This window comes from Stenotrophomonas sp. TWI1183 (assembly GCF_039673115.1).
Taxonomy (GTDB): domain Bacteria; phylum Pseudomonadota; class Gammaproteobacteria; order Xanthomonadales; family Xanthomonadaceae; genus Stenotrophomonas; species Stenotrophomonas maltophilia_AA.
Genome location: NZ_JBDJKZ010000012.1, coordinates 1 through 57,671, shown reverse-complemented (window position 1 = coordinate 57,671; position 57,671 = coordinate 1). Strand labels below are relative to the sequence as shown.

40 protein-coding genes and 1 tRNA gene (1 of these 41 running past the window's edge) are annotated in these 57,671 nt (G+C 68.3%); 26 read left to right on the top strand and 15 right to left on the bottom strand.

Annotated elements, in window-relative coordinates:
* Window positions 1-398 carry the start of an 8-amino-7-oxononanoate synthase gene (gene bioF / locus ABE434_RS12390; protein WP_346479043.1) on the bottom strand. It extends 814 nt beyond the left edge of the window, so 398 of the gene's 1,212 nt are visible here — the first part of the coding sequence; the start codon lies at window positions 396-398; the stop codon falls past the left edge of the window.
* A 62-nt stretch (window positions 399-460) separates the two neighbouring features.
* Window positions 461-1,495: a biotin synthase BioB gene (bioB, locus tag ABE434_RS12385; protein ID WP_346479042.1), complete on the bottom strand. Its 1,035-nt coding sequence runs from the start codon at window positions 1,493-1,495 to the stop codon at window positions 461-463.
* Between the two features lie 70 nt (window positions 1,496-1,565).
* On the opposite strand from bioB, the gene ABE434_RS12380 reads away from it, so the two are divergent.
* The 3 genes from ABE434_RS12380 (at window position 1,566) to ABE434_RS12370 (ending at window position 3,456) form a co-directional block, all read left to right on the top strand.
* Window positions 1,566-2,279, top strand: a complete 714-nt coding sequence (locus ABE434_RS12380) for a ComF family protein (protein WP_319207365.1) — start codon at window positions 1,566-1,568, stop codon at window positions 2,277-2,279.
* A gap of 68 nt (window positions 2,280-2,347) precedes the next feature.
* The gene (locus ABE434_RS12375; protein ID WP_346479041.1) at window positions 2,348-2,908 is read left to right on the top strand and encodes a DUF308 domain-containing protein; all 561 of its coding nucleotides are present in this window, start codon (window positions 2,348-2,350) and stop codon (window positions 2,906-2,908) included.
* 47 nt (window positions 2,909-2,955) lie between these two features.
* Window positions 2,956-3,456, top strand: a complete 501-nt coding sequence (locus tag ABE434_RS12370) for a hypothetical protein (protein ID WP_346479040.1) — start codon at window positions 2,956-2,958, stop codon at window positions 3,454-3,456.
* Window positions 3,457-3,481: 25 nt separating this feature from the next.
* Here ABE434_RS12370 and ABE434_RS12365 read toward each other — a convergent pair whose 3' ends face one another.
* The 6 genes from ABE434_RS12365 to ABE434_RS12340 are packed head-to-tail and all read right to left on the bottom strand — an operon-like array spanning window position 3,482 to window position 10,706.
* Entirely contained in the window at window positions 3,482-5,287 is a 1,806-nt protein-coding gene (locus ABE434_RS12365) for an MFS transporter (RefSeq protein ID WP_346479039.1), read from the bottom strand.
* A 53-nt stretch (window positions 5,288-5,340) separates the two neighbouring features.
* Complete coding sequence (gene nagA / locus ABE434_RS12360) at window positions 5,341-6,456, bottom strand: N-acetylglucosamine-6-phosphate deacetylase (RefSeq protein WP_346479038.1); 1,116 nt, start codon at window positions 6,454-6,456, stop codon at window positions 5,341-5,343.
* Entirely contained in the window at window positions 6,453-7,229 is a 777-nt protein-coding gene (locus ABE434_RS12355) for a DeoR family transcriptional regulator (RefSeq protein ID WP_346479037.1), read from the bottom strand. Before ABE434_RS12355 ends, nagA begins: the two co-directional genes overlap by 4 nt.
* Window positions 7,230-7,263: 34 nt before the next feature.
* Window positions 7,264-8,592 carry a D-tagatose-bisphosphate aldolase, class II, non-catalytic subunit gene (locus ABE434_RS12350; protein ID WP_346479036.1) on the bottom strand — a complete coding sequence of 443 codons (1,329 nt, stop codon included), beginning with the start codon at window positions 8,590-8,592 and terminating at the stop codon, window positions 7,264-7,266.
* Between the two features lie 23 nt (window positions 8,593-8,615).
* Complete coding sequence (locus ABE434_RS12345) at window positions 8,616-9,542, bottom strand: ROK family protein (protein WP_346479035.1); 927 nt, start codon at window positions 9,540-9,542, stop codon at window positions 8,616-8,618.
* Window positions 9,543-9,548: 6 nt separating this feature from the next.
* On the bottom strand, window positions 9,549-10,706 hold the full coding sequence (locus ABE434_RS12340; RefSeq protein WP_346479034.1) for an SIS domain-containing protein: 1,158 nt from the start codon (window positions 10,704-10,706) through the stop codon (window positions 9,549-9,551).
* Between the two features lie 334 nt (window positions 10,707-11,040).
* Between ABE434_RS12340 and ABE434_RS12335 the strand changes: the two genes are divergently transcribed.
* The 4 genes from ABE434_RS12335 (at window position 11,041) to ABE434_RS12320 (ending at window position 19,479) form a co-directional block, all read left to right on the top strand.
* Window positions 11,041-14,400 (top strand): TIM-barrel domain-containing protein, encoded by a 3,360-nt coding sequence (locus ABE434_RS12335; RefSeq protein WP_346479033.1) that lies wholly within the window; start codon window positions 11,041-11,043, stop codon window positions 14,398-14,400.
* Between the two features lie 133 nt (window positions 14,401-14,533).
* Window positions 14,534-17,506 carry a TonB-dependent receptor gene (locus tag ABE434_RS12330; protein ID WP_346479032.1) on the top strand — a complete coding sequence of 991 codons (2,973 nt, stop codon included), beginning with the start codon at window positions 14,534-14,536 and terminating at the stop codon, window positions 17,504-17,506.
* 53 nt (window positions 17,507-17,559) lie between these two features.
* Entirely contained in the window at window positions 17,560-18,915 is a 1,356-nt protein-coding gene (locus ABE434_RS12325; RefSeq protein WP_346479031.1) for a Gfo/Idh/MocA family oxidoreductase, read from the top strand.
* 99 nt (window positions 18,916-19,014) lie between these two features.
* Entirely contained in the window at window positions 19,015-19,479 is a 465-nt protein-coding gene (locus ABE434_RS12320) for a hypothetical protein (protein WP_346479030.1), read from the top strand.
* 3 nt (window positions 19,480-19,482) lie between these two features.
* Here ABE434_RS12320 and ABE434_RS12315 read toward each other — a convergent pair whose 3' ends face one another.
* On the bottom strand, window positions 19,483-19,830 hold the full coding sequence (locus ABE434_RS12315) for a hypothetical protein (protein WP_346479029.1): 348 nt from the start codon (window positions 19,828-19,830) through the stop codon (window positions 19,483-19,485).
* Between the two features lie 71 nt (window positions 19,831-19,901).
* Here ABE434_RS12315 and ABE434_RS12310 point away from each other — a divergent pair, with 71 nt between their 5' ends.
* The 10 genes from ABE434_RS12310 to ABE434_RS12265 all read left to right on the top strand — a co-directional run bounded on the left by ABE434_RS12310 (window position 19,902) and on the right by ABE434_RS12265 (window position 43,430).
* Entirely contained in the window at window positions 19,902-20,666 is a 765-nt protein-coding gene (locus tag ABE434_RS12310) for an STN domain-containing protein (protein ID WP_346479028.1), read from the top strand.
* Window positions 20,666-21,196, top strand: a complete 531-nt coding sequence (locus ABE434_RS12305) for an RNA polymerase sigma factor (RefSeq protein ID WP_176987909.1) — start codon at window positions 20,666-20,668, stop codon at window positions 21,194-21,196. Before ABE434_RS12310 ends, ABE434_RS12305 begins: the two co-directional genes overlap by 1 nt.
* On the top strand, window positions 21,193-22,218 hold the full coding sequence (locus ABE434_RS12300; protein ID WP_346479027.1) for a DUF4880 domain-containing protein: 1,026 nt from the start codon (window positions 21,193-21,195) through the stop codon (window positions 22,216-22,218). Before ABE434_RS12305 ends, ABE434_RS12300 begins: the two co-directional genes overlap by 4 nt.
* A gap of 189 nt (window positions 22,219-22,407) precedes the next feature.
* Window positions 22,408-36,030 (top strand): filamentous hemagglutinin family protein, encoded by a 13,623-nt coding sequence (locus ABE434_RS12295; RefSeq protein ID WP_346479026.1) that lies wholly within the window; start codon window positions 22,408-22,410, stop codon window positions 36,028-36,030.
* 151 nt (window positions 36,031-36,181) lie between these two features.
* On the top strand, window positions 36,182-37,810 hold the full coding sequence (locus ABE434_RS12290; protein ID WP_346479025.1) for a ShlB/FhaC/HecB family hemolysin secretion/activation protein: 1,629 nt from the start codon (window positions 36,182-36,184) through the stop codon (window positions 37,808-37,810).
* Between the two features lie 37 nt (window positions 37,811-37,847).
* Complete coding sequence (locus ABE434_RS12285; protein ID WP_346479024.1) at window positions 37,848-39,659, top strand: DUF2341 domain-containing protein; 1,812 nt, start codon at window positions 37,848-37,850, stop codon at window positions 39,657-39,659.
* A gap of 10 nt (window positions 39,660-39,669) precedes the next feature.
* Window positions 39,670-40,083: a biopolymer transporter ExbD gene (locus ABE434_RS12280; protein WP_088433529.1), complete on the top strand. Its 414-nt coding sequence runs from the start codon at window positions 39,670-39,672 to the stop codon at window positions 40,081-40,083.
* Window positions 40,084-40,087: 4 nt separating this feature from the next.
* Window positions 40,088-40,780, top strand: a complete 693-nt coding sequence (locus ABE434_RS12275) for an energy transducer TonB (RefSeq protein ID WP_346479023.1) — start codon at window positions 40,088-40,090, stop codon at window positions 40,778-40,780.
* A 50-nt stretch (window positions 40,781-40,830) separates the two neighbouring features.
* Complete coding sequence (locus tag ABE434_RS12270; RefSeq protein ID WP_346479022.1) at window positions 40,831-42,561, top strand: putative porin; 1,731 nt, start codon at window positions 40,831-40,833, stop codon at window positions 42,559-42,561.
* 68 nt (window positions 42,562-42,629) lie between these two features.
* The gene (locus ABE434_RS12265) at window positions 42,630-43,430 is read left to right on the top strand and encodes a SapC family protein (protein WP_346479021.1); all 801 of its coding nucleotides are present in this window, start codon (window positions 42,630-42,632) and stop codon (window positions 43,428-43,430) included.
* A gap of 186 nt (window positions 43,431-43,616) precedes the next feature.
* Here the strand turns inward: ABE434_RS12265 and ABE434_RS12260 are convergent.
* A tRNA-Arg gene (locus ABE434_RS12260) sits at window positions 43,617-43,693 on the bottom strand.
* 158 nt (window positions 43,694-43,851) lie between these two features.
* On the opposite strand from ABE434_RS12260, the gene ubiA reads away from it, so the two are divergent.
* The 3 genes from ubiA to ABE434_RS12245 all read left to right on the top strand — a co-directional run bounded on the left by ubiA (window position 43,852) and on the right by ABE434_RS12245 (window position 46,703).
* On the top strand, window positions 43,852-44,745 hold the full coding sequence (gene ubiA, locus ABE434_RS12255; RefSeq protein ID WP_346479020.1) for a 4-hydroxybenzoate octaprenyltransferase: 894 nt from the start codon (window positions 43,852-43,854) through the stop codon (window positions 44,743-44,745).
* Between the two features lie 122 nt (window positions 44,746-44,867).
* Window positions 44,868-46,292: a TIGR00366 family protein gene (locus ABE434_RS12250; RefSeq protein ID WP_346479019.1), complete on the top strand. Its 1,425-nt coding sequence runs from the start codon at window positions 44,868-44,870 to the stop codon at window positions 46,290-46,292.
* 267 nt (window positions 46,293-46,559) lie between these two features.
* Window positions 46,560-46,703 (top strand): hypothetical protein, encoded by a 144-nt coding sequence (locus tag ABE434_RS12245; protein WP_179459806.1) that lies wholly within the window; start codon window positions 46,560-46,562, stop codon window positions 46,701-46,703.
* Between the two features lie 64 nt (window positions 46,704-46,767).
* On the opposite strand, the gene ABE434_RS12240 is transcribed toward ABE434_RS12245, so the two are convergent.
* Window positions 46,768-47,439, bottom strand: coding sequence for a VOC family protein (locus tag ABE434_RS12240; RefSeq protein WP_346479018.1), 672 nt, complete (start codon window positions 47,437-47,439; stop codon window positions 46,768-46,770).
* 195 nt (window positions 47,440-47,634) lie between these two features.
* On the opposite strand from ABE434_RS12240, the gene ABE434_RS12235 reads away from it, so the two are divergent.
* Window positions 47,635-48,585 carry a glutathione S-transferase family protein gene (locus ABE434_RS12235; RefSeq protein WP_346479017.1) on the top strand — a complete coding sequence of 317 codons (951 nt, stop codon included), beginning with the start codon at window positions 47,635-47,637 and terminating at the stop codon, window positions 48,583-48,585.
* 31 nt (window positions 48,586-48,616) lie between these two features.
* Here ABE434_RS12235 and ABE434_RS12230 read toward each other — a convergent pair whose 3' ends face one another.
* Window positions 48,617-50,119 carry a YifB family Mg chelatase-like AAA ATPase gene (locus tag ABE434_RS12230; RefSeq protein ID WP_346479016.1) on the bottom strand — a complete coding sequence of 501 codons (1,503 nt, stop codon included), beginning with the start codon at window positions 50,117-50,119 and terminating at the stop codon, window positions 48,617-48,619.
* Between the two features lie 160 nt (window positions 50,120-50,279).
* Between ABE434_RS12230 and yidA the strand changes: the two genes are divergently transcribed.
* On the top strand, window positions 50,280-51,119 hold the full coding sequence (gene yidA, locus ABE434_RS12225) for a sugar-phosphatase (RefSeq protein WP_346479015.1): 840 nt from the start codon (window positions 50,280-50,282) through the stop codon (window positions 51,117-51,119).
* Between the two features lie 20 nt (window positions 51,120-51,139).
* Here yidA and ABE434_RS12220 read toward each other — a convergent pair whose 3' ends face one another.
* On the bottom strand, window positions 51,140-51,403 hold the full coding sequence (locus ABE434_RS12220) for an accessory factor UbiK family protein (protein ID WP_176987923.1): 264 nt from the start codon (window positions 51,401-51,403) through the stop codon (window positions 51,140-51,142).
* Window positions 51,404-51,529: 126 nt separating this feature from the next.
* Here ABE434_RS12220 and ABE434_RS12215 point away from each other — a divergent pair, with 126 nt between their 5' ends.
* A complete protein-coding gene (locus ABE434_RS12215) occupies window positions 51,530-51,868 on the top strand; it encodes a P-II family nitrogen regulator (protein ID WP_123729924.1) in 339 nt (112 codons plus the stop codon).
* Window positions 51,869-51,899: 31 nt separating this feature from the next.
* Here ABE434_RS12215 and ABE434_RS12210 read toward each other — a convergent pair whose 3' ends face one another.
* A complete protein-coding gene (locus tag ABE434_RS12210) occupies window positions 51,900-52,553 on the bottom strand; it encodes an RIO1 family regulatory kinase/ATPase (protein ID WP_319207275.1) in 654 nt (217 codons plus the stop codon).
* A 476-nt stretch (window positions 52,554-53,029) separates the two neighbouring features.
* On the opposite strand from ABE434_RS12210, the gene ABE434_RS12205 reads away from it, so the two are divergent.
* On the top strand, window positions 53,030-53,935 hold the full coding sequence (locus ABE434_RS12205) for an aspartyl/asparaginyl beta-hydroxylase domain-containing protein (protein WP_176987925.1): 906 nt from the start codon (window positions 53,030-53,032) through the stop codon (window positions 53,933-53,935).
* 237 nt (window positions 53,936-54,172) lie between these two features.
* Here ABE434_RS12205 and speE read toward each other — a convergent pair whose 3' ends face one another.
* Window positions 54,173-55,027, bottom strand: a complete 855-nt coding sequence (speE, locus tag ABE434_RS12200) for a polyamine aminopropyltransferase (protein WP_346479014.1) — start codon at window positions 55,025-55,027, stop codon at window positions 54,173-54,175.
* A gap of 192 nt (window positions 55,028-55,219) precedes the next feature.
* Here speE and speA point away from each other — a divergent pair, with 192 nt between their 5' ends.
* Both speA and ABE434_RS12190 read left to right on the top strand, forming a co-directional pair.
* Window positions 55,220-57,109, top strand: coding sequence for an arginine decarboxylase (speA, locus tag ABE434_RS12195; RefSeq protein ID WP_179459814.1), 1,890 nt, complete (start codon window positions 55,220-55,222; stop codon window positions 57,107-57,109).
* A 94-nt stretch (window positions 57,110-57,203) separates the two neighbouring features.
* The gene (locus tag ABE434_RS12190) at window positions 57,204-57,527 is read left to right on the top strand and encodes a DUF6122 family protein (protein WP_346479013.1); all 324 of its coding nucleotides are present in this window, start codon (window positions 57,204-57,206) and stop codon (window positions 57,525-57,527) included.
* The last annotated feature ends 144 nt before the right edge of the window (window positions 57,528-57,671 follow it).

Genomic DNA, 57,671 nt, shown 5'->3' with positions numbered 1-57,671 from the left:
TCCTGCACGCAGACATCGTCTTCTTCGCCGAGCAGCGCCTGCTGCACGGCCAGGTTGGCGGCAAAGCCGCTGCCGAACAGCAGTGCGCGCGGATAGCCGAGCCAGTCGGCCATTTCCTGTTCGAGCGCTTCGTGCAGCGCATGGTGGCCGCAGATCAGGTGCGAGGCGGTCGCGCCGGCGCCTTCGCGCGCGGCGGCATCCTGCAGTGCGCTGACCACCCCGAACTGCTGCGACAGACCCAGATAGTCATTGCTGCAGAAGTTGGTCAGCCATTGGCCATCCACTTCCAGCTGCACGCCATCGCGCCGGCTCACCACGCGGCGGACACGCAGGCGCCCCTGCGCGTCGCGGAGCTTGCGCTGGGCCTGGATGCGGTCGTGCAGGTCAGGACGGGCCATGGTCGTCAGGGGGTCCGGGTGGGCCGTTAGCGTACCCGGTTGCCGGGCCCGCTGCTCGGGGCTCAGGCCGCCCGCCCACAGCCGCCGCCAGCGGTGATGTCGGCGTGGACCGTGGCCGGGTGATCGTGCCCCACCGCGTCCACGCTGATCGCCATCGGGCGCAGCCCCAGCCGTTCGAACAGGGCCAGGTCGCGCTCGGTGTCCGGGTTGCCGGTGGTCAGCAGCTTTTCGCCATGGAAGATGGAGTTGGCCCCGGCCAGGAAGCACAGCGCCTGCAGCTCGTCGCTCATCGCCTCGCGCCCGGCCGAAAGCCGCACCATCGAACGCGGCATCACGATGCGGGCCACCGCGATCATCCGCACGAACTCGAACGGGTCCAGCGCGGCGGTGCCGTGCAGGGGGGTGCCGGCGACCTGCACCAGGCGGTTGATCGGCACCGAGTCCGGGTGGGCGGGCAGGGTGGCCAGCGCCAGCAGCAGGCCGGCGCGGTGTTCGCGCGTCTCCCCCATGCCGACGATGCCCCCGCAGCAGGTCTTCAGCCCGGCATCGCGCACGTGCGCCAGCGTGTCCAGGCGGTCCTGGTACTGGCGCGTGTGGATGATCGAGTCGTAGTAGTCCGGTGCGGTGTCCAGGTTGTGGTTGTAGTAGTCCAGCCCGGCCTCGCGCAGGGCGGTGGCCTGCGCGCCGCTGAGCATGCCCAGCGTGGCGCAGGTTTCCAGGCCGAGCGCCTTCACCTCGCGGATCATCGCCGCCACCTTGGGGATGTCGCGGTCTTTCGGCGAGCGCCAGGCCGCGCCCATGCAGAACCGCGAGGCGCCGGCGGCCCTGGCCTGGCGCGCCCTGGCGACCACATCGTCGGTGGCCATCAGCTTCTGCGCGTCCACGCCGGTGCTGTAGCGCTGTGCCTGCGGGCAGTAGGCGCAGTCTTCCGGACAGCCGCCGGTCTTGACCGAGAGCAGGGTCGAGATCTGCACTTCCGCCGGATCAAACTGCTCGCGGTGCACGCTGGCCGCGCGGTGCAGCAGCGCCGGGAACGGCAGTTCGAACAGCGCCAGCAGCTCCTCGCGGTGCCAGTCATGTCGGATGACAGAAGCCATGGGGATGTCCTGACAGATAGGGGAACGAAAGGGCGGCAGTCTGGTGAGGAGGCCGCCATCTGTCAACCATATGATCATTTCAAAAGTTTACGGAGCCCTGGGGTGGCTGCGCTGGCAGATCCTGCCGTTGCGCTGCCTGGTCTGCGAGTGCCCGGGCGAGGACGGGATGGACCTGTGCCGCGCCTGCCATCGGGCGTTGCCCTGGAACGACCATGCCTGCCGCCGCTGCGCGCTGCCCTTGGCGGCGGCCGACCGCGCCGATGAAACAGACGACCACTGCGGGCGTTGCATCGACGAGCATCCCCGCCAGGCCGCCGCCAGCGCGGCGTTCCTGTATGCGGCGCCGATCGACCGCCTGCTGATCCGGTTCAAGTTCCACCAGGACCTGGCCGCCGGCCGATTGCTGTCGCAGCTGATGCTGCAGCGCGTGCCGCCGTTCCTGGCCGGGCCGCTGCAGCCGATGCCGCTGCATCGCCGGCGGCTGCGCCAGCGCGGCTACAACCAGGCGCTGGAATTGACCCGGCCGCTGGCGCGCGGGCTGTGCTGCCCGCTCTGGCAGGGTCTGCAACGGACCCGCGAAACGGCCGCGCAGTCGAATCTGGATGCCGATGCCCGTCGCTGCAACCTGCGCGATGCGTTCGCGGTGCGGGGGCATCCGCCGGCCGGGCTGACCGTGGTCGACGATGTGATGACCACCGGGGCGACCACCGATGCCGCGCTGCGCGCGCTGCAGTACGCCGGTGCCGGACCGATGCAGGTATGGGTCTGTGCGCGGGTGCCGTGAGCGCCGTTGCCGCGCCGTGCACAACGAAGCCGTACCATCGGGCCGTCATCACCCCTCAAGGATGTCCCATGAACCTGCCGCCGGACTCGCGCACGTTTCCCCTTCTTACTGCCATCGGCCGCAGCTGGTGGGTGCTGATGCTGTACGGCGTGGTCGCCGTGGTATTCGGGCTGATCGCGATCGCCCGGCCGTTGTCGGCCGCGACCGCACTGGCCTGGGCGATCGGCGTGATGGCGCTGGTGGAGGGCCTGATCAGCCTGTTCGCGCTGTTCGGCCGCAGCGGTGTGCCGCGCGGCTGGCTGCTGGTCTATGCGCTGGCCTCGCTGGGGTTTGGCGTACTGGCCGTGCTCAATCCGCTGGCGACCGCCAGCGTGCTGATCCTGCTGCTCGCGGCCTGGCTGATCGTGGCCGGCCTCTACCGCATCGTGTTCGCAATCCGGGTGCGCAGGGAAATCCAGGGCGAGTGGTTGCTGATCCTCAGTGGCGTGCTGGCGATCGTGCTCGGCGCGATGATGGTGGCCAATCCGATTGCCGGCATCGCCGTCACCACGCTGTGGATCGGCATCGGCAGCCTGCTCTACGGCGTACTGCAGATCGTGGTCGGCTGGCGCATCCGCCGCCTGCGCTGAGCGCGGGCAACAGCGATACTCGGGGCCCCACCCTTGGAGAGACGCGCATGCGCAGCCATCTGTTGATCGTGATCCTGGCACTGGGCGCCGGCCTGGGCGCCTGCACGCAGACATCCCCGCCTCCGGCGGCGGCAGACGTGCCGGCGGGCGTCCCACCGCTGGCGCAGGCACGCATCCAGATGCGTGAGGTCGCCGCGGAGGCAGGTGGCTCCAACAGCACAACGCTCACGGACCGCGATGGCAATGCCCTGCCGCTGCTCGAACCGGCGTTCATCACCACCGGCGACATCGCCTCGGTTGCCGTCGGCACCGATGGACACAACGGACAGGACACCCTTGTCCTGCGCTTCACCGACGCAGCCGCACCGCGCATCCTTGCCGCGACCGAAGCACGCGTGGGCAAGCGGGTGGCGTTCACCATCGGCGACCAGGTCCTCAATGTCGCCGTCATCGCCGGTCCGTTCGCGCAGTCCATGCAGGTGACCGGACTGGATGGCAGCGACGAAGCGCACCGGCTGTTCACCGAGATCACCGGCAAGGCGCCCTGAGCCCGTCGGTCAGGGCAGCTGCCGCTCAGCGGAAGTTCGCCTCGATCTGCTCAAGCGACTTGCCCTTGGTCTCCGGCAGCCAGAACGCGGCGATCAGGAAGTACAGCAGCGTGCAGCCGGCCCAGAAGAAGAACATGCTGGCGTAGCCGTAGTGACCGACCGTGGGCAGGAAGATCGCGGCGATCACCGTGGAGACGAACTGGTTGATCAGCAGGGCGATGCTCATGCCGTTGGAGCGGATGCGGGTCGGCATCAGCTCGGACAGCGCCAGCCACACGCACACGCCGGGGCCGACCGCGAAGAACGCGACGAACAGCAGGATGCAGCCGGCGACCAGCCAGCCGTGCGTGGGCGAGGGCACCGGGCCGATCACTGCGCGTTCGATCACCAGCGGTGCGTTGGCGGCCTGCGCGGGGTCCGGGAACGGGTTGAGGTGCAGGGTACGGAAGAAGCGGCCGATCACGCTGTCGGCCGAGACCGCGTCCTCGCGGCGGATCTGCAGGGTGGCATCGATCGGGTTGTCGCTGCGCAGCGAGCGCACATTGCTGAAGCCGCCATAGGCATAGGACACGGTCAGCTGTTGCGGCGCGGTGCCGGCAGTGCCGTCCAGCCGCTGCCATTGCGCGGCATCCAGTGGCAGCGACAGGGTGGTGCCGCTCACCTGCTGCTGCAGCGTGGCCTGCACATCCAGCCGCCCGCGTTCGCTCTGCACGAACAGCAGGGCCGCCGCCAGCAGCGACAGCGTGATGCCGCCACTGCCCAGCATCAGCAGGAACTTGCGGCCCTTGCGGTCCACCAGCACCAGCGCCACCACGGTCATCACCGCGTTGAGCAGCTTGATCGCCACATCCGCACCATTGGCCACCGAGCCGGGCAGGCCGGCCTGGTTGAGGATGTTGACCGCGTAGGCCAGCACCGAGTTGATGCCGGTGGCCTGGGTGAACGCCAGCACCAGGCAGGCCAGCACGAAGGGCCAGACGTAGCGGCGGCTGAGCAGCGGATCGCGTTTGCCGTTGGGGCCGATCTGGCGTTCTTCCGGCGCCTGCATGCGCTGCAGGGTCGGCTCGACGTCGGCCGCGGCGACCGTGCGCTGCAGCGCGCTGCGCGCCTTGTCGATGCGGCCACGGCGCACCAGCCAGCGCGGTGATTCACTGATCAGCAGCACGCCCCCGGTGAACACCAGGCCGGGCAGCAGGCAACTCCAGAAGATCGTGCGCCAGGCATGGTCCTTGACGTCGAACAGCAGCCGCTGCTGCTCGGCACCGGGCAGATGGCGCACCGCGGCGGTCGCCGCATCCACCGCATGGGCGTGGTACAGCCCGATCAGGGCGGCCAGTACCAGGCCGATGGTGAGCAGCAACTGGAACATCGCGGCGCCGCGACCGCGCCGTTCCGGGCTGAGGACTTCGGCGAGGTACAGCGGCACCACCACGCCGATCAGGCCGCCGCTGATGCCCTGCAGCAGCCGCCCCATCAAAAGCGCGCCGTACCCATCGGACAGCGCCATCACCGGGATGCTGGCAGTGAACAGCACGCCGGCCAGCAGCATCGCGCCGCGACGCCCGATCAGGTCGGCGACCATGCCGGCGAACAGCGAGGACAACACGCTGCCGAGCAGCACGGCGGCGACCACGAAGCCCAGCTGCTGGCTGGTCAGGTGCCAGCTCGCGGTCGCGGTGGCCTCCAGGTAGGGCAGGGCACCGGCGATGATGCCGATGTCGATGCCATAGAGCAGCCCACCCATGCCGCCGATGAACAACAGATAGCGTACCGGCCAGCGCGGCGCGGAGGCGCCGGCGTGCACGGGAAGGGCTGCGGAAACGTCGTTCATCATGCCGGTCCTGTCTGCAACTGCGTGCGCCGTGGCGGCGCGGGAGTCAACGCTCAGTCGAGCGCGATGTCGTCGCCTTCCACCACCACGCCGCGCACGCGCAGGTCGTGGTCAAGCACCACCAGGTCCGCCCAGGCACCGGTCGCGAGACGGCCGCGGTCGTCGATGCCGAGATAGTCGGCCGGATAGCGCGACAGCCGGTTGGAGGCATCGGCGATGCCCAGGCCGAGCGAGACCAGGTTGCGCAGCGCCTGGTCCATGGTCAGCGCACTGCCGGCCAGCGAGCCGCTCGACAGCCGCACGCAGCCCAGGCATTTGTGCACGCGCTGCACGCCCAGCGCGTACTCGCCATCGGGCATGCCGGTAGCGGCGGTCGCATCGGTGACGCAGTACAGGCGAGGGATCGCGCGCAGGGCCGTGCGGATCGCGCCGGGATGCACGTGCTGCAGATCGGGGATGAGCTCGGCGTACTCGGCATGCGCGAGCGCGGCGGTCGCGATGCCCGGGTGGTAGTGGTCCACGCCGGTCATGCCGTTGAACAGATGGGTAAAGCCTGCCGCGCCTGCGTTCAGTGCGGCAACACCATCCTCGTAGCTGCCGGCGCTGTGGCCGAGCTGCACGCGGATGCCGAGCGTGTTCAGCGCGGGAATCAGCGCCAGGTGCTGGCCGATCTCCGGGGCGAGCGTCAGCACCTTGATCGGTGCGATCGCATGCAGGCGCTGCACGTCGGCCAGGGTGGCCTCGACCACCAGCGGGGGCTGTGCGCCCAGACGCTCGGCACTGATGAAGGGGCCTTCCAGGTGTACGCCGAGCACGCGCGCCATGCCTGCTTCGCGCGTGGCGATCGCAGCGGACAGGCCTTCAAGCGCGCGGGTGATGTCGTCCTCCTGCGCGGTCATGGTGGTGCCCAGCAGCGCGGTGGTGCCGTGCCGGGCATGCGCGCGCGCCACGGTCTGCGCGGTCGTACCGCCCTGCATGATGTCCACCCCAGCGCCGCCATGCACATGCAGGTCGATGAAGCCGGGCAGGATCAGCGGGACCTCGTCGTCGCCGCGCGGATCGGCGTGCGCGGTATCGATGGCGGTGATGCGCTGGTCGAAGTGGATGTCGCCGCGGACCCAACCGGTGTCGGTGAGCAGGCGGCCGTGCAGGGAGCGGGACTCGGTCAAGGCGGGCACTCGGCGATGATCACTTCGACGCCCAGCCGCTGCAGCCCTTCCAGGTACTCGGCCTCGATGCTGGCGTCGGTGATGATGGTGTGGACCTGGTCCAGCCGCGCGATGCGGTGCAGGCTGACCCGGCCGAACTTGGAGGCGTCGGTGAGCACCACGATGCGGCGCGCGCGCTCGACCATGCGGTGGTTGAGGCTGGCTTCGGCCTCGTGGTGGGTGGTGAGGCCGAACTGTAGATCCAGGCCATCGACGCCCAGGAACAGGGTGTCGAAGCTGTAGGTGTTGAGGCTGGCCTCGGCCTGGCTGCCGTGCAGCGACAGCGACTGCTTGCGCAGCAGGCCGCCGGTGAGCAGCAGCTCCACGCCGGGCGCATTGGCCAGCTCCCAGGCGATGTTCAGGCCATTGGTCATCACCGTCACCTCGCGATGCCCGCGCAGGTGCCGCGCCAGCGTCATCGTGGTCGAGCCCGAGTCGATGATGATGTTGTCGCCGGCCTTGACCAGCTTGGCCGCCTCGATGCCGATCCGGTCCTTCATCGGCAGGTTCAGCGCATCCTTCTCGTGGATGTCCTGTTCCTGCGGCGGCGTGCGTACCAGCGTGGCGCCCCCGTGGGTACGGGTGGCCAGCCCCTGCGATTCGATGTGGGTCAGGTCGGCACGGATCGTGACCGCCGAGACCGAAAAACGCGTCACCAGCTCGCTGACCTGCACGTTGCCGTGCTCGACCAGGGTCTGGAGGATCTGCTGGCGACGCTGCCGGGTGTTCCGCATGGGGGCGATTCCGTTCGAAAGGGAAAGCCGAAGCTTACCGTTCCGAAAGCTCCTTGGCCTGCCGGGTTTCGTTATGCGTGCCTGAGAGGTTGCGATTGCAGGCCCGGGCATATTCGGCCAGGCGCAGCGCGACCTTGTGCTGGATCAGCGCCAGCGGTGCGGGCTGCAGTTCACCGGCTTCGATCGCCTTGAGCTGTTCGGGCATGAACTGGCTGAGCAGCATCTGCGGCGGCACCTGCGCGGTGAGGTTGGCGACCAGCGTGTCCAGCGCGGCCTGCACCGCCGGCTCGCCCCAGTAGTAACGGCTGCGGTCACTGAGCGAATAGGCGCGCAGCAGGCGCAGCGCGTGCTCGTCACCCTGGTAGTAGCTGCGCCAGCTGCCCGGCGTGTCGACCATGCAGCGGTCCAGCACCTCGATAAGGTTCGAGCGCTGCGCGGAAGGCAGCAGTTCGCGTTCGATCATGGCCAGCGCGAACACGGCTTCGCGGAAGGCATAGGTGGCCGCCGGCCCGACCTTGAGGATTGCGAAGTGATCGCGGACCAGCGCGTGCAGGCCGGCCTCGGTCTGGTAGTCGGTGGAGTGTGCTTCGAACACGATGCGCGGCTGCCGTTCGACGAAGGCCGAGAGGTCCGCGGCGGCGGCAGGGTCGTAGTAGTGCACGCTGCTGTGGTCGAAATCCACGCCGGGCTGCACGACCATCGCGATCACGCGCTCCCACGCCGGCAGCAGGTCCGGGGCGGAGAACGCTTCGCGGTGGATGTCCAGCGTGGTCGCGGCCGCGGCCGGCGTGGTGACCTGCAGGCCACCGGCCAGCGAAGCCTCACCGCCGGGGATCGGCACTTCGGTGCCGATCACGTAGACCGGCGGCGGTAGGCCGTGTTCGGCGGCGGTACGTTCGGCGATCCGCGCCAGTTCGGCCGAGCGCGCGGCGACGATGGCGTCCGGCAGCGGGGTCGGGTCATCGGCGCAGGACATGCTGCAGTCCAGGTGGATCTTGTGGAAACCGGCTGCGACGTAGGCGGCGATCAGGTCGCGCGCGTTTGCCATGGCAGCGTCTGCCGGGCCTTTCTGCCAGGCGTTGGGACCGAGATGGTCGCCACCGAGCACCAGCCGCTCGGCCGGGAAGCCGGCATCGCGCGCCAGTTGCAGCACGTAGTCGCGGTACTGCGGCGGGGTCATGCCGGTGTAACCGCCGAACTGATCGACCTGGTTGGAGGTCGCCTCGATCAGCAGCAGGGTGTCGTAGCGCTGCGCGACCTGCATCGCCGCCAGCAACACCTGCGCGTTGCTGCAGCAGACGCTGTACAGCCCGACGGGTTGGCCCTGGCGGTGGGCGGCGATCAACGATTGGACGGCGGACATGGCAACTCCAGTAACAACAGTGTTCAGGGGGAGGGATGGTGCTGGCGCGCGAGCAGAGCGGCGCCCCGCGCACCGCCGGCATCGCCGAAGGTGGGCGGCAGGATCGGGGGAACGCGGACGCCGGTGAACAGGTAGGGCGCGATCGCGGCCGGCAGGTCGCGGTAGAGCTGCTCCAGCTTGGACAGGCCGCCGCCGAGCACGATCACGTGTGGGTCCAGCGCGAGGATCAGGCTGGCGAAGCTGTAGCCGAGCAGGTCACGGTGGATGGCCAGGGCCTGCTGCGCGATCGCATCGCCGGCCTGCGCCCGGGCAACCACCGCGGCGGCATCCAGGGCCGCGCCACCGCGGCGTTCGTGGATCATCGCCAGCCCGCTGCCGGAGACGTAGCGCTCCAGGCAGCCCCGCAGGCCGCAGCCGCAGTCCAGCACCGGCAGGTCGTGGCGCTGCTGCAGGGTGGCGGGGAGGCTCCAGTGCCCCCATTCGCCGGCGATGCCGTTGTGCCCGGCGATCAGCCGGCCACCCACGCAGAAACCACCGCCCGCGCCGGTGCCGAGGATCACCCCGAACATGCTGGGGTAGCCCGCGGCAGCGCCGTCATGCGCTTCGGACAAGGCGAAACACTGCAGGTCATTGCCCAGTTCCAGCGGGCGTTGCAGGCGTGCCTGCAGGTCCGCACCGACGGTCTGGCCGGTCAGGCTGGGCACGTTGGCGCTGAGCTGGCGGCCACTGGCACGATCACGCACGCCGGGCAGGCCGATGCCGACGGCCACGCCGCGCTCGCCTAGCGCGCTGTCGGCGGCATCGACCAGATCGACGATGGCCTGCAGGAACGCGGCGTAGTCGCGGGTGGGTGTCGCCACGCGCTGGCGGTGATGCACCACCAGCGCCGCGTCGCACGCGACCAGTTCGATCTTGGTGCCGCCGATGTCGATGCCGTACCAGGTCTGCATGCGTGCTCAGCCGTGGGGATGGATGGTCACGCCCTGCACCACACGGTTGACCGTGCCGTCGGGGAAGGGATTGTCCGGGGTCATGCCGAGCGCGGCCGAGCGCTGCAGCGCGTAGCACTGCGGCACCAGCAGCCACAGCGGGGCCAGCCACGGATCGGGCAGCGCGGGCGCATCGAGCACGAAATCGCCGTCGGCGCGGTCCGCGTCGTCGGGCCCGATCGACAGCACCCGGCCGGCGATGCCGTCGCGGCGCAGTTCGTTCAACAGGTCCTGTTCGTAGCGGCGGGCCAGCGGCTGTGCGCTGCGCAGCATCACCACCAGGGTCTCGCCGTTGAGGGTGGACTTCGGCCCATGGCGGAACCCCAGCGGGGTGTTGGCCAGCGCCAGCACGCGGCCGGCGGTGAGTTCGAGCACCTTCAGCGCGGCCTCGCGCGCAACGGCTTCCAGCGGACCGCTGCCGAGATAGATGACGCGCGCGTACGGCGCCTGGGCCAGGGCAGCGACCGCGGCATCCCAGGCGTCCAGCGCACGTTCGCCGTGGGTGCCCAGCGCATGCAGGCGTTCCAGGCGCTGCGCCCACGGGGCGCGGTCGAACGTGCTCAGCGCGGCCAGCAGCATGCAGCTCAGGCTGCTGGTCATGGCGAAGGCGCGGTCACAGCTGGCCGGCGGCATCAGCAGCGACAAGGTGTCACTGCGGCCGTGGCCACGCGTGGCCAGTTCGCCCGCGGCGTTGCAGGTGATGTCCAGGAAGCGCGCGTGGTCGACCTGGTCGCGGACGAGGTCCACCGCTGCCACGCTCTCCGGGCTGGAGCCGCTGCGCCCGAACGACACCAGCAGGGTCGGTCGATCGCGGCGCAGGTACAGCGCCGGATGGGTCAGCAGGCTGGTGGTATGCACGGCGCGGACCTCGGCGGGCCACTGCGCATTGATCTGGTCGGCCACCATCTCGGCGATGAAGCCCGAACTGCCGGCGCCGGTGAAGATCACCCGCTGGCCGGGATCGCGCAGGGCGTCACCGAGGAATGCATCGATGCGCGCCTGCGCGGCGTCCAGAAGGTCGGCTAGCACCGTCCACAGCCGGGGCTGCTGGGCGATTTCTTCGGCGGTATAGGCGCCACCGAGGCGCTGCCACGCGGGCAAATCAGGGAGCAGAGAAGCGTCCATTCGCAATTCCTGTTGGGCGAACGCACCTTCTGCGTTTTCTTTCGAAATGTCAAATAGCGAAAGATAAAGAAAAGATCGTTAGGTCACACTTTTTACCTATTGCTGGCGGGATGATCACAACCAAGTTTTTCCAATGCCGCGTCGCAACAAGGTTTCAGGCGGAAACAAAACGCGCATTCAGGTGGCGTTTGGAAAGTGTTGCTGTGCCGCATCTTTCGTTTGTACTCAAATATCCTTCTTTTTTCTTTGCAATTTGTTGACATCTTTCGAGACCCTGCCCTAGAGTCGGCCGCACTGGTTTCAGTTTCCCGCTGACCGCGGGCTTGGGGGCAAGGTGGACTTCCGGTTACGACGCACTGGTCTGACGATCGCACTGCTCGCTGCAGTGGCCCTGGCCGGCACCGCCAGCGCCGCGCCGGTGGGCAACCTGCGTGCGATCAGCGCGACCCCGGGCAAAGACGGCACCGCCGGCTGGACGCTCAGCAGCGATACCGGCGCCACCCTGCGCGTGGAGCTGCTGCGCGAGGACGTACTGCGCGTGCAGGCCGGCCGCAACGGCACGCTGACCGCTGCCGGCGACAAGGCCGCACCGATCGTGCTGCCGCAGCCGGCGACGAAGGTCGCCTTCCAACTGGAAGAAGACGCCAACGAGGTGCGCATCCGCACCGATGCGCTGGTCCTGCATATCCAGCGCCAGCCGTTGCGCCTGTCGCTGGATCGCCGCGAGGGCGACCGCGATGTCGCCCTGTGGCGCGAACTGCAGCCGCTGGACTTGGACAAGGACCAGAGCGTGCAGGTGCTCTCCAGCGAGGCCGGTGAACACTTCTACGGCGGTGGCCAGCAGAACGGCCGCTTCGAATTCAAGGGCCGCGAGCTGGAGGTGTCGTACTCGGGTGGCTGGGAAGAGGGCGATCGGCCCAACCCCGCGCCGATGCTGCTGAGCTCGCGCGGCTGGGGCATGCTGCGCAACACCTGGAGCGATGGCACCTACGATCTGCGCCAGGCCGACCAGGCCACGCTGCTGCATCGCGAAGACCGCTTCGATGCGTACTACTTCGTCGGGCCGAGCCTGCACACCCTGCTGGACCGCTACACCACGCTGACCGGCCGCGCCGGCCTGCTGCCGCGCTGGGCGTTCTCCTATGGCGACGCCGACTGCTACAACGATGGCGACAACATCAAGAAGCCCGGCAGCGTGCCCGACGGCTGGAGCGATGGCCCGACCGGCACCACGCCGGACGTGGTGGACAGCGTGGCCAGGCAGTACCGCGACCACGACATGCCCGGTGGCTGGATTCTGCCCAACGACGGCTACGGCTGCGGCTACAAGAAGCTGCCCGAGACCGTGCAGGGCCTGGCGAAGTACGGCTTCAAGACCGGCCTGTGGACCGAGAACGGCGTCGACAAGATCGCCTGGGAAGTGGGCACCGCCGGCAGCCGCGTGCAGAAGCTGGACGTGGCCTGGACCGGCAAGGGCTACCAGTTCGCGATGGACGCCAACCAGTCCGCGTTCAACGGCATCCTGCACAACTCCGACTCGCGCCCGTTCCTGTGGACGGTGATGGGCTGGGGCGGCATCCAGCGCTACGCGGTGGCCTGGACCGGCGACCAGAGCAGCAGCTGGGACTACATCCGCTGGCACATCCCGACCCTGATCGGCTCCGGCCTGTCCGGCATGGCCTATGCCAGTGGTGACGTCGATGCGATCTTCGGTGGCAGCGCCGAGACGTTCACCCGCGATCTGCAGTGGAAGAGCTTCACGCCCGTGCTGATGGGCATGTCCGGCTGGTCCGGCAATGCGCGCAAGCACCCGTGGTGGTTCGACGAGCCCTACCGCAGCGTCAACCGCGACTACCTCAAGCTGAAAATGCGCATGACCCCGTACATGTACGGGCTGGCGCATGACGCGGCGACCACCGGTGCCCCGCTGCTGCGCGCGCTGATGTGGGACTACCCGCAGGACCCGCAGGCGTATACCGAAGCGTACAAGTACCAGTTCCTGCTCGGTCGCGAGCTGCTGATCGCGCCGGTGTACCGCAGCCAGGCCGCGAGCCGTGGCTGGCGCCGCGACATCCACCTGCCGCAGGGCCGCTGGATCGATTACTGGGACGGCCGCCAGCTGCAGGCCGGTGCCGAGGGCCGCGCGCTGGATCGTCCGGTCGACCTGGCCACGATCCCGGTGTTCGTGCGTGCCGGGGCGATCATCCCGATGTACCCGGCGATGCTCTATGACGGTGAGAAGCCGCTCGACGAAGTGACCTTCGATCTGTATCCGCAGGGCACCTCGCAGTACACGCTGTACGAAGACGATGGCGCCACCCGCCGTTATGAGAAGGGCGAGTCCAGCACCCAGGCGATCACCGTGCATGCGCCGGCGCAGGGCAGCGGCCCGGTGCAGGTGCGCATCGATCCGGTGCAGGGCCAGTACGCCGGCCAGCTGCAGCAGCGCCGCTATGCGCTGCGCGTGCTCAGCCGCCAGCGCCCGGCCACGGTGACGCTGGACGGACGCGCGCTGCCGATGCTGGCCGACCAGGCAGCGTGGCAGGGTGCGGGCGAGGGCTGGTACTTCGATGCGGCCGAGCGCCGCGGCACCCTGCACGTGCGCACCGCGCCGACCGACATCCGCCAAGCGCTCGCACTGCAGCTGGATCTGCCGATCGCCGCCGCGCCGGCCGACGATGCCTTCCCGCCCGCCCCCGAACTGGGCCGCGCGCTGCCCTCCGACAGCCTGCTGGTGGTCAACCGCCCGGCCGAGGAGCAGGGCTACGAAATGGAGAAGGCCTTCGACGAGGATCCGGCCACGTGGTTCCGCACCGTGCGCAACCAGGCGGTCAAGACCGGCGCGCACGAGTGGGTGCTCGGCTTCGGCGAACGCAGGCTGATCGACGGCATCGAACTGGCGCCGCGCAACGACCAGCACTGGAAGAACGGCCAGATCCGCGATTACGAGATCTACATGGCCGACAGCAACGGCGAGTGGGGTGAACCGGTCAAGCGTGGCCGCCTGACCCTGCAGCAGGGCATGCAGCAGATCGACTTCCCCGCCCATGCCGGCCGCCTGCTGCGCTTCCGCGTGCTGAGCACGCAGAACCCGGAAGGCGACGGCGCCAGCGGTGCCGATCCGATGGTGACCGCGGCGCAGGGCAGCGTGGCGCGGGCGGTCGATGCACTGCAGCCGCGCGATGTCGGCCCGATCGTGCTGTCCACCTTCCATGTGCTGGAGCACCCGCAGCCGGAGGGCCCCGCGCAGCAGCTGTATCTGTCCGCGTTGCCACTGCCGGCCCCGTTGAAGGCCAGCGTCGGCACCGACCATGCCTTTGGTGGCCAGGCCGAGATGCGCATGAACGGCCTGCATTTCCGCCGCGGCCTGGGCGTCAACGCCAACAGCCGGATCGATCTGCAGCTCAACGGCGGCTGGCGCCTGCTGCGCGCCGATCTGGGGATCGATGATCAATGCCGCACCGCCGGCGGCATGCAGTTCCAGGTCTGGGGCGATGGTCGGCTGCTGTACGACAGCGGCCTGGTCAAAGCACCCGGCGTGGTCAAACCGGAGCTGGACGTGCGCGGCCTGCAGCGGCTGAGCCTGCGCACGCTCGGGGCGCAGGGCGATCACCCTGCGCAGGTCTGTGGCAACTGGGCGAACGCCGCCCTGATCGGACAGGAGGGCGATACCGCCAGCATCGTGTCGCCGTAACCGAACCGCCTTCCGGAACACCGCTCTCTCCCGTTTCCCGTCTGCGGCCCTTTGGCCGCGGCACGGGGGACGTTTGCCCAAACACACCCATCCACCGCCAGCCCCACGCTGCGGATCGAACAAGGAGCCCAAGATGTTGACCGAACGCCATCGCCATCGCCGCATCACCGCCACCCCCTTGTCCATCGCACTCGGCCTGGCCGTTGCGGTGGTCGGCAGTGCCAGCGCCCAGGACGCAGCGCCCGATACCAAAGCCACCGAGCTGTCGCGCATCGAAGTGACCGGCTCCAACATCCGCCGCAGCGATGTGGAAACCGCCTCGCCGGTGCAGGTGATCAGCAAGCAGGACATCGAGAACATGGGCGCGCGCACGCTGTTGCAGGTGCTCGACAACCTGCCGGCGGCACGCCCGGGGCAGCAGGATGCGCGCTCGCTGTTCACCGGCTCGGACGGCGCCTCGCAGGCCAACCTGCGCGGTCTCGGCGCGCAGGGCACGCTGGTGCTGTTGAATGGCCGCCGCCTGTCCTACTACGGCGCGCCGGCCGGCTTCCAGACCCAGTTCGTCAACATCGATGCGATCCCCGCCGCGGCGATCGAGCGCATGGAAGTGCTGACCGACGGTGCCTCGGCGGTGTACGGCACCGACGCCGTGGCCGGCGTGATCAACGTGATCACCAAGCGCTCCTACCAGGGTGCGGAGATCAATCTCACCACCGACAAATCCTCGCGGATCAGTTCGTACGGTGAGCACCAAGGGAGCATCACCGCCGGTTTCGGCGACCTCGATGAAGACCGCTACAACGTGTACGCCTCGGTCAATCTGTACCGGCGCGATGCGATCCCGCTGAGCGATTTCTACGACAAGCGGCCCGACCAGTACTACGTCAACAACCCCAACTACCTGCCCAACCTGCGCCTGGGTACCGGCAGCAAGCCGGGTGAGTTCAACCCCGGCAGCTACTTCGCGTTCGATCCGGTCACCGGCCGCCGCGTGCAGGAAGCCGCCCCGGGCTGCAACAACGTGCTCACCAGCGAAGCGGCCGGCCCGCGCTGCATCTGGGAGACGTGGATGAACAACGAGATCGACGCCGGCGCCAAGTCGGAGCGCAACACCGCCTACGTCAACGCGCATTTCCTGATCGGCGACAGCACCGAAGCCTTCGCCGAGGCGACCTACACCGACATCGACCTGACCGCCAACGGCGGCACGCCGCGCGCCTACGGCACCACCACCGGCAACCCGACCAGCTGGTTCTCGCGCAACACCGGCACCACGGTCAACCAGTTCCTGTATCCGTACCTGGGCCCGAACAACGAATACAACAACGCCTCGCCCGAACTGAAAGCACTGATGGGCGGCGTGGTCGGCCTGCAGTACCTGCTGCAGGACGTGGGCGCCAACCACTTCGGCCAGCGCAACACCGACCAGAGCTACCGCGTGGTGGCGGGGCTGCGTGGTGACATCGGCGACTGGAACTGGGAAACCGCCTTCGCCACCGCCGGCAGCCACTCGGTCACCTACCAGACCACCAACGTCAACCTGGCCGGCTTCGAGAAGGCGTTCGGCCCGTACTCCGTCGACCCGGGTACCGGTCGGGTCATCATTTCCGATCACCCGGCGTACAAGTTCGGTGAGATCAGCGAAGCCAACGCCGCGCTGATCCGCGAAGCGTTCCCGACCTTCGACATCCAGTCCTGGACCCGCCTGCATACCCTGGACGGCAAGATCGAAGGCCCGCTGTTCCAGATGCCGGCCGGCGAAGTGCGTGCGGCCTTCGGCTTCAACGCCAGCCGCGAAACCTTCTATACCCCCGGCAACCCGGATGCGGCCAATGGCCTGATCACCCAGCAGGGTGGTTCGTGGTTCGACGGCAAGCGCAACACCTACGCGCTGTTCGCCGAGACGGTGGCGCCGCTCACCGAGAAGCTGGAACTGGACGCCGCGCTGCGCGTGGACAAATACCCGGACTTCAGCGCCAACCTGGCGCCGAAGATCGGCCTGAAGTACCAGATGTTCGACCAGCTGATGCTGCGCGGCACGTACTCCACCGGCTTCCGCGCGCCCAGCCTGGCCGAATCCGGCAACGGCGGCGTGTTCGCCCAGCTGGGCGGCTACCGCGACGAGGTGCGCTGCAACGAGACCAACGCCATCGCCAACCTGCTGTTGCGATCGCAGCGCGGCGGGGATGTCGACCTGGGCAAGACCCTGCTCAACACCGACTGCAGCCGCACCGTGGCGCGCATGACCCAGCCCAACCCGGACCTGAAGCCGGAGAAGGCCAAGATCACCACGCTGGGCTTCGTCTACGAACCCACGCAGTGGCTGTCGGTGTCGGCCGACTACTGGTTCATCTACCGCAGCAACGAGATCGTCGCCCCGGACTTCACCCGCGATGAGGACATCATTTCCTCCACGCGTTCGCCGATCACTGAAAGCGACCGCGCCAACCTGGCCGCCCTGGCGGCGATGTGCGCCGACCCGGCCAGCGGCGTTGCCTGTCCCGGCACGCTGCCCGGCTACAGCGTGGGCAACGTGGCCAGCGTGGTGGGCCAGTACAAGAACCGCGGCAAGACCCTGATCGACGGTTTCGACATCGACGCCCGCAGCCGCTTCTCGCTGGGCGAGTGGGGCAACCTGAACATCGGCGTGGCCGCCACCATCGCCAACCGCAACCGTTCCTACCTGGACGACGAAAGCGGCTGGTACTACGGCGACCTGGTCGGGTATTACAACAACCCCCGCCTGCGCGCCACGTTGAACGCGGACTGGAGCTACAAGCAGGTCACCACCAGCGTCTTCGTCAACTACGTCGGCGGCACCAAGTGGGCGCTGCAGCAGATCGATGAAGAAGACAACAACCCGCAGACCTGCACCGCCGGCTACCTGCCGGTGGAGCAGAGCAAGTGCGACGGCGCACCGTCGTGGTGGACGGCCAACCTGAGCGTGGCCTGGCGCCCGGACGCGCACTGGAACGTCGGGTTCACCATCAAGAACCTGTTCGACCGCCTGCCGTTCTACGATCCGAACAGCTTCCTCGGCGATTCCAGCGATTACGCCACCATCTTCGGTCGCGGCTACAGTCTGACCGTCGGCTACAAGTTCTGATGCTCCCCTCGCGCCGGTTCCGGCCGGCGCGATCTTCACACGAGGTACTGTCCATGAAACGCAGAGAATTCATCGCCGCCAGCGCGGCCGTTGCCGCCACCAGCCTGCTGCCCAACACGCCCGCCTGGGCGCGCGGACGCAAGGTGCGGCTGGGGCTGATCGGCACCGGCATGCGCGGCCAGGTATTGCTGAAGGAACTGGTCCGCCGCGACGACGTGGAGGTGGTCGCACTGTGCGACATCGAGCCGATCATGCTCAAGCGCGGCATGGACATGGTCGCCAAGGCCGGCAAGCCGGCGCCCAAGGCCTACGGCCAGGACGGCGACGTCAACGCGTGGAAGCGGCTGATCGAACAGCGCGGGCTGGACGGTGTGATCATCGCCACACCCTGGGAATACCACGCGCCGATGGCGATCGCGGCCATGCAGGCCAAGGTCGCGGTCGGCTGCGAAGTGGTCGCCGGCATCACCCTGCAGGACCACTGGGATGTCCTCAAGACCCAGCTGTCCACCGGCACCCCCTACATGCTGTTGGAAAACGTCTGCTATCGCCGCGACGTGATGGCGGCGCTGCAGATGGTGCGGCAAGGCCTGTTCGGCGAGCTGGTGCATCTGCAGGGCGGCTACCAGCACGACCTGCGGGGCGTGAAGTTCAACTCCGGCGATCCCAGCCAGCCCTATGACAGCGGCGTGGAGTTCGGCGCCAAGGGCTGGTCCGAGGCGCGCTGGCGCACCGAACATTCGGTGAAGCGCAACGGTGAGCTGTACCCCAGCCACGGCATTGGCCCGTGCGCGATGTACACCGGCATCAATCGTGGCAACCGCTTCACCCACATCAATGCGTTTGCCAGCAAGGCACGCGGCCTGCACGAGTACACCGTGGCCAAGAGCGGTGGCACCACCCACCCGAGTACCAAGGTGGCCTTCAAGCTCGGCGACATCGTCACCACCACCCTGGCCTGCGAAAACGGCGAGACGATCCTGCTGCAGCACGACACCTCGCTGCCGCGCCCGTATTCGATGGGCTTCCGCGTGCAGGGCACCAAGGGCCTGTGGATGGACGTGAACCAGTCCATCCACATCGAAGGCCGCAGCCCGCCGCACAAGTGGGAGCCGTTCCAGGCCTACCAGGACCAGTACGAGCACCCGCTGTGGAAGCAGCACGCCGCTACCGCCGCCAGCGCCGGCCACGGTGGCATGGACTGGTTCGTCATCCATGCCTTCGTGGAAGCCCTCAAGGCCAAGGCACCGATGCCGATCGACATCTACGATGCGATCACCTGGAGCGCGATCACGCCGCTGTCCGAGCAGTCCATCGCCAACAGCTTCCAGACGCTGGAGTTCCCGGACTTCACCGCCGGGCTGTGGAAGCAGCGCAAGCCGATCTTCGCGTTCGACGGTACTTACTGAGCCGCACCCCCCGCCATCGTTCTGTCACGGACGCATGGCACGGTAATCGCCCACCGGGCCGCCCCTGCGCGGCCCGGTTTCTTTTTCGGGGTGGGCAACATGACGGTGGTGGCAGTACACACGCATGCGTGGCGGCAGCGGCTGCAGCAGTGGTGGCGGCAGGCCCGTCGCTGGGGCGTGCTGGGTGGGCTGGTCGTGGCCAGCGGGGCCACGGCAGCCGATGCCGCACCGGCGCACTGGATGGCCTACGCCGCGCAGGCCGGTGAGGTAGTGTCGCAGCGCCTGGGCGACCCGGCGGATCCGCGCGTCGAGCGCTTGCAGGCCCGGCTGGCCGAGCGCAGCGATCCGGCTGCTGCGTTGACGGTATCGCTGTGGATCGATGCCAGTGGCACCATCACCGACAGCCGTTTCGCCTCGCTGGGTGACGCCGTGGCGGATGCCGATCTGCGTGCGCTGCTGCGCGACACGCCCTTGCCCGCCGCGCCCCCGCCGGACATGCGGCAGCCGCTGAACCTCGGGCTGTCCCTGGCATCCCCTGCGGCGGGCGACGCACCCGTCCCCTGAGCGTCATCGCCCCGGCCGGACCGGTGGCGGCGGTGGCGGCGGGCGCTGCGGCTGCGTCGACATCCCGAACGCAGTGCCCATGCGCTGCTGGGTAGCAGCGCGATGGGCCAACCCCAACGCCGACGGTGGCTGGCGGACGATCAGCAGCGAGCCGGATGCCTGCGCGGGTGCCACCGAGGCCGGCGCAGGCGCGAGCAGCCGGCTGAAGCACGCGTAATCGCGGATGCGCTCGCCGTTGACCTCCACCTCGATGCAGGCCGGCGCTGGGTCTGCCTGCGCGCGGGCGACCCAGGACACGGCCAGCAGGGCGATGCACAGGCCCGCTGCGGTGGGTGATCGAAGGTCCGGCATGGCTGTCACCGCTCTGCAATGAAACCGACCTAACGTGACCGGCTTGGCGTTGTGATGCTGGCGCGTCTTGCATGCAGTTTGATGACACCGGGGCGCATGACCAACAGGGGCGGGCAGGCAAGCGCATCGGCGGCCGGCGCAGGAACTCTCTGCGCCCGTGTGGCTGGCTGTTTCTCCTGCTCGCGATGACCTGGCCGCCGGCGATGGCGCTGGCCCAGGACGCCATCGATGCCGCGCACACGCAGTACACGTTCGATGTTCCGGCGCAGCCGCTGCCGGAGGCCTTGCAGTCGTATGGGGAGATCACCGGGGTGGCGGTACTGATCGATGCCCGCTTGTTGGGTGGCCTGCGTTCGACCGCGCTGTCGGGGCGGTACGTCCGGCGCGACGCGTTGCAGCGGATGTTGAGCGGTACCGGGCTGGTTCCGCATTTCGTGGAGAACGGTGCGTTCACCCTGGTGCCGGTGGGATCCGTGGACGCCGACGAGGTGCTGCCCGATGCCACACCCATGCGTGCACCGTCCCTGCCCGAGCGGACCCGCCAGCGCGGCGCCCAGGTGATCCAGCACTCGCTGGAGCAGGCGCTGTGCGCTACGGCACTGACCCGGCCGGGCAGCTATCGGGCCAGCCTGCGCTTCTGGTTGACCGAACCGGATCGACGCATCCGCGCGCCGGAACTGCTGGCGTCCACCGGCGACCCGGTGCGCGACGCGGCGATCGTCCGGCGGGTGCGCGACCTGCCGTTGCCGGGCCTGCCGGCCGACCTGCCTCAACCGATCACGCTGTTGTTGCTGCCGGAAGCGACCGGCGCGACGCCCCCGTGCCGGAGCCGGTGATGGCGGGCCTGCGCAGCCTGTTCCTGGATCACTACGAGGCCTTCCGCAAACGCCTGCGGCGCCGGCTGGGCTCGGACGATCTGGCCATGGATGCGCTGCAGGAGACCTGGTTGCGCGTGGAACGCATGGGCAGCACGCAGCCGCAGCGCAATCCGGTGGCGTATCTGTTCCGCATGGCGCTCAATGCCGCCACCGATCAACGCATCGCCCATGGCCGGGTGTTGACCGGTGCCGAGGTGGAGGCGCTGATGGAGGAAACGCCGGATTCCCTGGACCCGTCCGACGTGGCGCATGGCCAGGCCGAGATCGCGGCGCTGGCCGAGGCCCTGCGCGAGTTGCCCGAGCGCCAGCGCGCCATCCTGATCGCCGCGCGCATCGACCAGCAGCCGATCGACACCATCGCCGATCAGCACGGGGTCTCCTCGCGGATGATCGGCAAGGACCTCAAGAAGGCGCTGCAGCACTGCGCAGGTCGGCTGGACCGGCCACTCGTGCAGCGTTTCGGTCCCGGGGCGGGAAAACCGTCATGACAGATATGAAGACCACGCCCGCCCCGATTTCCGCCGACCTGCAGGCGCAGGCACACGACTGGCTGCTGCGCCTGCAGACCGGCCCGGTGACGGCCGCCGACGCCGAGGCATTCCGACGTTGGCGCGCGCAGGACCCCGGCCATGCGCTGGCCTTCGCCCAGGCACGCCGGCTGTGGGCAGCGCTGGCGCCGGCGCTGCAGGCCAGTGCCGCGCCCGCGGAGGCACCGGCGGTGAACGCTGGCGTGCCGCTGAGCACATCCGCAGCCGCCCTCCCGGTGCGGCAACGCCCCCGCCGTTTCAATCCCGGCCGCCGCGCGTTCCTGGGCGGCGCTGCGGCCGCCGCCGCGGTCGGCTGGGTGGCAGTGCAGTCGCCGCTGGGCCTGTGGCCGGCGCTGGACGCGCTGGGCGCCGACTACCGCACCGCCACCGGCGAGCGCCGCGATATCAGCATCGGCAGTGTCGCCGTGGCCATGGCCGCGCGCACCACGATGCGCCGTCCCGCCGACGGTTCGGCCAGGATCGTGGTGACCGAGGGCGAAGCCCAGTTCGCGTTGCCGGCCTCGGCGGCCACCGGCTTCGTGATCGGTGTCGACGGTGCCCGGTTGATGCCGGCGCCGGGCGCGCGGGTGAATGTGCGCTGCGTCGGCGGCGACACCCGCATCACCTGCCTGGCCGGGCGGGCCGAACTGGTGCGTGGCCCACGCACCGTGGTGCTGCAGCCCTCGTGGCAGGCACGCCTGACAGCGGACCGGATCGCCTCCGTGGCACCGGTGCCGACCGATGGCATCGACGCGTGGCGGCGCGGCTGGCTGGTCTTCGATGATCAGCCGCTGCAGGACGTGGTGGACGAAATCAACCGCTACCGCACCGGCCGGATCGTGCTGACCGGCAGCGCACTGCCTGCACGGCGCGTACAAGCGCGCATTCCACTGGCGCGCATCGATACCTTCATCGATCTGGTGCGCGACGCCTATGGCGCAAAGGTGGTGAGCATGCCCGGCGGTGTCGTGCTGTTGAGCTGAGCGGCGCGTGCGCAGATGAATTTTTTGTTGCAACGGTTCAGTCGTTGTCACCGGCCCCCGTCTTATCCCTCGTAACAAGCGCATCGCATTGCACTGCCACGCTCGCTCCTGCCATGGACGGGATCGCGCTGCAGGACGGAAGCACGCGCTTGCCCTTATCAGCGAACGATATTGCGACGGGTGACAGCGATGGTGAAGCAGCAGAGCGGTTCGATCGGATGCACGACCCCGCAGGTGCCGCAGGTGCGCGCGCTGTCGCAGGCCATCGCGGTGTTGCTGATGGCCGGTGGCGTCGCGGCGGGCGTCAACGCGCAGCAGGCCTTCAGCCCGGCATGGTTCGCCAACAAGGGCGTGCAGCAGCAGACCGCCGCGCAGACCGGCCGCCTGCCGAACGGCATGCCGTCCAACCTGGTGCGTACCGACCAGCAGGCGCAGCAGGCCCGCGACACGCTGAAGACCTCGCTGGAGAACCTCAACACGGCCGCGCAGGCGATCGCCATGCAGCAGCGCATGCAGCAGACCGCGCGCGATGCCGCGCGGCTGCGCGCCGGCCAGGTGCCCGATGGCCTGGGCGAGGGCGGGCTGAAGATCGATGACGACACCCTGACGCGCGGCTGGTTCAACGCCAGCGCTCCGACCCAGAGCAGCAAAGACGGCACCACCACCGTCAGCATCGCCCAGACCGGCGACAAGGCCATCCTCAACTGGGAGACCTTCAACGTCGGCCGCAACACCGTGGTCGATTTCGACCAGCAGGCGAGCTGGTCGCTGCTCAACCGGGTCAATGATCCCAACGCGCTCCCGTCGCAGATTCTCGGCCGCATCCAGGGCCAGGGCACGGTGATGCTGGTCAACCGCAATGGCGTGGTGTTCGACGGCGGCAGCCAGGTCAACGTCAAGAACCTCGCGGCGGCAGCGGTCAACATCAGCGACGCTCAGTTCCGCAAGGGGCTGTACAGCGACGCGCAGGGCAATGCCTTCATCCCGACCTTCGGCAACGAACTGACCACCACCACCAACGGCTTCGCCCATGGTGCGGCCACCGATGACGTGGTGGTGGAGCGCGGTGCGCAGATCACCACGGCGGTGCCCACCTCGGTCACCGAAGGCGGCGGCTACGTGCTGCTGCTCGGCCGCCAGGTGCACAACCACGGCCAGATCACCACCGCCAATGGGCAGACCACGCTGGCCGCCGGCGATGCGTTCGTGATCCGCAAGGGCATGGGCACCGACCAGAACCAGACCTCCACCACCCGTGGCAACGTGGTCACCACGCTGCGCAAGCCGGTGGCAGCCGATGCCGTCGTGGCCACCGCCAGTGGCGTGGTCAGCAACAGCGGCCTGATCCAGGCCAGCACCGGCGACATCACCCTGGCCGGCCATGACGTGCGCCAGCAGGGTGCACTGATCTCGACCAGCTCGGTGCATACCCGCGGCACCATACACCTGCAGAACGAACGCGCCGACACCACCGGCAGCGTCCTGCTGGACCAGGGCAGCACCACCGCGATCGTGCTCGATGCCAGCGCCACCACCGCGCTGGACGTCCAGCGCGAAACGCTGGTGCAGGAATCGGACAAGGTCGGCGACGGTATCGCCCATCGCCGCGACCAGTCGCTGGTGCAGATCAGCACAGGCGGCAAGGTCGCCTTCGATGACGACAGCCTGACGCTGGCGACGGGCGGGCAGATCTTCGTCGACGCCGTCGACAGCGAGGTCCGCCAGGGCGCGCGCCTGGACGTGGCCGGCTACGTCGGGGTCAAGATCGCGATGGAGGCCAACAACGTCCAGATCAACGTGCAGGGCAACGAGCAGCGTGACGCCGCGCTCAACCGTGACGACAAATCGCTCAACAGCAGGAACATCTGGCTTGACCGCCGCGATCTGGTCATGGTGCCGGCCGGCACCAACGGCTATGAGACGGATCGCTGGTACACCGCCGGTGGCCTGCTGGAAGTCGGCGGCTACCTGGGGGTGACCGGCCATGGCATCGGTGAGTGGTCGGCGCAGGGCGGGACCGTGCAGTTCTCCGGCGGCAACGTGACCACGCAGCGTGGCTCGAGCATCAACCTCTCCGGTGGCGCGCTGGACGTGCAGACCGGCTACGTCAACCTGACCCACCTCAAGGGTGCCGACGGCAAGCTCTACAACGCCTCCACCGCGCCGGGCGATCTGCTCTACAGCGGGCTGTACCGCGGGTTCGAAGATACCCATGCGCGCTGGGGCAATACCGAGTTCTACTACAACCCGCTGATCGCACCGCAGCGCAGGCTGGAGAACGGCTACACCGTGGGCCGCGATGCCGGCCGGCTGATCGTCGCCACCCGTGCAGCGAAGCTGCAGGGCGACGTGGACACCACCACCTTCCAGGGCGACCGCCAGCAACGCGCCCGCGATGCTGCGTTGGATGGCTACCAGCAGGGGCAGACCAGCGTTGCACGCCAGGGTCAACTGGTGATCGGCAGCTACCTGCCGTACTACGACAAGAACAGCGGACAGCAGCGTTTCGGCCCGGCCGCATTGGCCGAACATGTGGCCATCGGTGGAGATGCAGCCAGTGTCTCCGGCATCGGCGTCATCGGTCTTGACGCGGCCTGGCTCAACGCGCAGCGCTTCGGCGGCGTGGAGGTGTACGCGCACGCCGGCATCGATGTCGACCAGGCGCTCGAGGTTGCGCTGGGCGGCACGATCGCCCTGCATGCCAGCGATGTCCGCATCAACGCCGATCTGCGTGCCCGGGGCGGCAGCATCGCACTGGGTGACATGGTCGTGCAGCGCACCTCGAGCGGCATCGAGTGGCAGGATCTGCCGATCAGCGCGCGTCCCGGCGATACCCTGCTGCACCAGGTGCTGGTCGGCGATGGCGTGACCCTCGACGCGCGTGGCCTGTGGACCAACCAGGCGCAGGACCCGGCGGCCATCGGCGGACTGCCGTTCCTCGACGGCGGCAGCGTGGCGGTGCGCAGCACCGGAAACGTGGCCCTGGGCAAGGGCAGCGTGATCGACGTGTCCTCCGGTGCGGCCATGGGCGAGGAGGGCGATGTAACCGGTGGCAAGGGCGGCAGCATCACCCTGGCCGCAGGGCAGAATATGGGGAGCGGCGTGCTGTCGCTTGATGGCAGCATCCGCGGCCACGGCGTGAAGGGCGGCGGGGCGCTCAACATCGAGAACGGCACGATGGTCAGCATCGGTGGCGACGTGCCGGATGCGATCGAGCAGTTGGCCGCCGGCCAGGCCAGCACGCTGCCGGTACGCCTGGCCGCCGACGTCACGCTCCAGCCGGGCGACGTGATACCGCTGAGCTTCTCCATCACCATTACCCATGTGGCCGGCGGCAAACCGATGCCGCTCACGATCCGGCCCGAGGTCAGCAGCACCAAGCCGGTGACCACACAGGCACCGTGGCTGTTGCCGGCTGCCGTGCAGCTGGCCGACTACGGTCCGGTCCGGTCCGCCGGCGAGATCCTGCCGGCGGGCACCACTCTGTGGACCATCACCGACCTGCCGGCCGGCTATGTGCTGCCGGCGAATGTATTCCCCGGTGGTCTGCCGATTCCGGCACAGACCTCCCGTTACGTCGCCGGTACCGTGGCCACTGCCGCGATCACGGTCCCGGCCGGCACCCGCCTGCCGGTCGGCACGGTCTGGCAGCGCGATGTGCCGGTGCAGTCGTTCCTGGCGCTGGACACCGGTCTGTTCCAGAGCGGCTTCAAGCAGTACAACGTGGTGGGCCGCGATGGCGTCAAGGTGGTCGAGGGGGCGCACCTGGACGTGGCGATGCCGCTGCTGCAGGTCGACCTCGCTGCCGCGCGTGCGCTGGCCACCGGTGCCGATCCTGACGATGCCCTGTCGGTCTGGCTGCCACCGCTGCAGCAGGACGATCCGAAAAGCGGCGAGGTCATTCTGCGCAAGGGCGCCGGGCTGTCACTGACCGCCGGCACGCCGCAGAACGCGGCCGATCTGGAGATCGGCCGCAACAGCCGGATCAACGTCGATCCCGGCCAGGCCATCACCCTGACCGGCAACGCACAGATCACCCTCGACGGTGCCCTGCAGGCCCGCGGTGGACGCATCACGGTACTTGGCGGTGACCTGGGCGAAGGCAGTCTGCTCAACCTGCCCAAGGGCACGCCCAACGCGCGCTCGATCTGGATCGGTGAGCAGGCCGTGCTCGACGTGTCCGGCATGGCCTATACGGCCCTGGATGAAGCCGGCGGTCGGCACGGCCAGGTGCTGGCGGGCGGCACGATCGAGGTCGGCGCACGGCATGACCTCGCATCGCGCAACCTTCCGGCGATCGATGCATTCGTGATGGTGCGCGAGGGCGCCCGCCTGGACGCCTCCGGTGCGCAGGCGGTGCTGGACCTGCCCGATCTCGGCACGACCCCCATTGCCAGCCACGGCGGCGTCATCGCGCTGAGTGCCAGCAATGGGCTGTTCGTCGACGGCACCCTGCATGCCGCCGCCGGTGGCAGCGGCGCGCGCGGTGGCACGTTGGCGCTGAATCTTGAAACGCCGATCTACGGGCCGGTCGAGCGCTTCAGCGGCAAGGGCATCGAGGTCGCCGACGGCGTGCGCGTCCCGCGTGAGCTGGTGATCGAACAGCACTACAGCGGCAGCGGCCTGGGCACGGAGGCCGTTGCCGGCGAGCTCGATCCAACCCTGGTCTATGGCAAGGCCCGCTACGGCGTGGATGCGATCCAGGCCGGCGGCTTCGATACCGCTTCGCTGTACGTCAATGGCCTGCTGAGCTTCGATGGCGACGTGGCGCTGGACATGCGCCAGGCGTTGTACCTCACGGCGAGCGCGCTGGGGCTGTCCACGGATGCCACGCGCGACAGCCAGGTGCATCTGTCCGCACCGTATCTGCGCCTGGCCGGTTCGGCGCGCCGCCAGCCCGACAACACCATCATGCCCAACCCGGTCACCGGCTCGCGCAATATCAGCCCGGCGTCAGGCTCGCTGGGCGTGGCCGCGCTCGCCGACGCGGCGTCGATCACGTTCGCAGGCAGCCTGGTCGATGTGGTCGGCATCGTCGGCTTCGGCGCGAACGGTGAAATCGTGCAGAACGCGGTCGACCCGCTGGCGGTCAAGCGCGACGCGTTCGGCGCGGTGCGCATCGAAAGCCAGGGCGACCTGCGCCTGCGCGAGGCCGACCTGTTCTCGCCCGGCGACACCACCCTGGCGGCGGCGCAGATCTACGGCAGCGGCAACGTCACCGTGGGCCTGCGGACCCTGCTGAACGAATGGGGCACCCTCACGACCGAGTTGGATCCGGACCGCATGCTGGACATCCAGCGCATCGGCAATACCTTGCCGCCGCAGCCCTACAGCGTGTTCGGCACGATGACGTTCAGTGCCGCCACCATCAACCAGGGCGGGGTACTGCGCGCGCCGCTGGGCAACATCATTCTGGGTCGCGCCGATGGCACCGGCTACACCGGCGTGGTCAACCTGCTGCCGGGCAGCGTCACCTCGGTCAGCGCCAACGGCCTGGTGATGCCCTACGGCGGCACGGTCGACGGGCTGGTCTACAACTACAACGGCGTCGACGTGGCTTACCAGGGCGTGGGCGGTGAACCGGCGGTGGAGTTCCGCTCGCACGCGGTGAACGCCCAGGCCGGCGCGGTGCTGGATCTGTCCGGCGGCGGCGAACTGACCGGCGCGGCGTTCCTCTCTGGTCGCGGTGGCTCCACCGATGCGCGCCTCAACCCGCTGGTGCAGATGGACCGCGATGGGTTCACGTTGCCGGGCCTGTCCACCAACCCGGTATATGCCATCCTGCCCGGGATACAGGCCGGGCAGGCCCCGATCGGTGCCGAGCGCGGTGCCGGTGATCCGGCCATCGGCCAGCAGATCACCCTCGGCGCCGGCATCCCCGGGCTGCCGGCAGGCACCTATACGCTGCTGCCGTCCAGCTATGCACTGCTGCCGGGTGCCTTCCGCGTGGAACGCAACGGCCTTGCCGGCAGTGCCACCGCGTTCGGCACGACCCAGGCCATGCGCAACGGCTCGTGGAGCACCTCGGCGCGGCAGAGCGTCGCCAACACCGGCAGCGGCGATACGCTGCCCACGCAGTGGGTGGTGACCGCCGCCGACACCCTGCGCACCTACTCGCAGTACAACGAAACCAGCTACGCCACCTTCGCGCTGCAGCAGGCCGCGCGCGAAGGGGCGCCGCGCCCGCTGCTGGAACGCGACGCCAAGGCGGTCAATTTCATGGTGACCAGCCCGGATGTGGCCGGCTCGCTGGAGCTGCCTTCGCTGCGGTTCAACGCCACGGTGCTGGATGCTCCCGCCACGGCGGGCACCGGTTCGGTCGCGCGTCTGTTCAATGCAACGAACTACGAAATTCTCGCCGACGGCACGGAAGCGACCGAGGACTTCGCGGGTATTTCCATGCATGCCAGCGAGCTGAACCGGGTCGGCGCAGCGCGCCTGGAAATCGGCGGCCGCCTGCGCAGCACCTACGCCAATCCGGCCAACGGCTCGCTGCAATCGGCCAACGTGATCAACATCGAAGGCGGCGGGTCCAGCAACAGCATCGTGATGCGTGCCGGTGCGCAGCTGGAGGCGGCGGAGGTCTTCCTGATGACTGGCCGCCAGGCGGGTGGCATCACCCTGGAACAGGGCGCGGGCATCAACACGCTGGGCCAGGGCGCCGCCGCCTATGACGCCGCGCAAGGTTACATCTATACGCCGGGTCGCTCTGCGCTGCTGGCCGTCTCCAACGGCCAGATCAACCTGCTGGCGCCGGAAGCGGTCGACGGCCAGGGCAACGGCGCCGGTGCGATCGAGATCGGCGCCTGCGCCGTGCTCAGCGGATGCGCGGGCACGACCCGTCTGTACTCCGAAGGCACCATCGCCACGGCGACCGACAACCGCTTCGTGCTGGGCGATGCGGTGCGCTATGGCACCCGCAACCTGGCACTGGCGGTCGGTGGCATCAACGTCGGCAGTGCCGAGGCGATCGCCGACGCCACCGCGCGCGGCACGCTGCCGGCCGGCATGACGCTCAACCAGGACGTGCTCAGCCGCCTGCTGTTGGGCGACACCAGCGTCGGCGCGCCGGCACTGGAAGCGCTGTCGCTGACCGCACGCGAGTCGGTCAACTTTTACGGCGATGTATCGCTGTCCACGTACGATGCAGTCACCGGCAAGTCGGCGTTGCAGCAGCTGGTGCTGGGCACGCCTGCCATCTACGGGTATGGCGACGCTGACGCAGTGGCCCGCATCCATACCGATACGCTGATCTGGAGCGGTGCACTTGCGCCGGCCGGCAGCATCGTCGCCGACGGCCCGGGCACCGGCCACGGCCAGCTGGTGGTGGATGCCCGCGACATCGTGTTCGGCTACGGCCCGCGTACCCAGCCCGATACCGTGCGCGCGCAGGACCGCCTTGCGCTGGGCTTCGCCGGCGTGCACCTCAACGCCACCGGCCGCGTGACCGCCAACCAGAAGGGCAGCCTGAGCATCTTCGAGACCCAGGGTGACTGGAATGCGGATACCCGCTCCTACGCCCGCAGTGGCGGCGAGCTGTTCGTCAACACGCCGCTGCTGACCGGCGCAGCCGGGTCGGTCAACACGATCACCACCGGGGGCAACCTGCATGTCACCGGCAACGGCGCGCCCGTCGCGCCCGACAACGCGACCCTGGCCGCCGCGCTGGGCGCGGAGATCGCGCTGGACAGCCGCGACGGCAGCCTGCTGCTGGACACCGCCGTGCTGCTGCCCAGCGGCAAACTGCGCCTCGCGGCGCAGGGCGACGTGCGCCTCGCCGATGGCGCGCAGCTGGACCTCGCCGGCCGCCGCATCGCCTTCTTCGACACCGCCAAGTACAGCTGGGGCGGTGACGTGCTGATCGACAGCCGGCAGGGCGACGTGCAGCAGGACAGCGGCGCGAAGATCAGCCTGGCCGCGCAGAACAACCGCGCCGGCACGTTCACTGCACACGCCGCCGCAGGCACCCTCGATCTGGCCGGCCAGCTGCTGGGCAGCAGCAGTGGGCATTACGACGCCGGTGGCACCGAGGTGCCGTACAGCGCCGGGCGCATCGACCTGCACGGGCAGGGGATCAACGATTTCAGTGGGCTCAATTCGCGCTTGACCCGCGATGGCGTTACCGGTGGGCGCAGCTTCCGCATCGGCCAGGGTGATCTGGCGCTGGGCGACGAAGTGGTGGCGCGCGAGGTGAACATCGCGCTGGACAACGGTCAGCTGTGGGTCAACGGCACCGTCGATGCCAGTGGCGAACAGGCCGGCAGCATCCGTCTGGCCGCGCGCAATGGCGTCACCCTGGGCAGCGCGGCCGTGCTGGATGCCAGCGCGAGCGTACTGCGCCGCGACAGCTACGGGGCGGCGATCGACGCGCCCAACCGCGCCACCATCGAGATCGATTCGGGGCGTGGCACGTTGGCCATCGCCAGTGGCGCACGCATGGACCTGCGCGTGGCCGGCAGCAGCAGGAATGTCGGCACGGTGGCGCTGAACGCGCCGCGCGTGGGCGGCAACGACGTGGCGATCGCGGCCGGCGGCCTGATCAGCATCGACGGTGCGAAGACGATCCAGCTCAATGCCTTCATCACCGACAACAGCGCAGCGGCAGGCACGGAGGCCAGCACCAGCGGCGAAACCTACCAGGTCATCGACCAGGCGTACCTGGACCGCCTGCATGCGCAGAGCACCACCTTCATCGACGCAGCACTCGCCAACAGCGCACTGGTCGATCAGCGCCTGGCGGGCCTGCGCGCGTACGGCGATGCGTTCCACCTGCGCCCGGGCGTGGAGGTCGTGGCCGACCTGGCGGTGAATGCAGACGGCAATCTGCACGTGGATGGCGATCTGGATCTGTCCGCGCACCGTTACGCCAGCCTCAACCCCGGCAGCCAGCGCACCGGCGTGCGCGGCTCCGGTGAGGCCGGTGCGCTGGTGCTGCGCGCGCAGGGCGACCTGGAGGTGTTCGGCAGCATCAGCGATGGTTTCGATGGCAGTCGCCTGGGCACCACGTTCGACGACAACGGCTGGTACCTCACCGCCGGCCGCCAGCTGTTCGGCAGCGACGTGGTGGTTCCGCATGGCGGCCTGGTCACGCTCGCCGCCGGCACCGTGTTCAATTCGGGCAAGGTGCTCAACTACGACCTGCCCATCGGTGACATGCAGATGGCCGCCGGCACCCTGTTGCCCGCCGACGCCCGTCTCGCGCTGCCGCTGGCGCTGGCCAAGGGCACCGTACTGGGCGCGGCCGTCCACGATGCCTCCGGTGCGCTGCTGTATGCGGCAGGCACGGTCCTGGCCGATGCGGTCACGCTGCCACAGGGCGCGCGTCTGTCGGCCGGCCTGCGCCTGCCGCTGGCCGCCCGCATCGCGGCGATGACCTGGCCGGCCGGTGTGGCCCTGCCGGCGTCGCCACTCGGCAATCTGGTCACCCTGGCCGCTGACCTGGGCCTGGCCAAGGGCGCCTTCATTCCCAGCGACACCGAGGTCAAGCTGCCCGGCGACGCCACCACGGTGAACCTGCGACCGGTGGACGCCGATGGCAACCAGGGTCGCATCTGGGCACTGGCGCCGATGCTGGCGGCCGGGTCGCAATCGTGGGACATCAGCCTGGTGGCGGGCGCCGATATGGCCGCCGCGGATCGCCTGACGGTGGATCCTGCCGGCACCGGCAGCCTGCGCCTGTCCGATCCGCATTACGGCCAGGGGGGCGCCGTGGTGGAGATTCCCGGGACCGGCTCGCCGGCCACGTATGTCTGGGGCGATGTAGCGCAGTTCGAAGAGATGCTGATCACCTACTTCGGTGAGAACATCCTGAGCTTCGTGCCGACCTCCGGCGCTGCGTTCACTGATGATCAGCTCAGTGAAATGATGGGCTTGGGCCTGATCAGCAGCGGCCCGGAGAACCTCAACGATCTCGGTTTCGAAGGTCTGGCCGCCATCGACTCCCCAGAGGTCCCGCCGGACACCGAGTTCAGGACACTGCCCGGGCGTGAACAGTTGCCCAGCGTGGTGCGCACCGGTACCGGCGACCTGCGTCTGGTCTCCGGCAAGGACATCGCCACCACCTCGCTGTATGGCGTCTACACCGCCGGTACTCCGTCGGCTGCCTTGGCCGGCAACGGGGGCGATCCGTACAACCAGGCGCGCGCGCGCGTCGCCCCCGGCAATGCCAATCCGCTTGGAAACAGCGTGCTGGGAGATGCCGGCGAGGTGTTCGAGCACCTTGTCGATGGCGGCAGCCAGAGCCTGTACCAGGCGTGGTATCCCGAAGCAGGTGGCAACCTGCTGCTGCGCGCCGGTGGCCACATCTCGGGCGACAGCATCGGGCGTCAGGGAGCGCTGACGCGTACGGAAACGCTGGGAATCGCCACACCGCGATTGAGCACCAGCGCATCGGTGGGCAACTGGCTGTGGCGACAGGGTACCGGCAGCGTGCAGCCCGGTGCGGAAGGCCTGCCGACCGCATGGTGGATCAACTTCGGCACGTACGTTGCCGCACCCGACAACGCGAACTACTACAACAATTTCGTCAACATGCCGCAGCTGGTCGGGTTCACCGGCTTCGGCACGCTCGGTGGTGGCAACCTGCTGCTGGAGGCGGGCGGCGATGCGGGCATGCTGCAAAGCCGCGGCGATCATGGCGCGGCGTACATCACCCGCAGCGCGGGCCTGAACCTGACCGTTGCCAGCACCGGCAGGGTCAGCGCCGATGGCGCGCTGGTACAGACCGGCGGCGGCGATCTGGACATCCGCATCGGCGGGGGCCTCAATGCCGACCCCGCGCTGCGCTCGTTCACGGGCAGCAACAGCGCCCCGGTGGCCAACGAGATCACCGTCAACGACGTCCAGCGACTGGACGTCAATGGCAGCTTCACCAACCTGCGCGGTGCCCTGCGGCTGGAAGCCGGGTCGGTGGGCGGCGTGGAACTGCGCTACGGCAACCGCCAGGACGCCAAGGAGTCGCGTCCCTACGACGTGTATACCGCAACGGCCGCTACCGCAGCCGGTGGTCCGGTGCTGGTGCTCGGCGATGCCGGCGCCCGTCTGGATGCGCGTGGCGACCTGGTACTGGGTACCGTCTCCGATCCGGGGCGGGTCGCCCAGTTCAACAATGGCACCCCCTTCAGCGTGGGCGGCAACGCTTACCAGGACGGCGGTTGGAGCTGGTTCTCGCTGTGGACCCCGTCCACCGCGGTGGACCTGATGGCCGCCGGCGGCAACCTGACGCCGTCGCTGGCAATGCAGGACCGCAACGCTGGCACCGACGCCCGGGCGACCGACGGCAATCACGTGTATCCCTCGGTCCTGCGCGCGGTGGCTGCCAGCGGCAGCATCTACTACGGTCGCGCCCGCACGGCCTCGACCGCCGGCACCAACAACGAGGACTTCGTGGCGGGCGTGGTACTGGCGCCGTCGCCGGTGAACGGGCAGTTCGACGCACAGGGCACCGGTCAACTGGAACTGCTCGCGGCCGGCTCGATCTATGCCAACGGCACCGGCTTTGCCACCTCCGGCGCAGACCCGACCGCGTTGCCCAATCCCTGGAATCCCGGCTTCGTCGGGCTGGGGCAGGAGATGTGGTACGGGCGTCAATTCCTGCACAACGTCAGTACCGGCGCCCTGGCACCCAGCGTGCTGCTTTCAGGCAACCGTGGCAACGGCTCCCTGCAGATCTATCCGCTGTTCTCCTTCACTTCGCCGACCGCGTCCGGTTACGTGCACGTGGGCCAGACGCCTTCGCGCTACTACGCGCTCCATGGCGATCTGGTCGGGCTGCGCAGCGGCAGTGTGGTCGATACCCAGTACGGCGTCTTCAACAACGGTGTCACCACCAATATCACCAACACCTGGTACGACGGTGGCGGTGCCGTCGCCATCCGTGCCGGCCGGGATATCGTGAACTCGGGCACTCCGCTGGGTGCCTTCGACAACGTCGGCACGGTGTTTGGCAATGCCGACGGTGCGCTGGGCTGGATGGGCACCATCAACCGCGGCGATCCTGCCGCCGAGCCCCGGCCCACGGCGATCGCCAGCGGTACCGCACGCGGCAACCTGATCGTGCATACCAGTGCCGATGACGTGTCGGTCGTGCAGGCCGGGCGCGACATCCGCTTCAGCACGTTCTACGTCGCCGGCCCCGGGTTGCTCGACATCAGCGCCGGGCGCGACGTGTACATGGCCGACAAGGGCGAACTGCGCAGCCTGGGATCGGTCACCGGCGCCACGCCCGGCGACCGCAGCAGCGGCGCCAGCATCGCGGTGGCGGCCGGTCTTGGCGAGCACGGCGCGGATTGGAACGCCTTCGCCGCACGCTATCTGGATGCGGCCAACCTCGCCGATCCCGGCCGCGCGCTGGGCGATCAGGACGGCAAGGTCGTCCGTGTCTACGGCGGCGCGGTGTCGCTGGCGCAGTGGCTGCAGGCGCAGTTCGGCTACGGCGGCGATGAGGCCGGTGCCGCCGCGTTCCTGGCACAACAGCAGCAGGCCCTGGACCAGGCGCACGCGACGGCGGTGGCCAGCGGCGGCACGGCCGCCAGCCGCGACCTCGCCCGGGAGTTCAAGCTGGAGAGCCAACTGCACCTGGTCAATTGGCTGACCGGCCGCTTCGGAGGCGCCAACGGACGCGGCCTGCACTTCGACGCCGCCAGCATGGACGCGCAGGCTTTCTTCGCCGCGCTGCCCGCCGAGCAGCAGAGCGCATTCCTGCGCAACGTGTACTACGCGGAGCTGAAGGCCGCCGGCCGTGAGTACACCGCCGTCGACGGACCGCGCGAAGGCAGCTATCTGCGCGGCCGCGAGGCGATCGCCACGCTGCTGCCGACCAAGGATGCCAAGGGGGGCGAGATCGCCTACCAGGGCGACCTGACCATGTTCAGCAGTGCGCTGTACTACGAGGGCGTGCTCGAATCGGCGGCGGGCCGCCGCCCGAAACCGGGTCAGACCTACCTGAGCGAAGCGGACTGGATTGCCGCCGGTCGCCCCACCACCGGAGTGCGCTATTACCGTGTCAACGACGCCGGCATCCACACCGATTTCGGCGGCGACATCCATCTGCTGGTGCCCGGCGGTCGCACCCTGGTGGGCGTGGACGGTGGCTTCCTGCCGGGGGCCGGTTCCGGTGTGCTCACCCAGGGCGAGGGTGACATCAATATCTACTCGCGCGGCAGCCTGCTGCTCGGGCAGAGCCGCATCTTCACCACCTTCGGCGGCAACATCCTGGCGTGGTCGGCCGAGGGCGACATCAATGCCGGCCGCGGCAGCAAGACCACGGTGGTCTACACCCCGCAGCGCCGCGTCTACGACACCGTCGGCAACGTCGCGCTGTCGCCGAACACGCCCAATACCGGTGCGGGCATCGCCACGCTCAACCCGATCGCGGAGATTCCGCCCGGCGACATCGACCTGATCGCGCCGCTGGGCACCATCGATGCAGGCGAGGCCGGCATCCGTGTCTCCGGCAACGTCAACCTGGCCGCGCTGCAGGTGCTCAACGCCGACAACATCCAGGTGCAGGGCAAGGCAGTGGGCATTCCGGTGGTCGCGGCGGTCAACGTCAGTGCGTTGACCTCGGCCAGCGCGGCGGCGAACACCGCGGTGCAGGCGGCGCAGGAGATGGTCAAGCGCCAGACCCAGCAGACCCGCCCCTCCACGATCAGCGTGCAGGTGCTGGGCTTCGGCAGCGAAACCAGCAGCGTGGCACCGCCGAAGCACGAGGATCGCTACGACCCGGACAGCGTGGTGCAGGTGGTCGGCATGGGTGAGCTGAGCACCGAGCAGCGCGCCCGCCTCGATGCTGCGACGACGAAGCGACAGTGATGACGACGTCTTTCCTGCCCTTGGCCAGCGCGCATGGCCAACGCCATGCGCGCGCACGCAACTGCCTTGCCGGTGCAACGGCGCTGTTACCGCCGTTGCGCACGCTCACCTCCTGCGCATCTGAATCCCTTTCCGCATTGAGAAGCCACTGATGTCTTCAATCTCCCCGGCGCTGGCACGGGCATCCCTGCCACTGGGCCTGCTCTGCGCGATTTCGCTGGCCAACGCGCAGACCGCGCCTGCCGACGCCGACGCTGTCGCTGCCCCGATGGCGGCCGCGGCGACCCCGGCTGCCCGCGTCAACATCAACGAGTACCTGGTGCGCGGCAACACCGTGCTCGGCGCGCGCGACATCGAGCAGGCGGTCTCCCCGCATCTCGGCCCGAACCGCACCCTGCAGGATGTCGAAGCGGCGCGCGTGGCGCTGCAGTCGGCCTACCAGGGCAAGGGCTACCAGTCTGTGTATGTGGACCTGCCCGAGCAACAGGTCAGCGGTGGCGTGGTGATCCTGCAGGTCACCGAGACCCGCATCGGCCAGGTCAAGGTGGTCGGCGCCGAGCACAACGATCCCGCACGCCTGGCCGAGCGCGTGCCGGCGCTGCAGGCGGGCGCGGTGCCGGACTTCGAACGCGCGCAGGCGCAGCTGACCGAACTCAACCGTGGCGGCAAGCGCCAGGTGGTGCCGCTGGTCAAGCCCGGCGCCGCCGACGGCACGATGGATGTGGAGCTCAAGGTCGATGACAAATCACCCTGGCGCTACAGCGCCACGCTCAACAACGACCACAGCGTGGACACCGAGCCACTGCGCAGCATCCTCACGGTCGGCCACGACAACCTCTGGCAGCGCGAGCACACCGCCTCGCTGACGTTCTTCGCCGCGCCGCAGGACCTGGACCAGGCCAACGTGTGGTCCGGCGCCTACGGTCTGCCGCTGGGCAGCCCGGACTGGATGCTGGATTTCTCCGGCTACCGCTCCGACAGCAACGTGGTGTCCACCGGCCAGACCAATGTCACCGGCAAGGGCCACGCGGTCGGCGTCAAGCTCAGCCACACCTTCCCGATGACGGGCGCCTGGTGGCACCAGCTCTCGGCCGGTGTCGACTTCAAGGACCTGGACGAATCGGTCGCGATGGTCGGCCAGGCCTCGGATTTCGCCCCGCTCAAGTACGCGCCGGTGACCGTGGCCTACAGCGGCTTCCGCCAGGGCACCAAGCACCAGCTCAACGTCGGCGTGCAGGCGGTGTTCGGTGCGCGCAGCCTGTTCGGTTACGGCAGTACCGATGACGAGTTCGACTGGAAGCGCGCCTACGCCGATCCCAGCTTCTTCGCGCTCAAGCTGGAACTGAGCGACACCTACACGCTGGAGAGTGGTGCGCAGTGGTTCGCGCGGCTGTCGGCGCAGATGACCGACCAGCCGCTGGTCTCCGGCGAGCAGTTCGCCGCCGGCGGCATGTTCACCACCCGTGGCTACCGCTCGGCCGAAGGCATCGGCGATTACGGCGCGCTGGCCACGCTGGAATGGCGCACGCGACCGCTCGGCCTGTGGGGCCTGCAGGAGTGGCGCTTCTACGGCTTCCTCGACGGTGCGTGGCTGGGCCTGCGCCGGCCGCTGCCCGAACAGGCCGACAGCGCCGCGATGAGCGCGGTCGGCGTAGGCAGCAGCCTGCGCATCGGCGAGCACTACAACCTCCGCTTCGACTACGGCCGGACGCTGCACGACGGCCCGACCACGACCAAAGATGCCAACCGCCTGCACCTGAGCGTCGGCGCCAGCTACTGAGCCTGACTTTCCCAAGCATTTTCCGGAGATACCGTCCATGCAACGCCTTCTTGCCCTGTTGTTGTTCTGCCTGAGCATGTCCACGCTCAGCGTCGCCCACGCCGAGACCGCGTGGTGGCAGGCCGACTGGAAGTACCGCAAGCCGATCACGCTCGATGCCAGCCCCAACGGGGCCGCGCTGGGCGGCAATCTCGGCCGTACGCCCGTGCTGATCCGCCTGCACACCGGCAACTTCGCCTTCGACGGCGTCGCCGAAGGCGGCAACGACCTGCGCTTCGTCGGGGCCGATGGCCACACCGTGCTCAACCACCAGGTCGAGCAATACGACGCGGCGCTGGGCATGGCCCTGGTCTGGGTCGACGTGCCCACGCTCAGCGGCACCGCGGCGCAGACGATCTGGATGTACTACGGCAACGCCGGCGCGCCGGCGGCGGCCAACGGCCAGCGCGTGTTCGATCCGGACTACAGCGCGGTCTACCACTTCGCCGACAGCGGCACCGAGGCACGTGACACCACGGCGTACGTCAATACGCTCACCGGTGAGTTCAAGCCCGCCGACGGCGCGATCATCGGCCGCGGTGCACAGCTGGCCGGCGCGCCGCTGCACCTGCCGGGTGCAACGTCGCTGGCGGTGGCGGCCAATGGTGCGATGACCGTCTCGGCCTGGATCAAACCTGACCAGCTCGGCCCGGACCAGGCGATCTATGCGCGCCGCGAAGGCGGCAACGTCTTCCTCGTCGGCCTCGACAACGGCGTGCCCTACGTGCGCGTCAACGACCAGCGCAGCCAGCCGATCCCGGCACTGGTGGCCGGACAGTGGGCACACGTGGCGGTGACCAGCACCGAGAATGCGGTGATCCTGTACGTCGCCGGCCGTGAAGCGGTGCGTCTGGCCACCGGCCTGCCGGCGTTCACCGGTGAAGCCCTGCTCGGTGGCGACGCCCTCGCCACGGGTGCGGCGGGCGAGGCGGCCGCCCTTCCGGCCGCGCAGCCGTTCCTGGGCGTGATCGATGAAGTGCGCGTGTCCAAGGTGGCCCGCCCGGCCACCGCGCTGCTGGCCGATGCCACCGCGCAGGGTGCCGAATCGCGCCTGATCGCCTTCGGCGAAGACGAGCAGTCGGCAGGTGTGAGCCACTTCGGTTTCATCCTCAAGGCGATGCCGGTCGATGCCTGGGTGGTGGTGATCGTGCTGGGCCTGATGCTGCTCCTGTCCTGGGCGATCATGATCGCCAAGAGCCGCTACTTCGGCACCGTGGCCAAGGCCAACGAGGCCTTCACCGTCCAGTACAAGAAGGTCACCGGTGCACCGGTCGCGTCGCTGCAGGCACTGGAACGCACCGGCAGCCTGGCTCCGCAGATCCGCGACAACTCCACGCTGTGGCGGCTGTACCGCATCGCCATGGAAGAAATGGACGGGCGCGGCTCGCACCACCATGGCCTTACCGCCGCGGCGATCACCTCGATCCGCGCCTCGATGGATGCCGAAGTCACGCGCGAGACCGAGCGCATGTCCAAGCGCATGAACTGGCTGTCCACCACGATCGAAGGCGCGCCGTACATCGGCCTGTTCGGCACCGTGATCGGCATCATGCTGGTGTTCGCGGTGGCGGCGATGGCCGGCGCGGTGGACATCAACTCGGTGGCCCCGGGCATGGCGGCGGCGCTGCTGTGTACGGCGGCCGGTCTGGGCGTCGCGATCCCGGCGCTGTTTGGCTACAACTGGCTGGCCTCGCGCGCTGAAGCAATCGCGGCGGACATGTCGGTGTTCGTCGACGAGTTCACCGCGCGCCTGGCTGAAGAGTTCGACCGCACCGCACCGGCCGCCGCAGCGCGCCCGGCGCTGGCCTGAGGAGACCACCATGGCCAGGGCAAAGCGGTTCGGCATCAAGAAACGCGAGAAAGGTATCAACGTGACCCCGTTCGTGGACGTGCTGCTGGTGGTGCTGGTGATCTTCATCCTCACCAGCAACGCCACCATTCCCGGGATCGAGGTCAACCTGCCGAAGGCCAGTTCCAGCATGGCGCTGGAGAAGCCCAAGACCAAGGCGATCACCGTCGACAACGCCGGCCAGATCTTCCTGGACGCCTACCCGGTCAGCCTGGCCGAGCTGGAGGATCGCCTGCGCACGGAGAAGGCACTGAATCCGGATATCCCGGTGATCGTGCGCGGCGATGCGCAGGTGCAGTACGCGCGCGTGGTCGAAGTGCTCGACCTGCTGCGGAAGATCGAGCTGACCCAGGTCGGCCTGGTCACCGGCAAAGTGCAGGGGTGAGGGCGTGACTTCCCTCCACTCCCGCAGCGGTGACAGCGTGCCCGCGTGGCGCCGCTGGTGGCCCGTGGCGGCGTTGATCGTCGGCCTGGCGGCCCTGGCGTTGCTGCTCTGGTACCTGCTGTTCAAGGACAACGCCAGTACGCGCCGGCCCGTGGCCGAGATCCCGATGGTGATGTTGCCGCCACCGCCGCCGCCGCCCCCACCGGAGCCCGAGCCCGAGCCGGAGGTGACCCCTGAAGAGGTCATGCCCGAGCCCGAGCCGCTGGACGAGGTGCCCAAGCCCACCGAAGAAGCGCCGACGCCCGACACCGCCGACCCGGTAACGATGGATGCCGACGCGCAGGCCGGCGGCGACAGCTTCGGCATCCAGTCCGGCTCGGGTGGCGGGCGCAGCGGTACCGGTGCCGGTGGCGCCGGCAATGCGAGCTACGGCCGTTACCTGGGCTACGTGCTGCAACAGGCCGTGGCACGCGACGCCAAGGTGCAGCGCCTGGCCTTCCAGCTGACCGTCAACGTCTGGCTGGACGAGGCCGGGCAGGTGACCCGCGTCGAGCTCGCGCGCGGCAGCGGCAACACCGAAGCCGATGAAGCGGTGCTGCAGGCGATCCGCGCGATCGGCCGCATCGACGAGCGGCCACCGGCGTCGTTGAGCTTCCCCGCGCGCGTGCTGGTGCAGGGCCGTCGCCCGGCCGGATGAGCTGCGCTGTCTTTCTTCTTCCCTGATGTTTCCTTTCTGCGAGCAAGCCGATGACCCGTTCAACCCTCCACTCCGCGCTGCTGGGACTGCGCAGCACCGCCATCGCCACCGGTGTCGCCCTGGTCCTGGCCAGTGGCGGCGCCCACGCCCAGGGAGCGGGCGGCGAGAGCACCATGATCAAGCTGATCCGCGGCCTGATGGACAGCGGCGCGCTCAAGCCCGAGGCCGGCCAGGCGCTGTTGCTGGAGGCGCAGCGCGAATCGGCGGCAGCCCCCGCAGCGCCGGCGTCCACCGCGATCGCCGCGCAGCCCGGCGACGTGCGCGTGCCCTACATCCCGCAGACCGTGCGCGATGAGATCCGCGAAGAGGTCAAGGCCAGCGTCATGGCCGAGGCCAAGGCCGAGCGTTGGGCGGCGCCTGACCAGGTGCCCGAGTGGACGCAGCGCCTGCGCGTGCAGGGTGACGTGCGCGTGCGCAATGAGAGCCGCCTGTATTCCGAGCGCAACAGCGACATCGAAGTGGACTGGGCGCGGATCAACGCCGGCAATGGATACGACGTCAACGGCAACACCAACCTGGATCTGCCGCCGCTGCGCAACACCCGCCAGGACCGCAACAACTCCTGGCGGATCCGCGCACGCCTGGGCGTGATCGCCGAGCTGGGCGAGCACACCCGTGCCGGCGTGCGCCTGGCGACCGGCAACGACAACGGCCCGGTGTCCTCCACCCAGACGCTGGGCGGTGGCCTGGCCAAGAAAGACGCCTGGCTCGACCAGGCATGGCTGTCGTGGACGCCGGTGGCGGGCCTGGACATCCTCGGTGGCCGCTTCGGCAACCCGTACTGGTCCACCGACACGCTGTTCTCCAACGACCTCAACTTCGACGGCCTGGCGTTCAAGTACGCGCAGCCGATCGGCGATGACGGCCTGTCCTTGTTCGCCACGCTGGGCCTGACGCCTTTGGAGTACTCCTCCGACAGCTTCCCGAACACCAGCCAGGACAAGATGAAGAGCGAGAACAAGTGGCTCAACGGCGTGCAGGTCGGCGCCGAGTGGCAGTTCGGCGATGCGCAGAAACTGCGCGCGGCGGTCGGCTACTACGATTTCCGCAATACCGCCGGCGAGTACTCGCAGCCGTGCGCGCTGTATGCCGGCGCGGACTTCTGCAGCAGCGACTGGTCGCGCCCTGCGTTCATGCAGAAGGGCAACACGCTGATGCTGCTGCGGAACATCGCGCTCAATCCGCTCGACCCGGCCAACACCCCGATGCCGCAGTACGTCGGCCTGGCCTCGGAGTTCGAACTGCTCGACCTCAACCTGGCTTGGGAAACGCCGCTGTTCGCGGGCAATGCCCTGCGCCTGGAAGGGCACGCGATCAAGAACCTGGCCTACGATCCCAACCGCATGTGGGAACGCGCGCAGGGCGGCATCGTCACCAACCTGGGCGCTGCCGCCAACGGCGTGGCCGGGCCGCAGGACATCCAGAGCGGCGACATGGCGTACATGGCGCAGGCGACCTTTGGCCAGCTGGCGATGAAGCAGACCGGCGACTGGAACCTGGCGCTCGGCTACAAGCGCCTGGAAGGCGATGCGCTGCCCGATGCCTACAACGATTCCAACTTCCACCTCGGTGGCACCAATGCCAAGGGCTACTACCTGAGCGGCTCCTACATGTTCGATAGGAACGTGTGGCTGACCGGGCGCTGGATGGCCGCCAAGGAGGTCACCGGCGCCCCGTTGTCGATCGACGTCTTCCAGCTGGAAGTCAACGCAGGCTTCTGACCGACGCAACGCCTGTCTCCGGGAGGCGGCGTGCCGCCTCCCTTGCTGCCCCACATTGGATTTTCATCATGAACACCGACACTTCCCTTGCGCCGGATACCGGCGACGACGTCGATGCCGATGCCGATGCCGATGCCGTCTCGGCAGCGGCCGACAGCATCACGCCGCCGGCCAGCTGGCCCATGCTCTACCGCCGCCCGGTCGTGCTGTCGTCGCAGCTTCATGCCCACTGGCGCGTGCGCCAGACCGGCGCCGCGTTCGCCGCCGGCAGTCACTCGATTCCAGTGATGATCGGGGAATTCGCCGCGGCCTCGCGTGCGTATCCGCTGGTCTTCGCCGGTCCCGATCATCTGCCGATCGCCGTGCTCGGCCTGGAGGCGGAGCAGAACCGCTTCGTCATCGCCGACCAGTGGCAGGCCGGCGCCTACATTCCCGCCTACGTGCGGCGCTACCCGTTCGTATTCGCGCGCACCACCGATCCGGACGGCTACGTGCTGGCCATCGATGCCGATGCGGACATGATCGTGCAGGAGGGTGAGGAAGGGCAGCCGCTGTTCGAGGGCGACCAGCCTTCGGCGATGACGCGTCATGCCCTGCAGTTCTGCGAAGCCTTCACCCGCGAAGACATCGCCACCCGCGCCTTCAGTGCCGCACTGGCCGAGGCCGGCGTGCTGATCGAGCGCCAGGCTGACGTGGTGCTGGCCGATGGCCGCCGTCACAGCCTGCAGGGCTTCCATGTCGTCGATCCCGCGCGCCTGGATGCGCTGCCGGATACCACCCTCGTGCACTGGCATCGCCAGGGCTGGCTGGCGCCGGTGTATTTCCACCTGGCTTCGCTGGGTCGCTTCGCCGACCTCGCCACAGGCTGACCTGTTCTACCGGGGCGCCGTGCAGGTGCCGTCACTCCAGGCCGGTGGGAAGACCAGCCCTTCGAGTGGCGTCATCTGTGCGGCACCCGATCCGGTGCGTTCGCGCGCGGCAGCCGGCACGGCACTCCGTCCGAGCGCACAAAAGCGCGCCGCAGCGGAAATACCTGCAAGGGAAGATGGCGAGGATGGTGCGCCCGGAGGGATTCGAACCCCCGACCAATGGCTTCGGAAGCCACTACTCTATCCGGCTGAGCTACGAGCGCGTTGTGTCCTGCGTCCCGCCGGGCCGCCTGATGGGGCCACGGACCGCCAAAGCGGCGCGGGAGGAGCATTCTATCCGTAAACGCCGCGCAGGTCTGCCCCCCGCACCGATGGGCCGGGCGACGGCGCGCCCGGCCAGCCCAGGCGGTATCCTTTACCGATGGCTTACGAACGTTTTGAGGCGCCCAAGGCGGCGCCCCCGTCGCGCTGGCGGCACTACTGGAAGTTGATGCGCGCCGACCGTCCGATCGGCACCCTGCTGCTGCTCTGGCCCACCTGGTGGGCGCTGTGGCTGGCCTCCGGCGGGCTGCCGCCGCTGTGGACGCTGTTCGTGTTCACCGCGGGCGTGTGGTTGACCCGCTCGGCCGGCTGCGTGATCAACGATTACGCCGACCGCTGGCTGGACCCGCACGTCAAGCGCACCAAGGACCGCCCGCTGGCCAGTGGCGCCGTCTCCGGCCGCGAGGCGCTGGCCCTGTTCGCCGGGCTGATGATCGTCGCCTTTGGCCTGGTGTTGACCCTGAACTGGCTCACCATCGGCATGAGCTTCATCGGCGTGTTCCTGGCCGCCAGCTACCCCTACCTCAAGCGCTACACCCACCTGCCGCAGGTCTACCTGGGCATGGCCTTCGGCTGGGGCATCCCGATGGCGTTCGCCGCAGTGCAGGGCGAGGTGCCGGTGATCGGCTGGCTGCTGTACGGCGCCAACATCCTGTGGTCGACCGCGTATGACACCTGGTACGCCATGGTCGACCGCGATGACGACCTGAAGATGGGCTCGCATTCCACCGCGATCCTGTTCGGGGATCTGGACCTGGTGATCCAGGGCATTCTCTACGCACTGTTCCTGGGCACGATGGCGCTGGTCGGCCTGCGCGCCGGGCTGGGGTTCTACTACGGCATCGGCGTCGGTGTTGCTGCAGGGTTGATCGCCTACGAGTTCTGGATCGCCCGCAAGCGCGAGCGCGACCCGTGCTTCAAGGCCTTCCTGCACAACAACTGGGTCGGTGCGGCGCTGTTCGCCGGCATCGCGGTGGCGTTGGCGGTGCGCTGAGGGGGCCACCCGACCAACGGTCGGGTGCTACCGGTAACGCGCACTACGACCATTAGGCGACTGACAGCGCCGTTCGCAACGCCCAGAATCCCTCCCATTGAATGATCGGGGAGGGCGGGACGATGAACACGTCGACGGTGGTACAGGACGGCTGGATGGCGCGCGCGGCACTGCGCTCGGCGGCCTGGGCGGAGAAGTGGTTCCCCGACGCCTACGTGTTCGCGGTGCTCGGCGTGGTCATCGTCGCCGCCGCCGCGATGGGCTTCGGCGCGACCCCGCAGGCTACCGCCACCGCCTTCGGCGAGGGCTTCTGGAGCCTGATCCCCTTCACCATGCAGATGGCCTTCGTGGTCATCGGTGGCTATGCGGTCGCTACCGCGCCGATCGTGGCGCGCTTCATCGAGCTGCTGGCCCGCGTCCCCAAGACCGGCCGTGGCGCGGTGGTCTATGTCGGCCTGATCAGCATGCTCGCGTCGCTGCTGAGCTGGGGCTTCTCGCTGGTGTTCGGCGGCCTGCTGGTGCGCGCGCTGGCGCGTCGCGAAGCGCTCAACATGGATTACCGCGCCGCCGGTGCCTCGGCGTATCTCGGCCTTGGCGCCGTCTGGGCGATGGGCCTGAGCTCCTCGGCCGCCCAGCTGCAGGCCAACCCGGCGAGCATGCCGCCCGGCCTGATCGAGATCACCGGCGTGCTTCCCTTCACCGAGACCATCTTCCTGTGGCAGTCGATCGCGCTGACGTCCGCGCTGATCCTGGTGTCGCTGCTGATCGCCTGGCTGACCGCGCCCGGTGCTGCCACCGCGCGCACCGCCAAGGACTTCGAAGGCGCCGCCCGCGCCGAGGCCGAGCCGCTGCAGCCGCGCACCCGCCCCGGCGAGTGGCTGGAGTACAGCCCGCTGCTGACCGTGCTGCTCTCGCTGCTCGCGTTCGGCTGGCTGTTCGGCGAGTTCGCCAGCAAGCCGGTGGTCACCGCCATCGCCAACCTCAACACCTACAACTTCCTGTTCATCTCGCTCGGCCTGCTGCTGCACTGGCGCCCACGCAGCTTCCTCAACGCCGTGGCCAAGGCGGTACCGAGCACCACCGGCGTGCTGATCCAGTTCCCGCTGTATGGCGGCATCGCGATGATCCTCACCCACGCCACCGGCAGTGGCGATGAGACCCTCGCGCATCGCCTGTCCACGCTGTTCGTGCATATCGCCACCACCGACACCTTCGCGCTGGTGATGGGCGTGTACTCGGCCGTACTCGGTTTCTTCGTGCCCTCCGGCGGCGGCAAGTGGATCATCGAAGCGCCGTACGTGATGCAGGCCGCCAACGAACTGAAGGCCCATCTGGGCTGGGCGGTGCAGGTCTACAACGCCGCCGAGGCGCTGCCGAACCTGATCAACCCGTTCTGGATGCTGCCGCTGCTGGGCGTGCTCGGCCTGAAGGCGCGCGACATCGTCGGCTTCACCTTCATCCAGTTGCTGGTGCATATCCCGCTCGTGCTCGGCCTGCTGTGGCTGCTCGGCATGACGCTGACCTACGTGCCGCCGGTGATGCCGTGATCGTCATCTGCGCGTCATCCGCACCGGGAGGTGCCGGGATGGCCTGTTCAGTCGCACGGAAAGCCGGTTTGCGCGTAGCGGCATAAGGGAATTCGAACCGTTCATATGCAGGCCAACGCCTACTGCGACATGGGCTCCTGCACGGCACGAAACGTCGGAACGGACGCGTTGACGTTTCCGTATGCAAACCCGCACACGTCGTTAACCTGCCGCTGCAGAGGATGGCCCCGACCGCGACATTCCGTTTGCGGCAACCGGAGAATCGAGATGGCTCAGCAGAACCAGCAGAACCCGAATCAGCGCGGTGAGCAGCAGGAACGCGGTCGCGACCAGCAGCAGCAACAGCAGCAGGAACAGCAGCAGCGCAACCAGAATCAGCAGCAGGGCGGCCAGCAGGACGAGGAAGAGTGAGCCCAGCCGGCTGTTGTGTGAACTGAAGCCCCGCTCCGGCGGGGCTTCGTTCGTCCGGGCCTGCTCAGGCAGAGCGCAGGTGCCAGCCCAGTGCGCCGTCTTCGACAACCGCGCCAGGCACCACGTCATGCAGCACGACGCGGATGCCGCGCGCATTTGGCAGCACTTTCTGCTCGGGGAACCAGCGGCGCGTGGCATCGACCACGATCAACAGGCCTTCATCATCGCCGAGCGGTGCGAAGTGCGGCGTCGGCTGTGACAACGGCGCCAGCCCGAAGGCGTTCTGTGCTTTTGCCTGCACCTCGCCCACGTGTTCAGCGGGCAGGCCGACCTCGCTGATGCAGGTCATCTCGCTGCCATGGAATTCGCCCTGGCGCTCGCCGGCAGGCAAGCGACGGCGTGCGATCAACTCCAGGATCAGGCCGTCCGGCCCGGTGAAATAGATCGACTCCGAATCCCAGCGGCCATCGAAGGTGAAATGGTCATGGCCCTTCAGATCGCGCTGCAGGGTGGCGCGTGCTTTCAGCCAGTCGGTGGCCGCTTCGAATCGATTGGCCGGGACGTTGAACGCCAGGTGCACACCGCCGACCGGATTCGATCCTGCGGGGTGCAGCTGCAGGGTGCTCCAGCCGATGCGCACGGCCGAGCCCTCGACCGGCAGCTGAAGTTCATCGTGGAAGTACGCCACGGTGGCGGCGACATCGGACACGGGAAGGTCGATCTGATGGATACGCATGATGATGGATGTCTCACGTAGATACATCGACATTCTGCCGCAGATGCGTGTGCTTCGGCGATGAACGCGATGAAACATGCACCCGCTGCGAGGTCCCATCACCGGGCATTGTCGATGCGTTTGCTACAACACGCTGTAGAAGCCGGGACGCACCACCGGCGCACCACACACCACTATCAGAGGAGTAGTCCCGCGATGGGCATGCTGGTCGAGGGAACATGGCAGGAAGGCACCGCGGGTGCCGCTGACAAGGACGGTCATTTCAAGCGCGAGGACTCTACCTTCCGCGATTGGTTGAGCGCCGACGGCAGGGCTGGCCCGAATGGCGAGCCTGGTGTCAAAGCGGCGCCTGGGCGGTTCCGCCTCTATGTGAGTCTCGCCTGTCCGTGGGCACATCGCACGCTGATCGTGCGCGCGCTGAAGGACCTGGAAGATCTGGTGCCGGTGTCGGTGGTCAACTGGCACATGGGCGATCAGGGGTGGAATTTTGAGCCCGGCCCGCAGGTGACACCGGAGCCCGAACGCGGTGCGCGCTATCTGCATGAACTGTACGCCGCCGTCAAGCCGGGAATGACCGGCAAGGTGACCGTGCCGGTGCTGTGGGATCGCGAGCGCGGGACGATCGTCAGCAATGAATCGGCGGACATCATCCGGATGTTCAACACCGCGTATGACGGACTGGGTGCCAAGGCCGGTGATTTCTATCCGGTGGCGCTGCGTGCTGAAATCGATGCGATCAACGAGCGGGTCTATGCGACCGTCAACAACGGTGTGTACCAAGCGGGTTTTGCATCAACGCAGCAGGCGTACGAAGAGGCTGTTGGGCCGTTGTTTGAGACGCTCACGTGGTTGGATCAGCGGCTCCAGCAACGCGAGTGGCTGGTGGGCGATGTCATGACGGAAGCGGATATCCGTCTGTTTACTACGTTGATCCGCTTTGATTCGGTGTACTACGTGCACTTCAAGTGCAACGTGCGGCGCATTGCGGACTTCGCTGGCCTGCATGCGTTCGTGGCGCGGATGATGGCGATTCCGGAGGTGGCGGATACGGTGAACTTTGAGCACATCAAGCATCACTATTTCGGGAGTCACCGGCATCTCAATCCGTCGGGGATCGTGCCGGTGGGGCCTGAGTGGGCTTACTGAGCCAGCATTCCGGGCATCACGGCGTCTTGCCTCACCCGCTGCCACCCCGATCCAACTGCCGATACCCGATCGCCTCCGCCACATGCGCAGTTGCGATGTCCTCCGCATGCCCCAGATCCGCCACCGTCCGCGCCACCCGCAGAATGCGATGCATCGAGCGCGCTGACAGCTGCAACTGCTCCACGGCGTCCTCCAGCAGCTGCTGATCCTCCCGCGACAACCGGCAATGCTCGCTCAGCTCGAACGGCAGCAGCTGTGCATTGGCTTTCCCACTGCGCACCAGCTGCACCTCCCGCGCGGCCACCACGCGGGCGCGCACACTCGCACTGTCCTCGCCCAGCGGCGCGTCATCGCGCAGCTCGCGCGGGTCCAGTCGGGGCACTTCGACATGCAGGTCGATGCGGTCCATCAGCGGCCCGGACACGCGCCCTCGATAGCGTCGGATCACTTCCTCGGCGCAGAGGCAGCGCCCACTGCGATCACCGGCCCAGCCACAGGGGCACGGATTCATGGCCGCAACGAGCTGGAACCGCGCAGGAAAGCGCTCGGTGCGGGCCGCGCGGCTGACCACCGCAACCCCGGATTCGATCGGCTCGCGCATGACTTCCAGCGCATGCCGGCTCCACTCCGGGAGTTCGTCGAGGAACAACACTCCGTTGTGTGCCAGCGAGATCTCCCCAGGCCTGGGATGCGAGCCACCGCCGATCAGCGCCACCGCGCTGGCGGTATGGTGCGGCGCTCTATACGGCCGCTGCCGCCAGCGCCCCGCATCAATACCCTGGCCACTGCACGAGGCGATGGTTGCCGCTTCCAGGGCCTCCAGCTCGCTGGCAGCGGGCAGGATGCCGGGCAGGCGCGAGGCCAGCAACGTCTTGCCGCAGCCGGGGGTGCCGAGCAGCAACAGGTGATGCCCGCCGGCCGCCGCGACCTCCAGCGCCCGGCGCGCCTGCAGCTGGCCGCGCACGTCGCGCAGGTCGGGAATGCTGACCGGCAGCGCGGCGGCCGCCACGGCAGGCGGCAGCGTACCGCTCTCAAGGGCGCTGCAGACTTCCAGCAGGGTGCGGGCAATGCGTACGTCGGCGTGCTGGGCCAGCGCGGCTTCCTCGCTGTTGGCGGCGGCCACGATCAGGCTGCGGCCGTCCCGGGCGGCGGCAATCGCGGCAGGCAGGACGCCGTCGACCCCGCGCAGTTCACCGGTGAGGGCCAGCTCGCCCAGGAACTCGAACCTGTCCAGCGACTGCGCATCGATCTGGCCGCTGGCGGCGAGGATGCCGAGCGCGATGGCCAGATCAAATCGGCCGCCTTCCTTGGGCAGATCGGCCGGGGCCAGGTTGATGGTGATCCGCCGCTGCGGAAACTCGAAGCGTGCGCAGATCAGCGCGGCACGCACACGGTCGCGGGACTCCCGCACGGCCGCGGCCGGCAGCCCGACGATCTGGGTATGTGGCAACCCGCCCGACAGGAATACCTCGATCCGTACAGCGGGGGCTTTCACGCCGGCACGTGCACGGCTGTGCACCAGCGCGAGGCTCATGCGGTTGTTTCCGGGGTCTGCGGCATGCCAGGAACAATGGCAGGGCACGGAGATCGCAATCCATCAGCGCTTGCCGCGCCGTGGGGTAGGCAAACGGTGCCGCAGTGTCCAGGCACTCCCGCTAGACTGGGCGCCCCCACGCACCACGCCGTCGAACACCATGGATATGCACCACCGCTCCGGCCCGATCGAACTGGTCGCCATCGACATGGACGGGACCCTGCTCGATCCCGCACACACGCTGACGCCCCGGGTCATGCAGGCCATCGCCCGCGCCCGCGCGCAGGGCGTCCAGGTGGTGCTGGCCAGTGGCCGCCCGGTGTCGGGGATGGCGCCGTTCCTGCAGCAGTTGGGTATCGAGGGTGAGCAGGACTACTGCATCGCCTGCAATGGCGCCGTGGTGCAGAACATCGGCAGCGGCCAGCGCGTCATCGAGTTTCCGCTGAGTTTCGAGGACTTCGTGTTCTGCGAGCGGATCTCGCGCGAGCTGGGCATTCACTTCCAGGCGCTCGATGGCCGGCGCATGTATACGCCCAACCAGGACATCAGCCTGTATACGGTGGCCGATTCGCACCTGTCGAACGTGCCGCTGTCGTATCGCCGGGTCGAAGACATGGACCCGGCCATGCAGTTCATCAAGCTGATGATGATCGATGAGCCGGACGTGCTGGATGCCGCCATCCAGCGCCTGCCCTCGGAACTGACCGACCGCTTCGCGGTGCTCAAGAGCGCGCCGTTCTTCCTGGAGGTGTTCGACCACCGGGCCGGGAAGGGACCGAGCCTGGAGAAGCTGGCCGCGCACCTCGGCGTGGACCGTGCCAACGTGATGGCGGTCGGCGATCAGGAGAACGACCTGACCATGCTGCAGTTCGCCGGCACCAGCGTCGCCATGGGCAACGCGATTGCGGCGGTGAAGCAGACCGCGCGCTTCGAGACCGCGACCAACGCCGAGGACGGCGTGGCGTTGGCGATCGAGCGGTTCGTGTTGCAGGACGCGTAAGCGAAGGCGAGAGCGACGGATTACTCCCGAGGCGCAGCCGACCCGTCACGCGCTTCCAGCGCGGCCACCGTCTTCTCCAGCGCCTCCAGCTTCTCGCGGGTGCGCAGCAGCACCGCACGCTGCACGTCGAATTCCTCGCGGGTCACCAGGTCCAGCTTGCCCAGCCCGGCCTGCAGCGCGGTTTTGAAGGTGGCCTGCAGTTCTTCGCGCGACTGGCGCAGGCCCGGGGGGACCATGTCGCTCAGGCGGCGGGCGAGGTCATCCAGGTGGTTGAGGTCGATCATGGGGCGGCTCCGCGGGGTATGCGCCAAGGATAAGCCGCCACGCTGCCGGCGGCACGGACCACGCGCATCGCGTTCACCGGCGGACAGGCGTTATCCTCGCAGCCTGAGAGACAGGAGTGCAGACGGATGAAGATGGTCATGGCGGTGGTCAAGCCGTTCAAGCTCGACGACGTGCGCGAAGCGCTGGCCGAGCGCGGCGTCACCGGGATCACGGTCACCGAGGTCAAGGGCTTCGGGCGGCAGAAGGGCCATACCGAGCTCTACCGCGGGGCGGAGTACGTGGTCGACTTCCTGCCCAAGGTGAAGATCGAGGTGGCGGTCGTCGACAACCAGGTCGAGGAGGTGGTGGAAGCCATCGTCAAGGCCGCCGGCACCGGCAAGATCGGCGACGGCAAGGTCTTCGTGTACGACCTGGGCACCGTGGTGCGCATCCGTACCGGTGAGCTGGACGCCGACGCGCTGTAACGCGCGCCGGCTTTCCCGAGGGCACCCGCGATCAGGCGTGGCCCTTGAACCAGCGGTAGAAACGCTTCCAGGCCACGCGCACGCCGGCCACCCAGCGCGGATCGGCCACCTGGGCCGCCTCGGCGGGGCTGGGACGCTCGCCGGTCAGGCGCTGGCGCATCTTCAGCAGGTTCTTCATGTCGCTGCGGCGCAGCTGGCGCGAGACCGGGTGTACCGGCAGCCAGCGCGGGCTGCGCCAGGCCGAAGTGAAATCGACCAGCACTGGCACGCCCCCGCTGACCATGACGTTGGTGCCGTGCAGATCGTTGTGGGTGATGCCGGCGGCATGCAGGCGCGTCAGGGCGTACTGCAGCTGCTCGAAGACCTCGATGCCGACCGACTGGGCCGCGCTCAGGGTCTGGCCGGGAATGAACTCCATGCCCAGCGCGAGCCCACCGATGGTGCCGAGCAGGGCAGGGGCGTGTTTCCAGCCGCTCAGGCGCTGCAGGATGCGCGCCTCGCGGCGGACCAGCAGGCGGGCGATCGGCGACAGGGGTGTGCCGCGGTAACGGGTGTAATCCTTGACCACGGCCGGCTGGCCATTGAGGCAGGTCCGGTAGACGTCGGGTTCCAGGAGGCGTTCGCCGCGCTTGAGCAGCTCGGCGGGGGCGGTGTCATCGACACACGGGGCAACGATTGTATTCATAGGGGTCTGTGCGACCCGGCGGTCGGCGCAATGCGTCAGGCGTACCGGTGCTGCTTAACGTGGGGAACTAAAGATTTCGTTAATTTTAGTACTCAGCAGTACACGAATCCAGATGATGTCGGAGAAATGTCGTAGCCCGGCGTGGAACAGTTCGTCACGCTGAAGCGGACAATACTGTATCGTTTGAAAGAATTTCGTTATACATCAGCGGGTTGCCGGCGATCACCGGGGAGTGCGGGGCAGGCATGGCTGCCGTGCGTCCAATGCAGCCGGCGGTTCCATGGGGCACCAGGCGCTGAACATCGCCCAGCCCGTGCTTGACCGCGACGCAGGCGCTGCCGACCATATGCTGTTGCTCGCGACATCGGCGGCCGCCCCTCCCCGGCACGTCCCCGCCTCCTGCCGCCCTATCGATGCCGGTCACTGCCGTGCATCGCCCCCACCATTTCGGGTCCGGCCATGCCGGAGGAAGACTGATGATCAAGATCGTGCTGGCAGGGCTGTTCATCGCCTGCGTGCTGTACATCCATTACCGCGGCAAGGTGCGCGCGCGCTGGTCGCGCCAGCTGCTGGACCACTCCAGCTTCATGGCCCCGATCAACGTGATCATGTACGCGTTCTCGAAGGTGCCGACCACGCCGTTCCTGGACCCGGGCAAGGAATTCCCGCAGCTGGAGCCGTTGCGCCAGAACTGGCAGATGATCCGCGACGAAGCGCTGGCCCTGCGCGATGCCGACAAGATCGCCGCCTCCAGCACCTTCAACGATGCCGGCTTCAACTCGTTTTTCCGCCGCGGCTGGAAGCGCTTCTACCTGAAGTGGTATGGCCCGTCACACCCCTCGGCCAAGGCGCTGTGCCCGAAGACCACCGCGCTGCTGGAATCGCTGCCGGACGTGCGCGCGGCGATGTTCGCCCAACTGCCCTCGGGCAGTGAACTGCGGCCCCACCGCGATCCCTTCGCCGGCTCGCTGCGCCTGCACCTGGGCCTGGCCACCCCGAACGATGACGCCTGCTACATCGAAGTGGACGGCATCCGGAAGAGCTGGCGTGATGGCGAGTGGATGATGTTCGATGAGACCTACATCCACCACGCGCACAACGAGACGCCGGATGACCGCGTGATCCTGTTCTGCGATATCGCGCGACCGCTGCGCTTCGGCCTGCCGGGCCTGTTCAACCGCGCCGTGGCCTCCACGCTGCTGGCCGGTGGCGCCTCGCCGAACCTGCCGGGTGACCCGACCGGTGGCGTCAACAAGGCCTTCGGCAGCGTCTACAAGGTGCGCCTCAAGGCCAAGGCGCTGCGCGAGCGCAGCGTGGTCGCCTACCAGGTGATCAAGTGGGGCCTGGTGGTGGCGGTGATCGCCGGCATCTGGGCGATCTGAGCCGGGGTGCATGAGGTTGCCGGCCAGCGGCCGGCACTACCGGGCATGAAAAACCCGCGCTGTTGCCAGCGCGGGTTTTTTTTTCGGAATTCACTGGCATTCCATCCGGCCAAGAGCCCCCCTTGAGTCAAGGGGGGCGCGCCGACAGGCGCGGGGGATGTGGGTGCTGGTAAGCCGGGGCCCCAGGGTTTGCTGGGCAAACTCTGGGGTATCAACGCAGCGCGTTGATACGGCGCTTCAGCCCTTCAGGGCTGCCGCCACGAACGGCGGCGTCACCAGCACGCCGGTGTGCAGCGCGGCGGTGTAGTACAGCGTCTCGAACGACTTGGCGGCCGAATCGGCCTGGCGGAAATCGAAGCTGCTCTCGCCCTTGCGGGCCAGGGTCACGCTCCACCAGCCGGTCGGGTAGCACGGCTGCGGGAACGGCAGGGTCTTGAACGAACCGAAACCGGCCTTGCCCATCTCGGCGCGCATTTCGTTGATCAGGTCCAGCTGCATCAGTGGCGATTCGGACTGCTGCACCAGGATGCCGTCATCCTTCAGGGCCTTGAAGCAGCTCTCATAGAACGCCTTGTTGAACAGGCCTTCGCCCGGGCCGACCGGATCGGTGGAGTCCACGATCACCACGTCCACGCTGCCGGCCGGGCAGTTGGCCATGTAGGCCACGCCGTCATCGAACATCAGCTCGGCGCGCGGGTCGTCATTGGAATCGCACAGTTCCGGGAAATGCTTGCGGGCCATCACGGTGACCTGCTCGTCGATGTCGCACTGGGTCACGCTCTCCACGCCCGGGTGCTTGAGCACTTCGCGCAGGGTGCCGCAGTCGCCGCCGCCGATGATCACCACGCGCTTGGGCGCTGCATGGGTGAACAGCACCGGGTGGCTGATCATCTCGTGGTAGAAGAAGTTGTCCTTGCTGGTCAACATGATGGCGCCATCGATGGTCATCAGGTTGCCCCAATCGGTGGTCGCGAAGATCTCGATCTTCTGGAACGGCGACTGCACTTCATCCAGCTTGCCGGTCAGGCGGTAGCCGATGGCCGAGCCGGTGCGCTCGAAGTGTTCGATGTACCAGTTGTTGTTGTCAGTCATGGAATAGCAGTCCTGTTCGGAAGGGTGTTGGAGCCGGGCTGGCGGCGATGCCGCGTGGCGCAAGCCACGTCCGGACGGGTTGGCCCGTTCAGGTTTAAAGCCTGAGCACGGGCGCGGGCGCGCATGATAACGGAGCTGTCGCCACATAGGCGTTATCATGCACCCCCTTTTTTACCAACCAGGCCCACTGAAATGACCGATTGGTCCCTCGACCAAGCCCGCAAGACCTACTCGATTCCGCATTGGGCGGATGGTTACTTCGACGTGGATCAGGCAGGACACATGGTGGTGAGACCGACTGGCCAGGACGGCCCGGTGGTATCGCTGCCGAAGATCGTGGACGCCGCCCGCGAGGCCGGCGCCAAGCTGCCGCTGCTGGTGCGCTTCCCGGACATCCTGGGCCAGCGCCTGGGCAAGCTGCAGGCCGCCTTCGCGCAGGCGCAGGCCGACTGGGACTACCCGGGCGGCTACACCGCCGTGTACCCGATCAAGGTCAACCAGCACCGTGGCGTGGCCGGCACCCTGGCCAGCCACCATGGCGAGGGCTTCGGCCTGGAAGCGGGCAGCAAGCCCGAGCTGATGGCCGTGCTGGCGCTGTCGCGCCCGGGCGGCCTGATCGTCTGCAACGGCTACAAGGACCGCGAGTACATCCGCCTGGCCCTGATCGGCCGCAAGCTGGGCCTGCAGACCTTCATCGTGATCGAGAAGCCCTCCGAACTGAAGCTGGTGCTGGAGGAATCCAAGGCGCTGGACGTCAAGCCGGGCCTGGGCGTGCGCATGCGCCTGGCCTCGCTGGGCGCGGGCAAGTGGCAGAACAGCGGTGGCGACAAGGCCAAGTTCGGTCTCTCGCCGCGTCAGCTGCTGGACCTGTGGAAGTCGCTGCGCGATACCGAGTACGCGGACTGCCTGAGCCTGCTGCATTTCCACATGGGCTCGCAGATCTCCAACGTGCGCGACATCGCCAACGGCATGCGCGAAGCCACCCGCTACTTCGTGGAGCTCTCGCGCCTGGGCGCGAAGATCACCCACGTGGACGTCGGCGGTGGCCTGGGCGTGGATTACGAAGGCACCCGCTCGCGCAGCTTCTGCTCGATCAACTACGGCCTGAACTCCTACGCCAGCAACATCGTGCAGCCGCTGGCCAATGCCTGCGAAGAGCATGGCCTGACTCCGCCGCGGATCGTCACCGAGTGCGGCCGCGCGATGACCGCGCACCACGCGGTGCTGATCGCCAACGTCTCCGAAGTGGAAGAGGCGCAGGAAGGCCGCGTGCCGGACCAGCACGACGACGAGCCGGCGGCGATCCGCCACCTGCGCGAGATCCACGCCGAGCTCGATGAGCGCCCGGCGGTGGAGCTGTTCCAGGAAGCGCAGCACTTCCATGCCGAAGGCCTGTCCAGCTATGCGCTGGGCCAGATCGACCTGCCGCAGCGCGCCCGCATCGATGACCTGTTCTACGCCATCGCCCATGCCGTGCGTGCTCGCCTGAGCTATGACGAGAAGAGCCATCGCCCGGCGCTGGACGAGTTGAACGAGCGCCTGGTCGACAAGTACTTCGTCAACTTCAGCGTGTTCGAATCGATCCCGGATGCCTGGGCGATCGACCAGGTGTTCCCGATCGTGCCGATCGAGCGCCTGAACGAGCAGCCTGAGCGCCGCGGCATCATCGCCGACATGACCTGCGATTCGGACGGCATGGTGAAAACCTACGTCGAGAACGAGAGCCTGGACACCTCGCTGCCGCTGCATGCGCTGAAGTCCGGCGAGAGCTACCGCATCGCCTTCTTCATGGTCGGTGCGTACCAGGAGATCCTGGGCGACATCCACAACCTGTTCGGCGATACCGACGCAGTGGAAGTGCTGGCCGATGCCGATGGCTACGCGATCACCCAGCAGCGCCGCGGTGACACCACCGATGTGATGCTGGACTACGTCGGCTACAGCCTGGCCGACCTGCGCGCGAGCTACGCCGCGCGCGTAGCGGCGGCGGACCTCTCGCCGGCGCGTGCGCAGGAACTGTCCGAGGCACTGGAAGCCGGCCTGACCGGCTACACCTACCTGTCCGACGAGCCGCTGGCCTGAGCCGGTGGCGACGGGTGATGGCCTTCGGGCCTCACCCGGCCGTCCGTAGCGCCGGGCACTGCCCGGCGGTTCCTCCAAGGCACCCGGAACCCGCATGAGCGCGCGCGCGATCTTTCATCTGTTCCTGCATGCGGCCGTGCCGGCGGTGCTGGCGTGGATGTTCTGGCGCAAGCGTTTCCTGTCCGCCTGGGTGCTGATGCTGCTGGGCTGGATCATCGATCTGGACCACCTGCTGGCCGACCCGATCTACGCCCCGAACCGCTGCAGCATCGGTTTCCATCCGTTGCATACGGCGCCGGCGATCGCGGTGTATGCCGGGTTGTGCATTCCGAAGAAGACGCGGCTGTTCGGCATCGGCCTGATCATCCACATCGTGCTGGATGCGATCGACTGCTGGTGGATGCACGCCGGCAGGTAACTCACGCCGGCCGGTAGATCCACGCCATGCGTGGATGACGTAATGCATCAGATCCGCTGCAGCTGACCGGTAGTGGGGGGGGGGGGGGGGGGGGGCCCCCCCCGGGCGGGGCGGGCCCCCCCCCCCCCCCCCCCCCCACCACCC

Excerpts from the sequence above, each read along its gene's own strand:
- bioB (WP_346479042.1), bottom strand. The coding sequence starts at position 1,495 with ATGGCTTCTGTCATCCGACATGACTGGCACCGCGAGGAGCTGCTGGCG.
- ABE434_RS12380 (WP_319207365.1), top strand. The coding sequence starts at position 1,566 with ATGATCATTTCAAAAGTTTACGGAGCCCTGGGGTGGCTGCGCTGGCAG.
- ABE434_RS12375 (WP_346479041.1), top strand. The coding sequence starts at position 2,348 with ATGAACCTGCCGCCGGACTCGCGCACGTTTCCCCTTCTTACTGCCATC.
- ABE434_RS12370 (WP_346479040.1), top strand. The coding sequence starts at position 2,956 with ATGCGCAGCCATCTGTTGATCGTGATCCTGGCACTGGGCGCCGGCCTG.
- ABE434_RS12365 (WP_346479039.1), bottom strand. The coding sequence starts at position 5,287 with ATGAACGACGTTTCCGCAGCCCTTCCCGTGCACGCCGGCGCCTCCGCG.
- ABE434_RS12355 (WP_346479037.1), bottom strand. The coding sequence starts at position 7,229 with ATGCGGAACACCCGGCAGCGTCGCCAGCAGATCCTCCAGACCCTGGTC.
- ABE434_RS12350 (WP_346479036.1), bottom strand. The coding sequence starts at position 8,592 with ATGTCCGCCGTCCAATCGTTGATCGCCGCCCACCGCCAGGGCCAACCC.
- ABE434_RS12345 (WP_346479035.1), bottom strand. The coding sequence starts at position 9,542 with ATGCAGACCTGGTACGGCATCGACATCGGCGGCACCAAGATCGAACTG.
- ABE434_RS12340 (WP_346479034.1), bottom strand. The coding sequence starts at position 10,706 with ATGGACGCTTCTCTGCTCCCTGATTTGCCCGCGTGGCAGCGCCTCGGT.
- ABE434_RS12330 (WP_346479032.1), top strand. The coding sequence starts at position 14,534 with ATGTTGACCGAACGCCATCGCCATCGCCGCATCACCGCCACCCCCTTG.
- ABE434_RS12325 (WP_346479031.1), top strand. The coding sequence starts at position 17,560 with ATGAAACGCAGAGAATTCATCGCCGCCAGCGCGGCCGTTGCCGCCACC.
- ABE434_RS12320 (WP_346479030.1), top strand. The coding sequence starts at position 19,015 with ATGACGGTGGTGGCAGTACACACGCATGCGTGGCGGCAGCGGCTGCAG.
- ABE434_RS12315 (WP_346479029.1), bottom strand. The coding sequence starts at position 19,830 with ATGCCGGACCTTCGATCACCCACCGCAGCGGGCCTGTGCATCGCCCTG.
- ABE434_RS12310 (WP_346479028.1), top strand. The coding sequence starts at position 19,902 with ATGCAGTTTGATGACACCGGGGCGCATGACCAACAGGGGCGGGCAGGC.
- ABE434_RS12305 (WP_176987909.1), top strand. The coding sequence starts at position 20,666 with ATGGCGGGCCTGCGCAGCCTGTTCCTGGATCACTACGAGGCCTTCCGC.
- ABE434_RS12300 (WP_346479027.1), top strand. The coding sequence starts at position 21,193 with ATGACAGATATGAAGACCACGCCCGCCCCGATTTCCGCCGACCTGCAG.
- ABE434_RS12295 (WP_346479026.1), top strand. The coding sequence starts at position 22,408 with ATGGTGAAGCAGCAGAGCGGTTCGATCGGATGCACGACCCCGCAGGTG.
- ABE434_RS12290 (WP_346479025.1), top strand. The coding sequence starts at position 36,182 with ATGTCTTCAATCTCCCCGGCGCTGGCACGGGCATCCCTGCCACTGGGC.
- ABE434_RS12285 (WP_346479024.1), top strand. The coding sequence starts at position 37,848 with ATGCAACGCCTTCTTGCCCTGTTGTTGTTCTGCCTGAGCATGTCCACG.
- ABE434_RS12280 (WP_088433529.1), top strand. The coding sequence starts at position 39,670 with ATGGCCAGGGCAAAGCGGTTCGGCATCAAGAAACGCGAGAAAGGTATC.
- ABE434_RS12270 (WP_346479022.1), top strand. The coding sequence starts at position 40,831 with ATGACCCGTTCAACCCTCCACTCCGCGCTGCTGGGACTGCGCAGCACC.
- ABE434_RS12265 (WP_346479021.1), top strand. The coding sequence starts at position 42,630 with ATGAACACCGACACTTCCCTTGCGCCGGATACCGGCGACGACGTCGAT.
- ubiA (WP_346479020.1), top strand. The coding sequence starts at position 43,852 with ATGGCTTACGAACGTTTTGAGGCGCCCAAGGCGGCGCCCCCGTCGCGC.
- ABE434_RS12250 (WP_346479019.1), top strand. The coding sequence starts at position 44,868 with ATGAACACGTCGACGGTGGTACAGGACGGCTGGATGGCGCGCGCGGCA.
- ABE434_RS12245 (WP_179459806.1), top strand. The coding sequence starts at position 46,560 with ATGGCTCAGCAGAACCAGCAGAACCCGAATCAGCGCGGTGAGCAGCAG.
- ABE434_RS12240 (WP_346479018.1), bottom strand. The coding sequence starts at position 47,439 with ATGCGTATCCATCAGATCGACCTTCCCGTGTCCGATGTCGCCGCCACC.
- ABE434_RS12235 (WP_346479017.1), top strand. The coding sequence starts at position 47,635 with ATGGGCATGCTGGTCGAGGGAACATGGCAGGAAGGCACCGCGGGTGCC.
- ABE434_RS12230 (WP_346479016.1), bottom strand. The coding sequence starts at position 50,119 with ATGAGCCTCGCGCTGGTGCACAGCCGTGCACGTGCCGGCGTGAAAGCC.
- yidA (WP_346479015.1), top strand. The coding sequence starts at position 50,280 with ATGGATATGCACCACCGCTCCGGCCCGATCGAACTGGTCGCCATCGAC.
- ABE434_RS12220 (WP_176987923.1), bottom strand. The coding sequence starts at position 51,403 with ATGATCGACCTCAACCACCTGGATGACCTCGCCCGCCGCCTGAGCGAC.
- ABE434_RS12215 (WP_123729924.1), top strand. The coding sequence starts at position 51,530 with ATGAAGATGGTCATGGCGGTGGTCAAGCCGTTCAAGCTCGACGACGTG.
- ABE434_RS12210 (WP_319207275.1), bottom strand. The coding sequence starts at position 52,553 with ATGAATACAATCGTTGCCCCGTGTGTCGATGACACCGCCCCCGCCGAG.
- ABE434_RS12205 (WP_176987925.1), top strand. The coding sequence starts at position 53,030 with ATGATCAAGATCGTGCTGGCAGGGCTGTTCATCGCCTGCGTGCTGTAC.
- speE (WP_346479014.1), bottom strand. The coding sequence starts at position 55,027 with ATGACTGACAACAACAACTGGTACATCGAACACTTCGAGCGCACCGGC.
- speA (WP_179459814.1), top strand. The coding sequence starts at position 55,220 with ATGACCGATTGGTCCCTCGACCAAGCCCGCAAGACCTACTCGATTCCG.
- ABE434_RS12190 (WP_346479013.1), top strand. The coding sequence starts at position 57,204 with ATGAGCGCGCGCGCGATCTTTCATCTGTTCCTGCATGCGGCCGTGCCG.